General features: G+C 37.2%; 62 protein-coding genes and 2 other annotated features (1 of these 64 running past the window's edge). Of the genes, 48 read left to right on the forward strand and 14 right to left on the reverse strand.

The genetic code is table 11. From position 1 onward, the window contains the following. Nucleotides 1-47 precede the first annotated feature (47 nt). Nucleotides 48-908 carry an endo alpha-1,4 polygalactosaminidase gene (locus tag B2R82_RS02875; protein WP_286923425.1) on the reverse strand — a complete coding sequence of 287 codons (861 nt, stop codon included), beginning with the start codon at nt 906-908 and terminating at the stop codon, nt 48-50. A 248-nt stretch (nt 909-1,156) separates the two neighbouring features. On the opposite strand from B2R82_RS02875, the gene B2R82_RS02880 reads away from it, so the two are divergent. From B2R82_RS02880 to B2R82_RS02890, 3 genes are all read left to right on the forward strand, one after another. Next, nucleotides 1,157-1,507 carry a hypothetical protein gene (locus tag B2R82_RS02880; protein WP_286923426.1) on the forward strand — a complete coding sequence of 117 codons (351 nt, stop codon included), beginning with the start codon at nt 1,157-1,159 and terminating at the stop codon, nt 1,505-1,507. Nucleotides 1,508-1,961: 454 nt separating this feature from the next. After that, nucleotides 1,962-3,593: a ribosomal protection-like ABC-F family protein gene (abc-f, locus tag B2R82_RS02885; RefSeq protein WP_286923486.1), complete on the forward strand. Its 1,632-nt coding sequence runs from the start codon at nt 1,962-1,964 to the stop codon at nt 3,591-3,593. Nucleotides 3,594-3,658: 65 nt separating this feature from the next. Then, complete coding sequence (locus B2R82_RS02890) at nt 3,659-4,486, forward strand: hypothetical protein (RefSeq protein WP_286923427.1); 828 nt, start codon at nt 3,659-3,661, stop codon at nt 4,484-4,486. Nucleotides 4,487-4,585: 99 nt separating this feature from the next. Here B2R82_RS02890 and B2R82_RS02895 read toward each other — a convergent pair whose 3' ends face one another. Together B2R82_RS02895 and B2R82_RS02900 are read right to left on the reverse strand one after the other, a co-directional pair. Then, nucleotides 4,586-5,077 (reverse strand): SRPBCC family protein, encoded by a 492-nt coding sequence (locus B2R82_RS02895; RefSeq protein ID WP_286923428.1) that lies wholly within the window; start codon nt 5,075-5,077, stop codon nt 4,586-4,588. Between the two features lie 106 nt (nt 5,078-5,183). Then, nucleotides 5,184-6,584: a PLP-dependent aminotransferase family protein gene (locus B2R82_RS02900; protein WP_286923429.1), complete on the reverse strand. Its 1,401-nt coding sequence runs from the start codon at nt 6,582-6,584 to the stop codon at nt 5,184-5,186. A 113-nt stretch (nt 6,585-6,697) separates the two neighbouring features. Between B2R82_RS02900 and B2R82_RS02905 the strand changes: the two genes are divergently transcribed. The 3 genes from B2R82_RS02905 (at nt 6,698) to B2R82_RS02915 (ending at nt 8,987) form a co-directional block, all read left to right on the forward strand. Continuing rightward, a complete protein-coding gene (locus B2R82_RS02905; protein WP_286923430.1) occupies nt 6,698-7,657 on the forward strand; it encodes a proline dehydrogenase family protein in 960 nt (319 codons plus the stop codon). Further along, complete coding sequence (locus B2R82_RS02910; RefSeq protein ID WP_286923431.1) at nt 7,654-8,541, forward strand: DMT family transporter; 888 nt, start codon at nt 7,654-7,656, stop codon at nt 8,539-8,541. Before B2R82_RS02905 ends, B2R82_RS02910 begins: the two co-directional genes overlap by 4 nt. Nucleotides 8,542-8,627: 86 nt before the next feature. After that, nucleotides 8,628-8,987, forward strand: coding sequence for a YybH family protein (locus B2R82_RS02915; RefSeq protein WP_286923432.1), 360 nt, complete (start codon nt 8,628-8,630; stop codon nt 8,985-8,987). On the opposite strand, the gene B2R82_RS02920 is transcribed toward B2R82_RS02915, so the two are convergent. Further along, nucleotides 8,976-9,776 (reverse strand): sulfite exporter TauE/SafE family protein, encoded by an 801-nt coding sequence (locus B2R82_RS02920; protein WP_286923433.1) that lies wholly within the window; start codon nt 9,774-9,776, stop codon nt 8,976-8,978. The genes B2R82_RS02915 and B2R82_RS02920 overlap by 12 nt on opposite strands. Nucleotides 9,777-10,086: 310 nt before the next feature. Between B2R82_RS02920 and B2R82_RS02925 the strand changes: the two genes are divergently transcribed. The 12 genes from B2R82_RS02925 to B2R82_RS02980 all read left to right on the forward strand — a co-directional run bounded on the left by B2R82_RS02925 (nt 10,087) and on the right by B2R82_RS02980 (nt 19,857). Further along, nucleotides 10,087-10,656 (forward strand): nucleotidyltransferase family protein, encoded by a 570-nt coding sequence (locus B2R82_RS02925; protein WP_286923434.1) that lies wholly within the window; start codon nt 10,087-10,089, stop codon nt 10,654-10,656. A 16-nt stretch (nt 10,657-10,672) separates the two neighbouring features. Continuing rightward, nucleotides 10,673-11,167 (forward strand): DinB family protein, encoded by a 495-nt coding sequence (locus tag B2R82_RS02930; protein WP_286923435.1) that lies wholly within the window; start codon nt 10,673-10,675, stop codon nt 11,165-11,167. After that, complete coding sequence (locus B2R82_RS02935) at nt 11,149-11,979, forward strand: AraC family transcriptional regulator (RefSeq protein WP_286923436.1); 831 nt, start codon at nt 11,149-11,151, stop codon at nt 11,977-11,979. The genes B2R82_RS02930 and B2R82_RS02935 overlap by 19 nt, the downstream gene beginning before the upstream one ends. A 215-nt stretch (nt 11,980-12,194) precedes the next feature. After that, a complete protein-coding gene (locus tag B2R82_RS02940; protein WP_286923437.1) occupies nt 12,195-13,178 on the forward strand; it encodes an ABC transporter substrate-binding protein in 984 nt (327 codons plus the stop codon). 313 nt (nt 13,179-13,491) lie between these two features. Beyond that, nucleotides 13,492-14,481 (forward strand): FecCD family ABC transporter permease, encoded by a 990-nt coding sequence (locus B2R82_RS02945; protein WP_286923438.1) that lies wholly within the window; start codon nt 13,492-13,494, stop codon nt 14,479-14,481. Then, nucleotides 14,474-15,505: a FecCD family ABC transporter permease gene (locus B2R82_RS02950; RefSeq protein ID WP_286923439.1), complete on the forward strand. Its 1,032-nt coding sequence runs from the start codon at nt 14,474-14,476 to the stop codon at nt 15,503-15,505. Before B2R82_RS02945 ends, B2R82_RS02950 begins: the two co-directional genes overlap by 8 nt. A 13-nt stretch (nt 15,506-15,518) precedes the next feature. Next, on the forward strand, nt 15,519-16,319 hold the full coding sequence (locus tag B2R82_RS02955) for an ABC transporter ATP-binding protein (protein WP_286923440.1): 801 nt from the start codon (nt 15,519-15,521) through the stop codon (nt 16,317-16,319). Then, on the forward strand, nt 16,319-17,083 hold the full coding sequence (locus B2R82_RS02960; protein ID WP_286923487.1) for an alpha/beta hydrolase: 765 nt from the start codon (nt 16,319-16,321) through the stop codon (nt 17,081-17,083). The genes B2R82_RS02955 and B2R82_RS02960 overlap by 1 nt, the downstream gene beginning before the upstream one ends. A gap of 90 nt (nt 17,084-17,173) precedes the next feature. Next, nucleotides 17,174-17,647, forward strand: a complete 474-nt coding sequence (locus B2R82_RS02965; protein ID WP_286923441.1) for a GNAT family N-acetyltransferase — start codon at nt 17,174-17,176, stop codon at nt 17,645-17,647. Nucleotides 17,648-17,659: 12 nt separating this feature from the next. Continuing rightward, a complete protein-coding gene (locus tag B2R82_RS02970; RefSeq protein WP_286923442.1) occupies nt 17,660-18,304 on the forward strand; it encodes a hypothetical protein in 645 nt (214 codons plus the stop codon). A 74-nt stretch (nt 18,305-18,378) separates the two neighbouring features. Further along, on the forward strand, nt 18,379-18,864 hold the full coding sequence (locus B2R82_RS02975) for a hypothetical protein (RefSeq protein WP_286923443.1): 486 nt from the start codon (nt 18,379-18,381) through the stop codon (nt 18,862-18,864). 480 nt (nt 18,865-19,344) lie between these two features. Next, a complete protein-coding gene (locus B2R82_RS02980; protein WP_286923444.1) occupies nt 19,345-19,857 on the forward strand; it encodes a YfiT family bacillithiol transferase in 513 nt (170 codons plus the stop codon). Nucleotides 19,858-20,008: 151 nt separating this feature from the next. Here B2R82_RS02980 and B2R82_RS02985 read toward each other — a convergent pair whose 3' ends face one another. After that, entirely contained in the window at nt 20,009-20,623 is a 615-nt protein-coding gene (locus B2R82_RS02985; RefSeq protein WP_286923445.1) for an exosporium glycoprotein BclB-related protein, read from the reverse strand. A 289-nt stretch (nt 20,624-20,912) separates the two neighbouring features. After that, nucleotides 20,913-22,415 carry a hypothetical protein gene (locus tag B2R82_RS02990; RefSeq protein WP_286923446.1) on the reverse strand — a complete coding sequence of 501 codons (1,503 nt, stop codon included), beginning with the start codon at nt 22,413-22,415 and terminating at the stop codon, nt 20,913-20,915. Between the two features lie 239 nt (nt 22,416-22,654). Here B2R82_RS02990 and B2R82_RS02995 point away from each other — a divergent pair, with 239 nt between their 5' ends. The 4 genes from B2R82_RS02995 (at nt 22,655) to B2R82_RS03010 (ending at nt 25,123) form a co-directional block, all read left to right on the forward strand. Beyond that, entirely contained in the window at nt 22,655-23,293 is a 639-nt protein-coding gene (locus tag B2R82_RS02995; RefSeq protein ID WP_286923447.1) for a hypothetical protein, read from the forward strand. 174 nt (nt 23,294-23,467) lie between these two features. Next, a complete protein-coding gene (locus tag B2R82_RS03000; RefSeq protein WP_286923448.1) occupies nt 23,468-24,040 on the forward strand; it encodes a hypothetical protein in 573 nt (190 codons plus the stop codon). Beyond that, nucleotides 24,033-24,317, forward strand: coding sequence for a hypothetical protein (locus tag B2R82_RS03005; protein WP_286923449.1), 285 nt, complete (start codon nt 24,033-24,035; stop codon nt 24,315-24,317). Before B2R82_RS03000 ends, B2R82_RS03005 begins: the two co-directional genes overlap by 8 nt. A 14-nt stretch (nt 24,318-24,331) precedes the next feature. Next, entirely contained in the window at nt 24,332-25,123 is a 792-nt protein-coding gene (locus tag B2R82_RS03010; protein ID WP_286923450.1) for a hypothetical protein, read from the forward strand. Between the two features lie 70 nt (nt 25,124-25,193). Here B2R82_RS03010 and rpmG read toward each other — a convergent pair whose 3' ends face one another. Then, nucleotides 25,194-25,343, reverse strand: coding sequence for a 50S ribosomal protein L33 (rpmG, locus tag B2R82_RS03015; protein ID WP_286923451.1), 150 nt, complete (start codon nt 25,341-25,343; stop codon nt 25,194-25,196). Nucleotides 25,344-25,504: 161 nt separating this feature from the next. On the opposite strand from rpmG, the gene B2R82_RS03020 reads away from it, so the two are divergent. Beyond that, nucleotides 25,505-26,698 (forward strand): GTP-binding protein, encoded by a 1,194-nt coding sequence (locus B2R82_RS03020; protein WP_286923452.1) that lies wholly within the window; start codon nt 25,505-25,507, stop codon nt 26,696-26,698. A 19-nt stretch (nt 26,699-26,717) separates the two neighbouring features. On the opposite strand, the gene B2R82_RS03025 is transcribed toward B2R82_RS03020, so the two are convergent. Continuing rightward, entirely contained in the window at nt 26,718-27,260 is a 543-nt protein-coding gene (locus B2R82_RS03025; RefSeq protein ID WP_286923453.1) for an isoprenylcysteine carboxyl methyltransferase family protein, read from the reverse strand. A gap of 1 nt (nt 27,261) precedes the next feature. Continuing rightward, a complete protein-coding gene (locus B2R82_RS03030; protein WP_286923454.1) occupies nt 27,262-28,344 on the reverse strand; it encodes a type III polyketide synthase in 1,083 nt (360 codons plus the stop codon). A gap of 385 nt (nt 28,345-28,729) precedes the next feature. On the opposite strand from B2R82_RS03030, the gene rsgA reads away from it, so the two are divergent. The 4 genes from rsgA (at nt 28,730) to metG (ending at nt 33,486) form a co-directional block, all read left to right on the forward strand. Then, a complete protein-coding gene (gene rsgA / locus B2R82_RS03035; protein ID WP_286923455.1) occupies nt 28,730-29,803 on the forward strand; it encodes a ribosome small subunit-dependent GTPase A in 1,074 nt (357 codons plus the stop codon). Between the two features lie 333 nt (nt 29,804-30,136). Beyond that, nucleotides 30,137-30,559, forward strand: coding sequence for a FosM family fosfomycin resistance protein (fosM, locus tag B2R82_RS03040; protein ID WP_286923456.1), 423 nt, complete (start codon nt 30,137-30,139; stop codon nt 30,557-30,559). Between the two features lie 194 nt (nt 30,560-30,753). Next, nucleotides 30,754-31,401: an HAD hydrolase-like protein gene (locus B2R82_RS03045; RefSeq protein WP_286923457.1), complete on the forward strand. Its 648-nt coding sequence runs from the start codon at nt 30,754-30,756 to the stop codon at nt 31,399-31,401. Between the two features lie 130 nt (nt 31,402-31,531). Then, nucleotides 31,532-31,789: a binding site (T-box leader), on the forward strand. A gap of 59 nt (nt 31,790-31,848) precedes the next feature. Further along, nucleotides 31,849-33,486 carry a methionine--tRNA ligase gene (gene metG, locus B2R82_RS03050; RefSeq protein WP_286923458.1) on the forward strand — a complete coding sequence of 546 codons (1,638 nt, stop codon included), beginning with the start codon at nt 31,849-31,851 and terminating at the stop codon, nt 33,484-33,486. Between the two features lie 45 nt (nt 33,487-33,531). Here the strand turns inward: metG and B2R82_RS03055 are convergent, their stop codons facing one another. After that, nucleotides 33,532-35,103 carry a 2-isopropylmalate synthase gene (locus B2R82_RS03055; protein ID WP_286923459.1) on the reverse strand — a complete coding sequence of 524 codons (1,572 nt, stop codon included), beginning with the start codon at nt 35,101-35,103 and terminating at the stop codon, nt 33,532-33,534. 93 nt (nt 35,104-35,196) lie between these two features. After that, nucleotides 35,197-35,433, reverse strand: a binding site (T-box leader). Between the two features lie 205 nt (nt 35,434-35,638). On the opposite strand from B2R82_RS03055, the gene B2R82_RS03060 reads away from it, so the two are divergent. Then, nucleotides 35,639-36,226, forward strand: a complete 588-nt coding sequence (locus B2R82_RS03060; RefSeq protein ID WP_286923460.1) for an HD domain-containing protein — start codon at nt 35,639-35,641, stop codon at nt 36,224-36,226. A gap of 72 nt (nt 36,227-36,298) precedes the next feature. Here B2R82_RS03060 and B2R82_RS03065 read toward each other — a convergent pair whose 3' ends face one another. Next, on the reverse strand, nt 36,299-37,993 hold the full coding sequence (locus B2R82_RS03065; RefSeq protein WP_286923461.1) for a methyl-accepting chemotaxis protein: 1,695 nt from the start codon (nt 37,991-37,993) through the stop codon (nt 36,299-36,301). A gap of 313 nt (nt 37,994-38,306) precedes the next feature. Between B2R82_RS03065 and B2R82_RS03070 the strand changes: the two genes are divergently transcribed. From B2R82_RS03070 to B2R82_RS03090, 5 genes are all read left to right on the forward strand, one after another. After that, nucleotides 38,307-38,801, forward strand: coding sequence for a DUF1648 domain-containing protein (locus B2R82_RS03070; RefSeq protein WP_286923462.1), 495 nt, complete (start codon nt 38,307-38,309; stop codon nt 38,799-38,801). 364 nt (nt 38,802-39,165) lie between these two features. Continuing rightward, the gene (locus tag B2R82_RS03075) at nt 39,166-39,603 is read left to right on the forward strand and encodes a DUF1801 domain-containing protein (RefSeq protein WP_286923463.1); all 438 of its coding nucleotides are present in this window, start codon (nt 39,166-39,168) and stop codon (nt 39,601-39,603) included. Beyond that, complete coding sequence (locus B2R82_RS03080; RefSeq protein WP_286923464.1) at nt 39,600-39,977, forward strand: VOC family protein; 378 nt, start codon at nt 39,600-39,602, stop codon at nt 39,975-39,977. The genes B2R82_RS03075 and B2R82_RS03080 overlap by 4 nt, the downstream gene beginning before the upstream one ends. A gap of 17 nt (nt 39,978-39,994) precedes the next feature. Next, complete coding sequence (locus B2R82_RS03085; protein ID WP_286923465.1) at nt 39,995-40,453, forward strand: nucleoside deaminase; 459 nt, start codon at nt 39,995-39,997, stop codon at nt 40,451-40,453. A gap of 18 nt (nt 40,454-40,471) precedes the next feature. Further along, nucleotides 40,472-41,452, forward strand: coding sequence for a GNAT family N-acetyltransferase (locus tag B2R82_RS03090; protein WP_286923466.1), 981 nt, complete (start codon nt 40,472-40,474; stop codon nt 41,450-41,452). Between the two features lie 41 nt (nt 41,453-41,493). Here B2R82_RS03090 and B2R82_RS03095 read toward each other — a convergent pair whose 3' ends face one another. Continuing rightward, nucleotides 41,494-41,931 carry an Rrf2 family transcriptional regulator gene (locus B2R82_RS03095; protein WP_054771049.1) on the reverse strand — a complete coding sequence of 146 codons (438 nt, stop codon included), beginning with the start codon at nt 41,929-41,931 and terminating at the stop codon, nt 41,494-41,496. Nucleotides 41,932-42,121: 190 nt separating this feature from the next. Here B2R82_RS03095 and hmpA point away from each other — a divergent pair, with 190 nt between their 5' ends. The 11 genes from hmpA (at nt 42,122) to B2R82_RS03150 (ending at nt 50,101) form a co-directional block, all read left to right on the forward strand. After that, a complete protein-coding gene (hmpA, locus tag B2R82_RS03100) occupies nt 42,122-43,288 on the forward strand; it encodes an NO-inducible flavohemoprotein (protein WP_286923467.1) in 1,167 nt (388 codons plus the stop codon). Nucleotides 43,289-43,529: 241 nt separating this feature from the next. Further along, nucleotides 43,530-43,790 carry a metal-sensitive transcriptional regulator gene (locus tag B2R82_RS03105; RefSeq protein ID WP_286923488.1) on the forward strand — a complete coding sequence of 87 codons (261 nt, stop codon included), beginning with the start codon at nt 43,530-43,532 and terminating at the stop codon, nt 43,788-43,790. A 114-nt stretch (nt 43,791-43,904) separates the two neighbouring features. Beyond that, a complete protein-coding gene (locus B2R82_RS03110; RefSeq protein ID WP_376781243.1) occupies nt 43,905-44,192 on the forward strand; it encodes a rhodanese-like domain-containing protein in 288 nt (95 codons plus the stop codon). 13 nt (nt 44,193-44,205) lie between these two features. Beyond that, complete coding sequence (locus B2R82_RS03115) at nt 44,206-44,502, forward strand: rhodanese-like domain-containing protein (protein ID WP_286923470.1); 297 nt, start codon at nt 44,206-44,208, stop codon at nt 44,500-44,502. 60 nt (nt 44,503-44,562) lie between these two features. Beyond that, entirely contained in the window at nt 44,563-45,117 is a 555-nt protein-coding gene (locus B2R82_RS03120; protein WP_286923471.1) for a sulfurtransferase TusA family protein, read from the forward strand. Between the two features lie 12 nt (nt 45,118-45,129). Further along, a complete protein-coding gene (locus tag B2R82_RS03125; protein WP_286923472.1) occupies nt 45,130-45,525 on the forward strand; it encodes a DsrE/DsrF/DrsH-like family protein in 396 nt (131 codons plus the stop codon). Between the two features lie 84 nt (nt 45,526-45,609). After that, nucleotides 45,610-46,737, forward strand: a complete 1,128-nt coding sequence (locus B2R82_RS03130) for an MBL fold metallo-hydrolase (protein ID WP_286923473.1) — start codon at nt 45,610-45,612, stop codon at nt 46,735-46,737. Between the two features lie 147 nt (nt 46,738-46,884). Then, nucleotides 46,885-47,112 (forward strand): sulfurtransferase TusA family protein, encoded by a 228-nt coding sequence (locus tag B2R82_RS03135; RefSeq protein WP_286923489.1) that lies wholly within the window; start codon nt 46,885-46,887, stop codon nt 47,110-47,112. A gap of 142 nt (nt 47,113-47,254) precedes the next feature. Beyond that, a complete protein-coding gene (locus B2R82_RS03140) occupies nt 47,255-48,034 on the forward strand; it encodes a sulfite exporter TauE/SafE family protein (protein WP_286923475.1) in 780 nt (259 codons plus the stop codon). Between the two features lie 177 nt (nt 48,035-48,211). Then, nucleotides 48,212-48,916 carry a DsbA family oxidoreductase gene (locus B2R82_RS03145; RefSeq protein ID WP_286923476.1) on the forward strand — a complete coding sequence of 235 codons (705 nt, stop codon included), beginning with the start codon at nt 48,212-48,214 and terminating at the stop codon, nt 48,914-48,916. Nucleotides 48,917-49,150: 234 nt separating this feature from the next. Beyond that, nucleotides 49,151-50,101, forward strand: a complete 951-nt coding sequence (locus tag B2R82_RS03150; protein ID WP_286923477.1) for a c-type cytochrome — start codon at nt 49,151-49,153, stop codon at nt 50,099-50,101. A gap of 40 nt (nt 50,102-50,141) precedes the next feature. On the opposite strand, the gene B2R82_RS03155 is transcribed toward B2R82_RS03150, so the two are convergent. Beyond that, nucleotides 50,142-51,836 carry an FAD-dependent oxidoreductase gene (locus tag B2R82_RS03155; RefSeq protein ID WP_286923478.1) on the reverse strand — a complete coding sequence of 565 codons (1,695 nt, stop codon included), beginning with the start codon at nt 51,834-51,836 and terminating at the stop codon, nt 50,142-50,144. Between the two features lie 258 nt (nt 51,837-52,094). Here B2R82_RS03155 and B2R82_RS03160 point away from each other — a divergent pair, with 258 nt between their 5' ends. Together B2R82_RS03160 and B2R82_RS03165 are read left to right on the forward strand one after the other, a co-directional pair. Further along, nucleotides 52,095-54,083, forward strand: coding sequence for an ABC1 kinase family protein (locus tag B2R82_RS03160; protein ID WP_286923479.1), 1,989 nt, complete (start codon nt 52,095-52,097; stop codon nt 54,081-54,083). Nucleotides 54,084-54,420: 337 nt separating this feature from the next. After that, nucleotides 54,421-55,539, forward strand: a complete 1,119-nt coding sequence (locus tag B2R82_RS03165; protein WP_286923480.1) for a C40 family peptidase — start codon at nt 54,421-54,423, stop codon at nt 55,537-55,539. Nucleotides 55,540-55,628: 89 nt separating this feature from the next. Here B2R82_RS03165 and ytvI read toward each other — a convergent pair whose 3' ends face one another. Then, nucleotides 55,629-56,687 (reverse strand): sporulation integral membrane protein YtvI, encoded by a 1,059-nt coding sequence (gene ytvI / locus B2R82_RS03170; protein ID WP_286923481.1) that lies wholly within the window; start codon nt 56,685-56,687, stop codon nt 55,629-55,631. Between the two features lie 81 nt (nt 56,688-56,768). Here ytvI and B2R82_RS03175 point away from each other — a divergent pair, with 81 nt between their 5' ends. Together B2R82_RS03175 and B2R82_RS03180 are read left to right on the forward strand one after the other, a co-directional pair. Further along, entirely contained in the window at nt 56,769-57,317 is a 549-nt protein-coding gene (locus B2R82_RS03175) for a hypothetical protein (RefSeq protein ID WP_286923482.1), read from the forward strand. Nucleotides 57,318-57,407: 90 nt separating this feature from the next. Next, on the forward strand, nt 57,408-57,671 hold the beginning of the coding sequence (locus tag B2R82_RS03180) for a glutathione peroxidase (protein WP_286923483.1). The gene runs 282 nt beyond the window's last position; only the first 264 of its 546 coding nucleotides appear in the window; the start codon lies at nt 57,408-57,410; the stop codon falls past the right edge of the window.

Genomic DNA, 57,671 nt, shown 5'->3' on the forward strand with positions numbered 1-57,671 from the left:
TAGTTTTTCAACACTATGAAAATAACCTCCATTGTTGGAGGTTATTTTTACTGCCATGTATTGTAGTAAGACCCCGCTGGACTAAAGAAGAATTTAAAATCATATTTTTCAGCCAATGCACGACTTTTCACTTCATCATTAAATCCAATTGTCATAACCTGTGTACCAAACTTTTCACGAATGTGAACTAATTGCTTCATCATATCCAATGACCATTCATCTTTCCCAACTACCCCATATGTAAAGTCTTCCCACATAATAAAATCTACATATGGAGCAGTATAATCAGCTAGCGTTTGAAAGCCCCAATTTTGTGCAATGGATAGTCCATTATATTGTTGCTTTATCTCTTTAACAAAGGACAGCATTGCTTCATTTTGTGCATGTTGTTCTTTTTCAGGTAAGAAAGAATTGATATTGCCAACTGTATCTAAAAAAACACCATCTAACCCTTTTTGTACAATCTGTGTTTTAATTTCTTCTAGTAAAAGCTCTTGATAATGTGCAGAGGTTATATCCACTAAATAGGAATCCCATTCCGAGAAATACATTTTTTCTCCATGGTCATCCCTATAAAAATCCTCTTCCAGTAATTGATTATATAGCTCTGAATTCCACTTATCTGCCTCCATAGTATTTATATAACCATACACTAATGTCCCATTGCTTTGAGCCTGATCAATATAATGCTGTTGCATTTCAATAGGCTCCACTATGACTAGATCAACTTTAGCCATTTCTTTCCCAATTGTTTCATTACCTTTATCTAAATAATATTTGTAATCCTTCACTGCTGCTAGTCTTTCTGAAATACTGATAGATTCAACTGTATGATTTGTCGAGAAAAAATAGATGCAAATACCCAAGGATAATAGGATTATTGTAAAAATAAAAGCAGTTTTTCGCATACGTTCCCCTCTTCTTGAAATAACTACCTTTTATTATATAAGATTCGTTAGTTGATTTGTTAAGTATCCATTTCGCCTAGGCGTAATTGTAGCTACTGCCGCTACGCTTTCGCGCAAAAAACAGCTGCCGCTTTGCTTTTGATACAAAAAACATTTGCTGAATGAAGATAATTGTATCCTCTAGGCAATAGTGCAACAGTTATTCGCCCTTTTTCATATACTGACTTAAGAAAAAGGGGGAGTTTGTATTGTATTATAATCCATATGGGGAAAACTTCCAACGGCCAGGTTGGAATGAACCTAATTTTGAGCCATCGTTTGGACCACCTAATTTTGGACCACCAGCAGGTCAAATGCCGATGAGCACACCACCAGGCTTTTCACCACCTATTCCAGCCTGGCAAGTAGGCTCAAGTGGTATCCGCTCCTGCCTATTTAGAAATACGTTTATTTGGATGAATAACGGGAGAAGTTTTTGGTTTTTCCCAACTGCGATAGGGCGGGAGTTTGTAGCAGGTTTTAGATGGAGCAATCGCTATGGTTGGCGCTTCCGTACCATTACTAGAAATAGCATACGTTCCTTTGAATGTTTTAGGTAATATCCATTTCGCCTAGGCGTAATTGTAGCTGCTGCTGCCGCTACGCTTTCGCGCAAAAAACATCTGCCGCTACGCTTTTGCACAGATAATGAATGAAGATAAATAGTTGGCTTTTAGAAAAATGATGTTACAATGATTGTAACGAAAAATGAAGGGACGATGGGTGGCTAATGAATAACTAATCTTAATTTTTGTACATGAAAAAGTTTTTTCAATGACTCAAAAATAGGATTAGTCTGCCCATTTTCCATAACTATAGTTGTTTCGCTATTAATTTGTTAATGCATAGTTGAGCTTGTTTTTCCTATGTTATAAAACAGGAAACTGAGCATTTTTAGTAATGGATCGCAAAGATAGCATTCAATTATTTGTGCATGATAGTGTTGCGACTAATCCTTCCAAAATAATTGGAGGGATTTTTTTGTCCCTCTAAGATAGAGAGGGATGGATGCGTATGAAGGAAATTTTGCAATTACAGGATGTTCGATATGAAATTAACGATACAATAATTTTTGACAATGTTTCAGGTGCTGTTAAACAAGGTGAGGTAATTGGCATCATCGGAAGAAATGGTGCTGGTAAATCCACATTATTACAATTGATCTCAGGTTTATTAGAGCCCTCTATGGGACAGCTACGTTGGCTATATTCTGTAAAAGTTGTATATGTCGAGCAAGAGCTGGCTTATTTTGATTTAACGGAGGTTACCACGAGTGAGGCTGATTTACTTGCGAAATGGCGAGTTCCCAACGTACCCTTTTCTACATTAAGTGGTGGAGAAAAGCTAAAAATGCGACTTGCAGAAGGTTTTTCCCAAAACGCCCAGCTACTCTTACTTGATGAACCAACAAATCATCTGGATGAGCAGAGTACGGCTTTATTAATAGAACAAGTAAAAGATTACACTGGGACAATCATTGTAGTATCCCATGATCGGTATTTTCTAGATGAGATTGCAACAAAAATTTGGTCATTGGAAGAGGGAAAGCTTATTGAGCATAGTGGTAATTATTCGAGCTATATGGAGGCCAAAGAGCATCGAAGGCTAACGCAGCAGCGAGCATTCGAAAAGCAGCAAAAAAATATTGAACGAATAGAGGATCAAATGCAAGCATTAACATCGTGGTCTCAAAAGGCACATGTGCAATCTACAAAGCAAGAGGGATTTAAGGAGTATCATCGTGTCAAAGCAAAGCGAATGGATTCACAAATTAAGTCAAAGAAAAAAAGATTGGAGAAGGAGTTAGCAAAGAATAAGGTCGAAGCAATTGCCCCTGAAGATGAAATACGTTTCACCTTAGGTACAAATCAACGAGTAGGTAAGAGGATGCTAGAAACAAAGCGTTTAAAGATGCGTTTTGAAGAACGGCTACTGTTTCAGGATGTTAATTTGACAGCTAAATTTGGTGATAAAATTGCTATAACGGGAACCAATGGCAGTGGAAAAACGACATTATTAAAAATACTTTTAGGTCAGTTAAAGGCTGAGGGAGAGATTTGGATATCTCCTGCAGCAAATATTGGCTATTTAACACAAGAGGTATTTGATCTGCCACTTGAGCAGACACCAGAGCAATTCTTTTATAAAGAAACCTTTGAAGAGCGCGGTAAGGTTAGAAATCTCATGAAGCATTTGGGATTTACCTCAGCACATTGGTCTTCACCAATAGGTAAGATGAGTATGGGAGAACGGGTGAAATGCAAACTGATGGCGTATATTATAGAAGATAAAAACGTTCTAGTTTTGGATGAGCCAACAAATCATCTTGATTTACCATCACGTGAACAGCTGGAGAAAACTCTTGCTCAATACAAGGGTACCTTATTTGTAGTATCACATGATCGATATTTTCTTGAAAAGGTGACGAATAGCGTCTGGGAGCTATGCCATCAGCGTATCGAGAAAAAATGGAGCGATAATTCTCCCTCAGCAGTTGATACTAAAGAGGCACTACGTTTAACGCTTGAGACAGAAAGACAGGAGATATTAGGAAAGCTGAGTTTTTTAACAGCAAAGAATAAGGAATATGCATTGCTAGATCAAAAGTTTAAGGAGCTAACGCAGCGGATTAATGAACTAAAATAAACGTTTATGCCGATAATGGATAGGGAAAAATAAAATAATAAAGCATTTGAAATGGAGGCAATATCATGAAAAAACTACTTTTTGCATTCATGCTATTTAGTTTTACTATCATCAGTGCCTGCTCTGACAGTGATGAAAAAAATAATTCACAACCTGAAAAAGACCTTCCATCACAAGAAAATCAACAACAGGAAGAGCAACAGACACCTGAAAAGCAGAATGAAAAGCCAGCAACCAATGGCAATAACGATAATACGGTAGCATCCATTACACAGGCGGAAGCTTTAAAGAATATTAAGGATCAGCTTAAAACAAACCTTCCAATTTATTTGCCAGCAAAGCTTCCTATTCCAGAGGGTGCTTTCCTAACGGCGACGACCAAGGCTGAGGACCAACAAGTTGAAATTATATTTTATGAAAGTGAACAGTATTTGCCGATTAATGATATTAAGCTTAAAAATCCAGAATCTGCGACAGTGCTTGCACGACTTACTGTGAAGCAATATGGAAGTACCAAAGAAGCCAATGAACAAATTGCCTTTGAGAACTTTAGTAAAAATGGTGGTCAGGAGGTCGATCTTAGCAATAAGATTAAAGGCTATCAGGATGCTGGCGTTGGTTCCTTATGGACTGGCTGGAATGAGGGAAGATGGGCAATAGCAACTCATACTAGAACAGACAATCCAGATGCTGGTATAAAGCTTGCAAAGCAGGCAGTTCAGTTTTTGGAAACGCATATGCTTCCGATTCCAAAGCAAAACGGCTCTGCCCATTTAGATGTTTATAAAACAGGAAATTTAATTGTTTGGCAGGATGAAACCCTTGTCTATACGCTGGATACCATAAAAGATCCGCTAAAAGCACTTGAAATAGCAACAGCGTTTTATCACTAATTAAAACCCTCCTAGAGCAGAGAATAGCGCTCTAGGAGGGTTTTTGGATCGATTTAGAGCAAGTTAAAGCTACTCTTTAAAATCCAGACGCAATTACGCTTAATTCTTTTTTACTTCTGCTACAAGCTTTTTATATTCTGTAAACTGTTTCTCCCACTCTTCCATTGGAAATTCCTCATGTATCGTTCCATTTAATAAGTCTGACAGTAGGTCCAAGCATATATGCCAGCCAGCTAAATCTTTAGGAGTATGCGCCGTTAATTCACCAATTGATTCTGCCAGTAGAAGTACCGAGCCGTTGTCGGTAGGGGAGAGCTCAAATCTGACCGTATCATTGCCCCAATTAAATTCAAGTACCTCTTTTTCCACATAATCTGTAATCTGGATTTCTAAAAAGGTAGCTGTGCCATCATTCATATTAAAATGGATTTTTCCATTTTTCTGTAGATGGATGATTTCTAAATTACTCATCCATTTTTGAAGCTTGTCATTTTCCGTTAAAGCAGCCCAAATTGTTTCCGTTGGATGGGGGAATAAGCGACTGAACTTGACGATATAATGATTTTGTTGTTTTTGAATTGTAGCAAGCATGGGGTAACCTCCTAGTTTTTTAAACTATAAGCATTGATTGTCTATTTTTAAAAGATTCCCTATAAAAGTAATTATATTCACATTTTCTTTTTAAAAGGTGATTCCTCTATTTTACTATTGAATTCAATGCTTGCAGTAGTCTTTCTACGCCTTCTTCAATTTCCTCCTGCTTCAAATGTCCATAGCCAATAATTATTCGATTATGATAGTTTCCCTTCGCAATGGTATGATTCTCCACTGGGTATACTTTAACGCCAAATTGTTCGATTTTTAACAATATCTCTTGGGAAAAATGAATGTCTTTAAATTCAACTACTAAATGCATGCCTGTGGAGTAACCAAGTATCTTTATGTTAGTAGAAAAGGCTTTATGTAAACATTGTATAAGAAAATCACGTTGCCTTTTATAAAATTTCTTCATCTTTCCGATATGGCGTTCCAAGTAGCCTTCGTTTATAAAACGTGCCAGAATAAGTTGTTCTAAAGAGGGTGTATGTAAATCTGTAAACCACTTTAGCTGTCTGCATTTTTCAATAAGATGTGTCGGTAAAACGATATATCCGATGCGTAGTGCAGGAGAGAGAATCTTACTAAAGGACCCAATATACAGTACATGTTCTGGATCTAAACCTTGTAAGGAGCTTATGGGTAAGCCCTCATAGCGAAATTCACTATCATAATCATCTTCAATCAAATAACAGTGCTGATTTCTTGCATAATGGACTAATTGAATTCTGCGCTGTATTGGTAATGTCCCACCTAACGGAAATTGGTGTGAGGGTGTGAGAAATATAAATTTTGGGACTATATTTTCCGGCAATAATGCAGTTTTCATTCCATCTTCATCAACAGGGATGGGATAAATCGTAGCACCAGAGGATGTAAAGATTGTTTGAATATCATTCGTAATAGGATCTTCCATTATGGCTATGTCATTTGGCGACAAAAGTAATCTAGATACTAACGTCATTGCCTGTGTAGCACCAGACGTTATGATGATTTGCTCTGGATGACAATGTACTCCCCTCGTTCTCTTCAAATAATAAGCCAGGGTTTGTCTTAATTCTAGACGACCCTCAGGTAAATCATAGCCCAAATTCGTTGATTCGCTATCATTCCACAGCTGATGTGAGAGCTTTGCCCAGATTTTGCGCGGAAAAAGGTCTAATGCTGGAATTCCTGAACGAAAATTAATGATGCCATTCTCTGCATATTTATGATCGACTTTCTGTATTTCATGTGAGGGATCTGTCCTAGTTAAAGAGGCCCCCTCTGCAACAAATGTACCCGAACCTCTCTGTGCAACTAAAAAACCTTCAGCTAAAAGTTGGTCATAAGCCTCCAATATGACATTTCTTGAAACGTTTAGCTCAGTAGAAAGCTCCCGGGTTGATGCTAACCTTACGCCTGCTTGTAGTTCGCCGTTTAAAATTTTTTCACGAATTTGCTGATAGACTTGCCGATTTAAAGGTATGGCTGAAGAACGGTCAATTGGTATCCATAACAATATATTTCGCCTCCTCTTGAAATTGGTACCTTAAAAATTTCTACAAAGTGGTTCTACAGCTACCAATTTTACCATGTTAAAGTACAGACAAATAGCAATAAGGAGGAATAAAGATGAGAAATGCAGAGGAATTAGTGATTCAAGCCTTAAAATCAGCAGCAAGAAATGAGCAAACGAAACATGCCATTCAGCAATCAGTAGAGCTTTACCCGTTATTATGGAAGTCGGCAAAACGTTATGTTACTGGTGAAAAGAGACAGGAGGCGATAAGAATTGCTCAGGATTTTATCTCAAATGATTATCAAATATCATTAGAATTTATTGGTGAAAATACAAAGGATATCGTGGAATGTCAAAAGGCGAAGGAGGAACTTTTGCAGCTTATAGAGGACACGGGGACTATTTCATTCAACCAAACTGTATCGTTTGATTTATCTCATATTGGCCTTTCAGTAAACGTAGATCTTGCCTATCTACATTTACAGGAGCTTGCACAGAAAGCACAGCAGCATGGTATTACGTTGATGATTAGTATGGAGGAGTCCTCCAAGACGAGCAGCATTATCGAAATCTATAAAAAAATAGCTATGCAATATCCGAATATAGGGATTACGCTACAAGCCCATCTTTATCGTACAGAGGCGGATATTGAACAGTTGATTCAATATCCAGGAAGAATAAGGCTGGTAAAAGGCGCTTTTCAGGAGTCAGACGATATTGCGATGGCAAGATCAAAGGAATTAAATGAACGTTATCTTCATTTTGTTGAACAGTTACTAGAAGCAAAGCATCCAATTTCAATTGCAACACATGATATGGCGCTTATTCTAGAAATGGAGAAGCGTCGATACTTTCAACAGCCAAATGTGGAGATAGAGATGTTATATGGTGTACAGCCAGCGTTGTTACAGCAATTAAAAAAGAACGGATACCCATGCAGAGTTTATTTGACGTATGGAACTGAGTGGTTTTTGTACCTATGCCACCGTATTGCAGAATATCCAGAAAATTTATATCTTGCCGTAACAGATATAATTAATCCTTCAATCTTAGAAAATAGTGAGGATTATTGAATACGCAAATGTGGGCAAGTGGAAAAGTTATACTCGCGATGACTATTGTTGGTAGCTCGGTTGTAGCAGGTAAGCTCATCATACAAAGCTTTCCTGTATTTTTAGCAAATGAACTGAGATTTCTTGTTGCATCTGCTGTTCTAGTACCTTTATGGATGAAAGTAGAGGGTTTTTCAGTGCTAGCTAAAAAAGATTATTTATCGATCTTCCTACAGGCATTGTTTGGTGTCTTTCTGTTTAATGTTCTAATGCTTAATGGTCTTTCACTTACCTCAGCAATCGAGGCTGGTATTATTACAAGTACACTACCAGCTTGTACCGTTGCTCTGTCAGTTTTCCTATTAAAGGAGCATTTGACGAGAACTATCGGGCTTGGTGTACTAATGGCTGTTATTGGAACAGTATTAATAAATATTACTAGCATATCTATGATAGATTTGACCTCATTAGCCGGTAATCTTCTTATTTTGGGAGCTATTTGTTGTGAATCCTTATTTATTATATTAGGAAAATCTCACTCTAAGCGAGTAAGTGCTCTCACTGTTGCTACAATGGTAAGCTGCTTTGGAGCAGTGTTGTTTTTTCCTTTTGCTATAGCCGAAAGTCGTTCCTTTGCTTTTAAAGAAGTGACTTTTGCTGAATGGGGGTTAGTAGTCTATTTCGGAATCATTGTAACCGTGCTGGCATTTATTCTTATGCAGCAAGGGCTTGCAAGGATTTCTGCAACATCAGCGGGCATCCTAACAAGCTTTTTACCGATAAGTAGCATCGTGTTATCCTCGTTAATTTTAGGTGAAAATATTTCATTCCTACAATGCGGAGGATTTGTATTTATTTTAGGAGCTCTTTATTTGCTGTCTAAGCCATCAGCACAGATTGGATAAACCTGAGTTAACCGCTTGTGAAGGTGAATAAAGTATTTCATGGTGACTTATTTTCCGTTACTATTGTTAAAAAAGGAGGGATTTTCTTGACGTATCAGCAAGCTTTAGCACAATATATTACAGCTACGAATTCCCATGATTTTAATAATGTAAAGGAAATATTGCATCCACAGGCGGTCTATTGGTTTACCGATAAAACATGCACTACCTTAGAGGATATAGGTAATTACTTTAATCACGCATGGCAGGTAATCGAGCAAGAGATATATTCGGCAACCGATGTACAATGGCTTACGGTGGATGGAAAATCAGCTACCTGTATTTATACATACCATTATGAGGGTTACCATAAGGGGAATTTTATATCAGGTAGCGGAAGGGCTACAAATATATTTATAAAAGAAAATGATAAATGGAAGTTAATTCATGAGCATCTAAGTAGTTAAGATTTTTACTATCACTTGAATAAGCAACAACGAAATGATGAGTGTTAGTAGTATTTTCGCTGCCTTCATGGGTATTTTTGGTAGAACTAAAAGCCCCAACTGTGAGCCAATAATAGAGCCTACTGCCATCGCAATCGCATATTTCCATTGTATAAAACCAGATTGATAAAAGACTAAAAATGCCCCTGTACAGCTTCCAAACAGAAGCACGCGCGTAAGCTGTACAGCCTTTATGTAAGAATAGTGCTGGCGTAAATAGTGTAATATGCTGAAGGTGGAAGAGCCAGGACCAAAACCACCATCATATACCGCAATTAAAAATGGCTGCCATAATAGATAGCCTTGTTTTGTCTCATTTTCGTCTGACTGTGCAGCCCATTCTATTCTTTTTAACGTTAGAAACAATACGAGAATGAGTAGTAGACAAGCTATCATATTCATGATCTGCTCTGACATGGCTATTGTTAGAAGTGCCCCGCAAACACCTCCAGTAAATGCAATAGTGACATATTTCAGAATAGAAGCTAGACGAAGCTCCTGCTGATAAAGAAGGTAGAAGATACTAGATAATGCAGCAATGCCTGTAGAAAATTTATTTGTGGCAATACCGGTATGTATAGGTATACCCACAAGCATCATGGCTGGGATTGTTATAAGCCCGCCACCCCCAGCAAGGGTACCAATAAAGGCAGCGATCATTCCTATACTAACGAGTTTTAATGAAAGCCTCGTATAAAAAAGTCCAATTACAATGATAAGAGTGACGATTAAAATAAAAGATTTTTTCATATGCATCTCCTTTCGCTTTGCTAGTTAAAGGGTAGATGGAATTGATTGATAAATCTAATATATTATTTTTGGATTTGTATAAATATAATATATAAATTAAATTTTGTAGCTCTATAAGCTGTGAGGAGATCAGCTTTCAATTCCTAGCTGCTTAGAGGCAGAAATGCATGTCCACTTGGATAAAATAAATAATTTCATTACTATAGTAATGAATGGAAGAATATTTTTGAAATAGAATGTAGAGGAGATTCACTATGAAGCAACATGTCTATCAAAACATCGATCTTGGTTCAGAAAGCGTACTGACACGATGAAGCATTTAAAAACAGAAGTAGAGTTAAAACACTTAATTGCAGCAGATAGTTGGATGATGGAAATCATAGCTACTGTAGAGAGGTTAGAGCTACCAGATTCCTGGATTTGTGCTGGATTTATTCGTTCAAAGGTGTGGGATTATCTTCATCATTATGAAAGTAGAACACCTTTAGGTGATATTGATGTGATATATTTTGATAAAGCGAATCTTTCAGAAAAAGATGAGAAAAAGTATGAACAAAAACTAAGGGAATATTTACAGAATGAGCCGTGGTCTGTGAAAAATCAGGCAAGAATGCATGTAGTGAATAATACTAAACCCTATCAGTCTTCAATAGATGGAGTTGCTCATTTTCCTGAAACGCCAACAGCTATTGGTATAAGGCTTAATAATGGAATTCTTGAAATTGCTGCTCCCTATGGAATTCAGCATTTAATTTCTGGGATTGTCGCTCCTACACCATATTTTCAAAAAGACTCGCCAATGCATGAAATTTATAAGCGCAGAATTCAGCAGAAAAATTGGACATCCATTTGGCCAAAGCTGCAGATTGCTTACGATTAGGAAGGGGATATAGTGTTTGTATTACGATAAAAATCAAATACTCATTCATTATGAAAAATCTCTACAATTTGTGGAAGGTTTATTGCATCTGACGGAGGAACAATGGCGTTCACCTATTGAACCTGGAAAATGGACAGTAGCAGAAGTAATTGGACATCTTGCCCCATGGGATGAATTCGTGTACCAGCAACGACTACCATATCTTTTGGCTGATGAAATTCTACCAAAGGGACCAAATGCTGAAGATATAAATACACATGCCGCAAAGGAAAGTCGATTAAAAAGCAAGGAAGAAACAATCGAACAATTTTTACAAAGTAGAAATTTACTAATGGGTGCAATTCAACAAATAGAAGACCAGAAATGGCTGCAATCATTGAAAATAGGTGTTTCTGAATTAACGTTATTAAGTTACTTTACGGGTTTAATAGATCATGATCTTCATCATTTTTCACAAATCCAAAAGGTTTTAAAAAATGTGGGAGTTGAAAAATGGATATTAAGCATTTAATTGACTACTATGCGCATGTAAATGTGAAATTTACGGATATCTTTACAAATAAAATGAAGCCTGGTCAAATTGATAGAGGACGAACAACCGCCCCTGGGAAGTGTGGTCTTGTTGTTCCACTTTCAGGAAGTGCAAGCTTTAGTTTTAATGGTGCACCATACACAATGGCGCCAGGTATGGTTATACATGCAGGACCTCAAATGCCGATTGAAATTAAGGTTATTGGTGATCAAATATGGGAATATGCAGTGGTCCATTATTCTATCCCTTTAGAAGAAACAAATAAATATCCTTTAGCGAATCAGCATTTTTTAATCGATACAGGCTATCATACAAAAATTATAGATTATGTCCAACAATTAATAGAGAGTCAATCATTGCCGGGAAATATGGCACTATTGAAGTCTAAAACGTTATTTATGAATTTGCTAGAGACTATTCTTATTTCGGCAAAAGTGAAGATTCTTGATACAGCAAGTGACATTATGGAGCAAGCTATGCAGTATATAAATGAAAACTACGCTAAGCAAATATCAGTTTCAAAGATAGCCAAGGAATTCGGTGTAGAGCGTCGCAGATTTGCTTATTTATTTGAGCAACATACAGGTATGAATCCTAGCACATACTTAACTGAATACCGAATGCGGAGAGCGAAGGATTTATTGGAGTATCATGATACTATGATAGCGGAGGTAGCAGAATGTGTAGGCTACTTCGATTGCTTTTATTTTAGCCGAGTTTTCAAAAAATGTACGGGAATGTCCCCGACGGCCTATAGGAAAACAATAATAGAAGAAGCTAAATATGTATAGAAAGCTATTTCTTGAAAAAGAAATAGCTTTTTCTGTGAAATAAAAACGGCAAAAGTCCATGTGATTCATGAAATTATCCATTCACATCTGTTTTTCTCTTTGTTAGGATAATATCCGTAAATGATAATCAGTATCAATTAAAAGACTGATTTCTATTGACTTATAGATGAAAACGATTATCATTATCAATAGAGAGTTATAGGGAGAGAATATAAATGAATAAATATTTTAAAATGTGTGCGCCTGCTTTATTAGCTTTATCCTTGGCAGCATGTGGATCAGATAAGGTAGAAGAGTCAAATGCATCTTCAAACAATGCAGCAGAAACAAGCGCGACAGAATCTCAAACAAATGAGGCCAAAACTCAGACAATCTCTTATTTAGGAGAAAAATATGAACTTCCTGCTAAAGTGAATAACATTGTAGCAGCAAGCTTAGAGTCCATGGAGGATGCTGCAATGCTTGGTATTAAGCCAGTTGGGGTACTTGAAATTGGTGGCAAAGTTCCTTCATATCTTGCTTCTGAATTTGAGGGTGCTAAGCTTGTGGGGAACAAAATGGAACCGAATGTGGAAGCCATCCTTAATCTTGATCCAGATGTAATTATAGGTACTTCCAAGTTCCCTGAGGAAACTGCTGAAAAGCTTAACAAAATTCAGACGATGATTCCATATTCACATATCTCTACAAACTGGAAGGAAAACTTCACTTTACTTGCACAGCTTACTGGTAAAGAAGGTGATGCAAAAAAAATCATTGCCGATTATGATGCCAAGGTGGCTGATGCACAGGCTAAATCGAAAGAGCAACTTACGGACAAACAAGTATTAGTTATTCGAGTCCGTGGCGGAGTAATGTATATTTATCCAGCAGGCGTTTACTTAAATCCAGTTTTATATGAGGATTTAGGGGCACCAATTCCTGAAATTCTTAAAACAACAAAAGCTCAGGCTGAACTTTCACTTGAAACATTAGCGCAGGTAAATCCAGACGCAATTTTCCTTCAGTTTGAGGAATCAGAAAATGCAGATGCACCAAAAGCATTAGAGGATTTACAAAAGAATCCGATTTTTGAAAGCTTAAAGGCATCACAAAATCATCAAATTTTCGTGAATGCAATTGATCCGTTAGCTCAGGGTGGTACAGCTTGGTCTAAAGTGAAATTCCTGGATATTGCAGTAGAAAAATTACTTAAATAGTTTTAACGAGGCTGGTAATAGATTTGGTGGCATCACCAGGCTATTACCAGCCTTTTATAAGAGTATAAAAAATGGTTCATCACCAAAAGATGTGGTTGACATTTTTAATTGTAATAGTAATTGACTGGAGCGGAGCCAGTGTGACTCCTAGGGGATTAAGCGTCCTGGATGAGACCCTGGAGCGAGCAGCGCGAGTGAAGCGGCTCATCGGACGCCCCCTGGAAAGCACACTGGCGGAGCGGAAGTCAACCACAAGTTATGGTGAAGAGCAAAAAAATAGAAAAAGGTGTGGAAGTTGAAAAAAACAAACATAATGGCATTTTCAATAGTAGCAGCTTCTCCATTTTTAATTGGGATGATAGCATTAGTCTCCGTTATGTACGGAACAAAGGACATTAGTGCCATCACAATATGGCAGGCGATTTCTGCATTTGATCCCTCGAATGTGGATCATCAAATTGTTAGAACTGGTCGTATTCCTAGGATCGCTGCAGTTTTATTAGTGGGCGCATTTTTAGCAGTAGCTGGCGCCGTTATGCAGGGGATTACACGAAATTATTTAGCATCACCTTCCTTGATGGGTGTAAATGATGGCTCAGCATTTGTAATTACGTTAGCTATTGTATTTTTCCCAGGTCTCCCTAACTACCAAATGATTCTGCTTTCTATGATTGGTTCGGCATTAGGAGCTGGGATAGTTTTTGGATTTGGTTCATTAATTCGTAATGGATTATCCCCTGTACGTCTTGCAATTATTGGTACAGTTATTGGTACATTTTTAAGTAGTATAGCCACAGCCATTGCAATGTATTTCCAAGTATCTCAAACCGTAAGCGTATGGTACAACACGAAGGTACATATGGTGGATATGAATATGCTGCTGTTAGCTATTCCATTTGGTTTAATCGGTTTAGTCCTGGCCTTATTATCAGCGAAGGCTATTACAATCACTTCTTTGGGTGAAGATATTGCCATTGGGCTTGGGCAAAAAACAACAGCGGTGAAAATCATTAGTATGCTAGCTGTCGTATGTTTAACAGGTACGGCAGTTGCACTTGTCGGAAAGATTGCCTTTGTTGGATTAGTTATCCCGCATATTACACGCTTCCTTGTTGGGGTAGATTATCGTTTTATTATTCCTTGTGCGGCGGTAATAGGCTCGTTTTTCCTAGCACTTTGTGATGTGCTAAGTCGTTTTGTCAATTTCCCATTCGAAACGCCAATTGGTGTTTTAACAGCATTAGTTGGGGTTCCATTCTTCTTGTATTTAGTTCGTAAACACGGGGGTGAAAAGCGTGCGTAAAAAAGCCTCAAGTGTATTTGTTATGACCGCTTCAATACTTATTTTATGTATTTTGGGTGCCAGCTATCTTCATATTACAAATGGCGTATTTGATATGTCAGTGATGGATGTCATCAAAACATTACTGCGTATTGAGCCTAATCCAAAATTCGATCTTGTTATTTTTGAATTTCGTTTACCGCGTATTGTCATAGCTGCCCTTGTTGGTGTTGGCTTAGGTATGGCAGGGGTTGTTTTACAAGGTATTACACGCAATGGTCTAGCAGATCCTGGCATTTTAGGAATCAATGCTGGAGCTGGAGCAGCTGTTGTTATATTTATGTTTTTCTTTCAATTACGTTTAGTGACTGCAGATATGAGTAGCTGGATATCTATATTAATGATGCCCCTATTTGGATTTGTCGGAGGGGCAATAGCTGCTATTCTAATTTTTTCCTTTGCCCTAAAAAATGGTCATTTAGATATGCAACGTTTAATTTTAACTGGGATAGCTATTAATAGTGGATTTGGAGCTTTATCGTTATTTTTATCATTAAAAATGAGTGCCCAAGATTATGAATCAGCAGCAGTTTGGATGGCTGGCTCTATCTATAATGCTAACTGGATTTTCGTAGTAACGATGCTGCCATGGCTGATTCTATTAGGTATTTATGTGCATCGTAAATCATATTTACTCGATTATTTTCAGCTGGAAGAGGATAGTATTACTAGTCTAGGGATAGCGGTTGAAAAAGAGAAGATGAAGCTACTTCTAGCAAGTGTTGGTCTAGTCAGTGCCTGTGTATCGGTGTCAGGTAGTATTGGCTTTATTGGATTGATGGCACCACATATTGCGAAACAGCTTGTTGGCATTCAGCATCGTTATGTTATGCCAGTAAGTGCATTAATTGGCGCTAGCTTATTAATTTTAGCTGATTTTATTGGAAAAACAGTATTTGCACCGTCTGAGCTGGCAGTTGGTATTGTTGTTTCCATTATAGGAATTCCGTATTTCTTATATTTATTAGTGAAATCAAAGGCATAGGAGGGAAATAGTAATGCAAACTGCATTTAGAATGGAAAATTTATCTTCTGGCTATGAGCAGATTCGGGTATTTGAAGGTCTTAATTTAACAATTGAGGAGGGCAAGGTTACAACCATTATAGGACCAAATGGTTGTGGAAAATCCACACTGTTGAAAACAATCGGTCGAATATTGAAAAAACAACAGGGTACGGTTTATTTGCAGGACCAAAATATGCAAAATCTATCTACAAAAGACATCGCAAAAAAGCTAGCAATTCTTTCACAAACACCTATTGCTCCTGGGCAGCTAAAGGTAGAGGAACTAATTGCCTACGGTCGCTATCCGCATCGGAATAATGTCAATCGCTTAACAAAAAAGGACGAGGAAATGATTGAGTGGGCCTTAACCGTTACCAATACAATAGAATTTCGCGATCGAGACCTTGCACAGCTTTCAGGAGGTCAGCGTCAGCGTGTATGGCTGGCAATGGCACTTGCACAGGAAACAAATATTTTATTGTTAGATGAGCCAACGACCTATTTGGATATGGCACACCAGTTAGAGGTGCTAGAAATTGTGAAAAGCTTGAATGAAGAGCATCGTTGTACAATTGTGATGGTCTTGCATGACATTAATCATGCAGCACGTTATTCTGACCATTTAATCGCAATGCGTCAGGGTGTTGTGATGAAAACAGGAACACCACAAGAGATATTGTGTGTGGATGTGATGCGTCAGGTATTTAATATTGATGCACGTATTATGGAAGATCCTGTGACAAAAACACCTGTATGCTATGGCTATGATGTGTTGAAGGAGGTTCATCAATGATGATTGAAAGACAATCGTCCGATTATTTAACAGAGCAAATGTCCTCCAAATTTACGAATTATATGTACACAATCAACATCTATGTACCTCAGTGTGAGGCGCCAGAAGGTGGCTTTCCTGTTTTATATGTATTAGATGGGTCGTCCTATTTCCAGCTTGTCAAGGAGGCAGTGCGTCTGCAAAGTCGGAATGCTCCTAAGACAGGTATATTACCAGCAATCGTTGTTGGCATTGGTCATGGAGCTGATATGCAGGAACGACGTTTTTATGATTTTACGGGACAAGCCGAAACCTATATTTATCCTGCAAGATTTAAAGGAAAAGGCTATGAAAGGCATGGTGGAGCCGAGAACTTTAGCAGATTTTTAGAAGAAGAATTAAAGCCAGAGATTCTGGCTAACTTCCCTATAAATAAGGAGCAGCAAACACTTTTTGGGCATTCACTGGCAGGCTATTTTGTGCTGTGGCAATTATTCCATCAATCGTCCAGTTATCAACGTTATATTGCTATTAGCCCTTCTATTTGGTGGAACGAGCATGAGCTATTACGCTATGCATCAGCATTTAATCAGGAAATAAAGGCAAAGCTGTTCATCGGAGTAGGTGAGCTTGAAACCTTTATGGTGGATGATGCACAGCGAATTGTTAATAAATTACAGGATGTTGTGGATACCTCCTTTTATGAGGGATTCGAGGAGAATCATGCTTCCATTGTTCCAACTATTATGAGTAGAGCAATACGTTTTGTGAATAAAAATAAATAACCAAAGCGCATTATCTTTGATAATGCGCTTTAAATTTGTTTAAAAATTCATTATAATGTATATTAAAACAAAAAAGGAGTGCGGGTAAAAATGGTGATTATGTTAGCACAATTAAAAGATGCACCTATTATTCATGATGTAATGCTACAGGCATTTAAAGAATATGAGCATGCAACACCGCCTTCAAGTGCACTTAATGAAACGGTTGAATCAATTAAAAAGGATATGGAAAGAGGAGAATATGCCTTTATTGCTTATCTCGATGAGCAGCCCGTTGCTATGGTAAGGTTTACATATAGTGATCACAGTGTTTATTTTTTTAGATTATCAGTCATCCCATCAAAACAAGGACAAGGCTTGGCAAAAGCATTATTGAAAGAGCTTGAGCACCAAGCACTTGCTAATGGAAAAACGATTAGTAAATGTAAGGTTCGTATGTCTGTCCCTCGAAACATTGAGTTATATCGTTCATTAGGTTATGTTATTACAAAAGAGGAGAAGAGCGAGAATCTAAACGGCTTCTCTCTTTCTATAGTAACAATGGAGAAACAGCTTACTAAGTAGGGGGGACTACATTTGAGGAAAAGGCTTGGTTGCTTACATGCACATTATTCGAACATAGCATATATTGAACAAACATTTTTTAATATTAATCACATAGAGCTTGTACATTTTGTAGATCCAGGTCTTATCCTACAAGCCTCAAATGGAAATAGCGGTTTAGCTTTTAAGGTGAAGGAACAGCTTGAATGGATGGAGAACTGTCAGATAGATGCCATTTTAATAACGTGTACAAATTATATTGCTCTGTTAGAGGAAGCACCCATTAAGCTTTCCATTCCAATTTTGAAAATAGACGAGCCTTTTTTTGAAGCTATTTGTAGGAATGAGCAGCCTCAGACAATCCTGTTTACGAATCCCGGGACTGTAGAGGGGACAATGAGCAGGCTTCAGCAATATGCTATACAACATAACAAAGAAATTGAAGTTGCAGCAAAGGTAATCGACAATACTTTTGAACTGATTATGCAGGGAAAGCAGGAAGCCTATAAGAAAACCATCCTTCAAGCTCTTAATCATTTAAAAGAAGCGCAACGGCAAATTTCTGTTGCACAGCTTTCAATGGTGGAGGCCGCCCAGCTTTTCGAAAAAGAGTCAGGGTTAACAATTGCTCATCCTCTAAAATCGTTAGCTGAGTTTGTAATGAAATCGATTGAATAATATTCGGAATAATCTGTAACAATGTATGCAAAAAATTCGTTACATAGATAAAGCCATCTTAAAGGAGCGATGTAATGAAGCGATGTATCCTTTTGTTTACAGTATTATTATGTCTAGCAGGCTGTGTTATGAAGGAAAAAGCAATTGTCCTACCAGATGATTTACCTGATTTTGTACAAGAAAGTGACTTTGCATCAATTAATTGGGACAAACATGCCGAAGTATTTGGTGATAGAGGTAGTATAGTAGGGAATATCAATAAATCTGGCGTCATTGGTGCTGATGCGCCAAGTCTAAGCACCCAAAAATGGATGTGGCATCTTTGGGGAATAGAGCCTACCCTTGACACAGAGCTGACGATAGTCGGCTATCATAAAGATTCAAAAACAGTTCATCCAATTTTGATCAATGGCTGGTCAACGGGTCTTGGTGGACCTAACAATGGTGCAGATGCCCATACACCTTCAAGTGTAAAGATTCCAGAGCCGGGACTATGGGCAATATTACTTTATATCAACGGTAGTTATTTTGATACGTTAATTTATGATATAACTCAATAGGATTTTTAAAACCCTTATTTTGTAAGTTTGGATTCTTACAAAATAAGGGTTTTATTTTTAGGCGAAAGAAACATTTCATTTAAGAGGGATTACTTAGAAATTAGCAGCCAACTGAGGAATTGGAGCAAGCTAAGTAAAAATTGAAGCTATGTATCTTGAAGCAAAGGTGAAAAATGTACCTTTCATTATTAAGATTATTATAATGGTATTAACTAAGCTTAAATTATTATTAGTCCTTTTATTCATGGCAAAATCTCAATTTATTATAAAAAGATCTATGACAAATTTAAAGAAAATAGAATTGAATTTCTTTTCAATAAAGAATTTCCAAAATTAATATCTATGATTGAAAGTACAATGAATATATAAGGTTCAAAAAATGAAAAAGAAACTAATTCTGAAAAAATAATGCAGGTAGCGCGTAAAATATTAAATTGGTAATATGAAAAGTAAGAAAATAGAGAACGGGGGAGAGCCTATATGACCGATTTACGCTATCCAATTGGGCAATTTCAATTTCCAGAAGTAGTGACAATACAGCAAGTAAAGGACTGGATTGAGGATATTCGTCAGCTACCTAGACAGCTAGCGGAGGAACTTAGTGGAGCAAGTGAGCAAGCATTAGCGAAAACTTATCGAGAAAATGGCTGGACTGTAACACAGCTAGTCCATCATATCGCTGATAGTCATATGAATAGCTATATTCGTTTTAAATTAGCACTTACAGAGGATGTACCGACGATTAAGCCGTACAACGAAGCGGAATGGGCTCAACTCCCAGATTCAGAACTTCCAGTAGCGACATCCCATAAACTTATTGAAAGCTTACATGAGCGCTGGGTTTATTTACTGTCCAGTCTAACAAATGAGCAACTGCAAAGAACGTTTAACCATCCTGATTCAGGGTTACTGACACTTGAAAAAGCCATAGCTTTATATGCTTGGCATGGAAAGCATCACCTTGCTCATATTCAAAATGCTTTGGCAAAATAATCATTGCAATCTATTTAAATTGGAAAAATAGGCGATTTCTCGGTTTTGAAGAAAATCGCCTATTTTTTTAATTGTTTTTAAGGTATTATCATATTTTGCATGGCTAATAACACTGTAAGGTAGCTTATATCTGACTTACGAGCATAATTTTTTATACAATATTGATTCCTGCACTTGCGTTACCCGTAACAGTTGCAACAATCCCTGAAGAAGTAATGGAGAACACCATTAATAAGCGATCACCAGCAGCTACTGGCACTGGAACAACGTTTGCAGTACCAAACGTAATAGTACCTACTGCTATTGTTGACAGAGCTGGTGCTAAATCAACAAATGCTGTTGTAGGGCTGAAAACATTACTTCCCGCAACCGCGCGGTAAATTTGTGCTCTGACTGTTGCTGTTCCAGTAAGGGTTACAGCAACTGTAGCAGACAATGATGCAGAAATAGATGTAATAGTACCAGCACGTGGAACTGAAAAGGCTTCTGTTCCTGTAGCAGCTGTTAAATCTATATTTGTACCAGTAAGAGTTACCCCTGGAATAGACGTACCGAATCCTACAAGACTAACTGTACCGATAGCGCCACCAAGAACTGATGTTAAAACAACAGGAACTATTCCTGATGCGAATGGGATGATCGAGCCTGTTGCTGGTGGAGTAGTAATACATGCAGCTTCTATAGCTTCAAAAGGACCAAGCGCATTACACTGATTATTTTTATTTGCACAGCCGCCGCACGTTGAATTCATACAATTCATACACATTTTTACACCCCCTTTCTTCATTATTCTATTCAGCTATGTTTGTGGGGTCAGGGCAAATATCTAATTTTAAGCCTTTATTGTTTAAACTTTAGGAGAGACTTTGCTCAATCTGTATGAATCATCTGATGTGCCTGTTAAACATAAAAAAAGTCCAATATGTATTTTCATACTTATTGGACGATTTATTTTCATTCAGCAGATGTTTCTTGTATTGAAAGCAAAGCGCAGCGGCAGCTACAATTACGCCAAGGCTAAATGGATCTTCAGTTCTACTCTTAAACCATTTAAACTAACTCCATTTTCGGAAGAAATTGAAAAATAATGAGCCTTTTTCTTTTTTATGCTCTTCGTCCATAGTTTTTTCTTCCTGTTCAGGTTGCTTGTTTACCTCTTGATTATTGCTATAGGTTTCAATTGTTTCTTCTGATATAGCTTCAGATTCGTCACTTTTTAAAGTAGATGGCTTTTGCTCATTTAACGCTTCAGAAGTAGTTAGAATGACAGGCTCATTTACAGCATCAGAGGAATCGAAAACAACAGGCTCCTTATTCATAGCTTCAAAGGAATCGAAAACAACAGGCTCTTTATTCACAGTATCCGAGGAATCGAGAACAGAAGGCTCCTTATTCACAACCTCAGAGGAATCGAGAACAACAGGCTCCTTATTCACAGTATCCCGGGAATCGAGAATAACAGGCTCCTTATTCATAGCATCCGAAGAATCGAGAACGACAGGCTCCTTATTCACAGTATCCGAAGAATCGAGAACGACAGGTTTCTTATTCACTGTTTCAGAGGAATCAGGAATGACAGGCCTTTTATTCACAGCTTCAGAGGAATCAAGAACAACAGGCTCTTTATTCTCGGCTTTAGGTAAATCGAGAATAATAGGCTCATTTCCTGTTTGAAGTACATCAAGAATAACAGGTTCCTCAATTATAGCGTTAGGAGGATCAAAAATTTCTTCTTGCGGTTCTTCATGAACACTAAATTCAGTCGCTAATTCAGGTGTTTTCAAGGCAGGAGAGTCGTTTATTATTTCAGGTTTTGTTTCCCCTATAATAGAAGAATTTATGGTAGTTGGATCATAAATGCTTACCGGAATTTGTTTTGCATCAGCAGCATTTTTAAAATGGAAGGTCGATTCTGTGTTGGTATTCCAATAAAGACCTTGGCTCGGATGCGTGTTTACTGATTGAAAATAGTGTTGATTAAAATGGCGTTCTTCGGGTATACTCTTTTGATGTTTAGTTTCAGAAGATAGGATGTTAGGGTTCAAATCGAATTGCTTATTGGTTGCTTTCCCTGCTAAATTTTGCAATAACCTATAAGAAGGTTGTTGAGAGGGAATTGTCGATTGATCCTGAGCCATTGTCATTCTAGGCTGTCTTTGTGCAGCATTAGCTATCAAAGGAGAGTGGCTTTCACTACTGGGTGTAGTGGTAGGTGCTGGAGCTTTATTAACTTCCATGGTAAGTAGCTTTTTTAAAACGACTAATATTTCTTGATTCATTTCTTCTATTGTTTGATTTAAAAGCTCAATTTGTGTGGAGAGTAGCTTTATTTGCTCCCCATAGCCTTTAATTTGCGAATTTTTCCTATCATCTAATGTCTCTGTTTGTCCCTCAAAATGTGCAATCTGTGTTTTTAATCCATCAAATTCCTTTTTCATAAAGAGGTAATCCTCTATTGAAGTCCCCATTTTTAATGAAGTTAACGTTTCCCTATAGTTTTCAATCTTTTCCTTCAATTTTTCAATGTCTTGAGTGGCGTACAATTTTGAATCTTCCATGTATTTCACCCCTTTCAGTCCATTAATATTTTATTAAAAATATTTACTTTCTGTTACAAATATACCGGTCCTAAAAAACAAATTAATATCTCCCTGAAGTGTGGGGCATTAAAAAATTTGTATGGATACGCAAGTTTTTGCTAAATATGAGCTCGAACTATTTATTTAGCCCATACACTTATAGCTGAAAAACATATGCTACAAACGAAAGATAAAAATTTTATGGAGGTGTCAAAAGGATGCTAGAGAATATGCCATCCCAGGCGCAGGAACTAATTTGTATAAACGTCGATAAGGTATTTGACTGGATTGTAAAGGAAATGTCATTTGATTTTTCCCCTACTGGACCAATTACTTTTCCAGGAGTAACGCCAACGACTGATTTAACAGGTGCGGTAGTTACATGTAAGGTAGTTCCATCAGCAACTAACCCTATTGTTATTTTGAACCGTGAGAATCGCCAATTCTCCATTGATGGTTCAACAGTATGTCTTCAACATTTAAATATTCAAAAGAATTTTGTTCTTACGTTAGTTGTTTGTTTACCGAACGGCACTATGTTCACAAGCAATAATATTCCACTTTCTCGCTGTGAACAAGTTACATTATGTGCGCCAAAAGGTACAGATGTAGAAATTTTATTTACAGATTTAGATTGTTTCGTGTGTACAACTGGAACATTAACAGCTGCTGCAGGTACAATTACGTTTTCTGCATTAACTATTACAGTATCTGTTTGCCAAAGTATTCAATCTACATTCCCAGTTACTGTGGAATTCTTAGCGACTTTCTGCGAGCCAAGAGCAGAATTACCGTTTACATGTCCGGGTGTAGTTCGTCCACAGCAATGCCCTGTTGTTTTCCCAACAGGTGGGTAATAGTACTAATAAAAAAGAAAAACACATATCTTGAAGAGAGGGTAAACCTCTCTTTTTTTATGTTGGTTTGCTATCTGCTAAACCAATATAAAACGCTAGCTCGAAAAAACGGAATATCATTACGCCGAGGTGTAACATTGCTTATTACATATTTAACACAGGAGGATAAAAATTATGACTGGTACCAATCAGGTGGAGGAAAAAATAAATGAGCTCAAAGAACAGACAACTTATTATGTTCAAGAAATTAGGAAAATGGTTGAGAAGCTTACAATTATTGAACCTGTCAATGTCATAAGTTATTTTACTTCTTCATTCAATATTTCTTATGATACTGAACAGGAAAGTCTATGTTTGGGCTCCTATCATATTCGTAATATAGGGAATCAGCCTATTACCAATCCTTATTTGTGTATAAAGCTACCCGAAGACTCGCCATTCTCCTTTTCTGGTAGGTATGTTTATGAACATTTTGCTCCCAATTTAAAAGGAAATAGCAGTTGGGAGCGAATCAATGATGCAGCGAGCAAAGAAGAATTTTGGCTTAGACCTATAGGGAAAACAACATTAGAACCAAATGAAACATTATCTTTTACTAATTTTCAAATTAAATGGTCACATAATTTATCTTATTCAGGAAGTATTATGGGTTTTACCTATTGCGATCAGTTACAAGATGGTGTGGTTGTTTTAAATCCTATTAATCTTAATGGAATAAGCCAAACACAGGAGGAGAATAATGAGTGAATTTGAAAAAATAGAGCATATCACACAACAATTTATAAAGGAGCAACTTGCAAATCTTTCTAACTATAATAGTGACAAAAATAATAGCTTTGCTTTTCTTGAAAAAGGAACGTTAAATCTACTTATTGCCTATTTAATATCTGGAGAAAAACCAAAAAAACAAGAAATTAATAATGATGAATTTGACAAATATTTGGTAAAACAGCTTGATGAGGTTATAGAAGAAAGTAAGAAGCAATTTGAGGAGGTTATGAGTATGCTTGGGAAATTTCAGTGAAAGGAGAGCTTACTATGGAAAATGATATTGTGAAAAACAATGATCCCATCCAGCTCCAGCAAATGATTGTTTTTTTAAGGGCTGAATTAGCGAAATATAAAAATGAGGTTAAAAGACTAAGAGATAGTGATTATTATTCATTAGTACTAAGATTTGAACGAGAAAATATCCAATTGACAAATCAAAAAAAGGAGCTTTCGATGGAGCTATTAAAGCTGAAGAGAGACTTTGAAAAAGCAACACAGAATTACTATGATCATGTTCAAACAATAGAAAAGCATAAGAAAAAACAAGTATCCTCAATTGAAGCTTTATTAAAGGAAAAAAAGAAGCTACGTGCAGAAAATAAGTTATTAATGGAAAAAGTAAAAGTCACACAAGATGAATTACTGTCTGTTAATTCGGTGAATGGGCTAGAAAATAAGCTGAGTGATTTTGCAATAGGCATCAGTCTACAAATAGAAAACCTCATGGAAGCAATTGAAAATTCACGTTTAGAGCAAGCTAATGCTGAAAATCTTAACCAGTATTTGATGAAAGAGATTGAGGAAAAATTATCAAAAAAACTAGAGGATCTAAATAAACAAAATTCGACTACTAATCTGCTAGAGGAAAGAACGAAGGTGAAGAATGATGCTCTTATAAATTTAGATACTCAAGTAAATAAGATATTGGCTCAATCTATTGATTTTGAAGAACAGGTGGAGCATAAATTACGCATTCTTGATGACCTAGAGCAGAAATTGAATGAGCTTGCTACAGAAATAAAAGTAAAAGAAATTACGAGAGGGGATTTAATTCATTAATAGGTATGTTTGACTGTTTCAAAAGTAAGGAACAACTTTTGAAACAGTCTTTTATATTTATTAGGGAATATTATTTTGTTTCTCGATGCAATGTCACTCTTTTTAATCGAGGTGAATATTTTCTAAGCTCCAACCTTTCAGGATTATTTCGTTTGTTTTTTGTAGTGATATAGTTTTTATCACCGGTTTCGGTACACGCTAATGTTATTTGTACACGCATAAAATTAATCTCCTTTTTAAATCGTAATAATTACGCTTTATACATTATTATTTTTTAGAAGATATGTCAATAATGAATTTTTTAGCATTGCAATTTTTGTTTCTCTATGGTTTAATTACAAATTGTAAATAGTAATAATTACGATTTGAGGAGTTGTATAAATGACAAAAAAAATCCCTGTCACTGTTTTAAGTGGATATTTAGGTTCTGGAAAGACGACAATGATGAATCATGTATTGCAAAATGAAAAAAATATGCGAGTAGCCGTTATCGTGAATGATATGAGTGAAATCAATATTGATGCAGAATTAATCGCAAAAGGAAGCGGTATTTCACGTACAGAGGAAAAATTTGTAGAGCTATCCAATGGGTGTATATGCTGTACATTGCGTGAAGATTTATTGCAGGAGGTTGAGCGTCTCGCAAAGCTCGGCAATATTGATTATATTTTAATTGAATCTACAGGAATTAGTGAACCAATACCTGTCGCTCAAACTTTCAGCTATTTGGACGAGGAGCTTGGTATTGATTTAACGAAGTTTTGTCAGCTTGACACGATGGTGACTGTTGTGGATGCGAATCGTTTCTGGCATGATTTTCAGTCAGGAGAAAGCCTTTTGGAGCGAAAGGAGGCAGTGGGTGAATTAGATGAACGAGATGTGGCGGATTTGCTTATTGATCAAATTGAGTTTTGTGATGTTCTTATTCTAAATAAATGTGATTTGGTATCAGAGATGGAGCTTGAAAGATTAGAGTGCATTTTACGTGCTCTACAGCCTGAAGCTAAGCTAATTCGGACAGTGAATGGTGTGATAGAGCCAGCAGAAATTCTCAATACAGGACGCTTTGATTTTGAGAGGGTGTCGGCATCTGCTGGGTGGCTTAAGGAATTGGAGCTTGGTCATGAAAATCATACACCCGAGACAGAGGAATACGGTATTTCTTCTTTCACCTATAATCGTAGAAGGCCTTTTCATCCAGTGCGTTTTGTCGAATGGTGTGATCATATGCCAGAATCGATTGTACGAGCAAAGGGAATTATTTGGAGTGCTAGACATCAAGATGTAGCATTATTACTGTCACAGGCAGGGTCATCAGCAAAGATAGAACCGGTTTCCTACTGGGTAGCTGCTTTATCAAAGGAGCAGCAACAGGATGTATTCTCTCAAAGTCCTGAGGTTCTGGAGGATTGGGATGGTGAGTTTGGTGATCGTATGACACAGCTTGTGATTATTGGGATCGATTTAGATCAAGAGGGGATTATTGCAGAGTTAGATGCTTGTTTATTAACGGTGGACGAGTATAATAAACCGTGGAAAAATTTACAGGATCCCTTTAATTGGGAATGGCAATAAACAAAAAAGAAGATTTCGGTTAGGGCTCCGAAATCTTCTTATCAAATACGCGATTATAATTTGTTGCATCCCTTAATGCTTTTTCTTCAATGGGAATGCGTACTGATAGCATAGTTACATTTAAAAGTGTAAAACAAAATGCTGTAAAATAGGCCTGAAACATAATAGGTAGTAGCAGAATCTCTAAGCAAACGACTGCGTAATTTGGGTGACGCATAAAGGTATAGGGCCCTTTACGTACAACTTGAGCATCAGGGAGAATGAGAATTTTTGTGTTCCAAAAAGTACCTAGTGAACGAATACACCAAATGCGTAATGCCTGCACAGCAATAAATAATAAGAAAAATAATGGGAATAAGGGCGATATATCACTATTATTAGTAACGACTTCTACTATTAAAAATAAGAAAAAACTGATGTGCATTGTAACCATATAGGGATAATGAGATGCACCGACTTCGTATGCACCTTGTGACAGCATCCATTTTTCATTGCGCTTGGCAATAAAAATCTCTGTCAATCTTTGTAGAATTACAATAACCAGTATAATATAGAAGATCATGCTACTCCCTCCATTTAAGTAATACAGCTTCAGCACAGAAGCCAGGGCCGAGAGCGACGAGCAAACCAGTATCCTCCACTTGTCCTTCATTTAACATAAATTGCTCTAATACATATAGCACTGTAGGAGATGACATATTTCCATGATTTTTTAATATTTCCCGAGAAATGTCGTTTTTTTGGGGTGCTAAATAAAGTGTATCTTCATAAGCCTTTAAAACTTTTTTACCACCAGGATGTGCAATGAAGTGATGAAGCTGTTCACTATAAAGCTCCTGTTCCATTAAAAATTGCTCAATGAATGGACCAAGCCAATTAGTGATAATAGCGGGGATACTTTTTTGAAAAACAACATGTAGGCCATTGTTTTTAATATCCCAGCCCATTACATTCTCTGAATCTGGCATCCATTTGGAGCCGGTTGCTATGATAGCCGGTGTTGGCATTCTTGTCTCAATTTTCGCTTCCTCTCCACAGACAAGGATACATGCTACACCATCTGCAAAAAGAGAGGCACCGACTAAATTACTTTTTGAAAAGTCATTTGGCTGGAAGGTTAAACTGCAAAGCTCCGCACAAACAACAAGAACTTTTGCTTCTGGATGAGCAAGACAAAAATCATAAGCTCTACTAATACCAGCAGCACCACCAGCACAGCCCAGTCCCCAAAGTGGTATACGTTTAACTTTGTCTGAAAACGGAAGTTGATTCATCACTCGTGCATCAATACTTGGTGTTGAAATGCCTGTACTACTTACGAAAATGATGGCATCAATGTCCTTTGGCGAAATGGGCATTTTTAAAAATTTCTCATTTTGTAAGCATGCTTGAATAACAGCCACACTGTATTGTGTTGCTAGCTTAATATATAAATCGTTGCGTTCTTTAAAGGAATGATCGATACGATGCCATTCTGGCGGTACACAAAAATGACGAGTTGCAATACCACCATTCTCAAATACTTTTAAATATCTTTCTAATTTTGGGATTTTTGTGTGAAAAAGTTCCTTCGTTAATTCCTCTGCGTTTGCTTGCTGTAATGTGTACGGTGGTTGATATGTACTGATAGAAATGATTTTTGGCAATTCAACATCTCCTTTGTTAATAGTGGTTTGTTCATTGTATGCAAGGAGCAAGGGGATACATGCTTATTAGATTGCATTTGACATTTTCGAAAGATTTCGCTATATTAAAAACAAATAATTGGAAGTAGGTGATGTGACATGATGAATAAATCTATTTTTAGCGAACTGCAATTCGGTTTGTTCAATTTCACACGCCTAAAATATACAATTTGACTTAAGTTCAATAATTCAATTTGTGTATTCTCTTAAACGTGCCTGTGAAACCTTGTAACTGCCGAATTGCGCAGATACAAGGTTTTTTATCTTTATTCGGCGGATGTCATGGATTTTTAAAATCCGGATATGCCAAGGTGAAATTGATATGCACTTTTAGGAGGAAACTAAATTGAATTTAACAGCATTAGGTTTTAACACATATTTTGAAGAGCAAATGATTGAATATAAGAAGCAGACTAAGCTAGTGAATTGTGTACCAGCAAGGGTTACATTAGAGCATAAGCATTCATATCGTGTATTAACAGAAGAAGGTGAGTGGCTAGCAACAGTTGCAGGGCATTTTGCTTATACCTCATTAGCACGCGAGGATTTTCCAGCAGTGGGCGACTGGGTACTAGTAGAAAAAATGCCTGGTGAAGAAAAGGCTATTATTCATCAACTATTTAAACGAAAATCAGTTTTTTCACGTAAGGTGGCTGGGCAGGAAATACAGGAACAGATTGTAGCATCCAATGTAGATATTGTACTGCTAGTTATGAGCTTAAATGCAGATTTTAATATTCGACGTTTAGAGCGCTATTTAATAGCAGCTTGGGATTCAGGGGCAAAACCGATTATAGTACTAACAAAGGCTGATTTATGTGCTGATATTTCAGATAAGGTAAGAGATGTTGAATCTGTAGCGTTTGGTGTAGATATTTTTGTAACAAGTGCCTATTCAGGTGAAGGGTTAGTGGATATTCGTGCATTATTTACAGATGGTGTGACAGGAGCATTGCTTGGTTCTTCAGGTGCAGGAAAATCTACACTGACAAATATGCTGAGTGGCGAAGAGCTTATGAAAGTATCTGACATTCGTGAGGATGATGCTAAAGGGCGCCATACGACAACACATCGTGAGTTAGTGGTACTACCTGGAGGTGGGTGTTTAATTGATACACCAGGAATGCGTGAACTACAATTATGGGATCAAGGAGATAGTCTTGCTTCTAGTTTTCAGGATATAGAACAGCTTTCAGGGGTTTGTCATTATCGAGATTGTACACATCAAAAGGAACCACATTGTGCTGTACAGCAAGCAATAGCAGATGGGGAGCTTGAGGAATCACGACTTCAAAGCTACTTTAAATTGCAAAAGGAGCTAGCCTTTATAGAGCGCAAGACAAATACACAGGCAAGGCTTAATGAGCAACGAAAATGGAAGCAAATTGCGAAGGGATTAAAAAAGGGAAAAAAGAAATGAGTTTTAAGGAACACAGATAGTTTTTGAGATACCTGTGTTCTGCTTTTTAGGAGGGAAAAAGGTTGGGTAAGAAGAAATGGATTCGAGGGACAGTCATCATTACTATTATTGGTACAGTATTATTTGGATGTGCAAAAAAAGTCACTGCTGATAAAGCTTTTTGATTAAAGAGCGCAAAGTATGCTTTTCCGGTTATAGATGAAGCAGGTAAGGTGATAGGCACTGTACACGCAAAGGCTTAGAAAGAAAACTGCATACAACTGATGAGGAGAGTACGTACATATTTGCTATTGTGCAAAGCTTTTTTGTCAACCATGGAAGAGAGGTTTAGATATGACGATACAGGGTATTAATCACTTATTATTTTCTGTGTCGAATTTAGAACAATCAATCGCGTTCTATGAAACTATTTTCGATGCTAAGTTATTAGTTAAAGGAAAAAGCACTGCTTATTTTGATTTAAATGGGCTATGGCTTGCTCTGAATGTAGAAAAAGATATACCACGTCGGGAAATACATCAATCCTATACGCATTGGGCCTTCACTATTGATGAGGCTGATTTTGAAAAAATGTATGAAAAGCTTGTCAGCAATCAGGTGAATATTTTACAGGGAAGAGAAAGAGATATCAGAGACAAAAAGTCAATTTATTTCACAGATCCAGACGGTCATAAATTTGAATTTCATACAGGAACATTACAGGATCGATTGAACTACTATAAGATGGAAAAGCTGCATATGGAATTTTTTGATTAAATGGGTGTCCCTCTGTAAGAAGAGGGCATCTATTTTTTTGCAATGTTTTCCTCAAACGACTTTAAAGTATAGCCAGAAGGAGGAATGATGAAGTATTTGAGCAGTTGCTTGCTTTCATGCGTGAAAATGATCCTCGCTATAAGCGAAACAATATAAGAGGAGAAAACGTTCATAATAGAATAGGGGGTGGCTTGATGACAAAAGCTATTATTTTTGATATGGACGGAACCTTGTTTCAAACCAATCTAATTTTAGAGCCTGCACTTGCTACGACATTTGATGTGCTACGAGATAAGGGACTTTGGCAGGAGGATACACCAATCGAAAAATATCGAGAAATTATGGGAGTGCCACTACCTGTTGTTTGGGAAACACTATGTCCAATGCACTCTTTAGGAATACGTGAAGAGAGCAATTCATTATTCCATGTCAAGTTGATTGAGCAAATAAGGAATGGTAAGGGCGCACTTTATCCAAATGCAGAGCAAACACTTGCTGCTTTGGCAGAGCGCTATAAGCTATTCATTGCCAGCAATGGACAGAAGGAATACTTACAAGCAATAGTGGATACCTATCAATTGGAGCGTTTTATCAAAGGTACATACAGCATTCAGTCTATTGCAAGTGGTCATAAATCAGATTTAGTAAGAAAAGTGATTGTAGAAAATGGCATTCAGCAAGGAGCCGTTGTCGGTGATCGTTCTTCTGATATTCAGGCTGCCCATGATAATCAGCTTCTCTCAATCGGGGTACGTTTTGATTTCGCACAGGAAACAGAGCTACAAAGGGCGGATATTGTCATTGATGATCTAAAAGATTTATTACAAGTTCAATTGGCTTAAGCATTAATTTTTTATCGCCCAATATTTTCATTTTATCGAGAAAAACAGACGATTTACCGAAAGCTTTTAATCATTTATCGACAAAGATTGCATTTCAGGCGAAGAAAGCGTAAAATGGTGCCAACCTAATAGAAAAGCGTTGAGAAGGAAAAGTAAATAGGATTAACATTTTATAGAGAGCCTCTGTTGGTGGAAATGAGGTAAATGAACCCTTTTGAAAATGACCTTTGAGCCTCGTACCGAAAGCATTAAGCAAGTAGATTACGACGAGATAGGCACTCGTTACAACAGCAACAGTATCTCTCATATAGATAGACGTACTGATAGAGGCAAATAGTGTGAACTATTTGTAAATATAGGTGGTAACACGGGTATACTCGTCCTAATCGGTTTTGATTAGGGCGATTTTTTTTATCCATTTTTATTGATGCGAGGGGAGCAATTAGAATGACAATTGTTATTGGAGGCGCTTGGCCATATGCAAATGGTTCTTTGCATTTAGGACATGTTGCTGCACTATTACCAGGTGATATTTTGGCTAGATATTACCGTCAAAAGGGCGAAAGGGTTTTATATGTGTCAGGGAGTGATTGTAATGGCACACCGATTTCTATTCGCGCCGCACAGGAGAACACAACTACTGAGGCTATTGCTAATCATTATCATGAGGAATTTACTCAATGCTTTAATGATTTAGGATTTACTTATGATTTGTATACGAGAACAGATGCGCAGCACCATCATGAATCTGTGCAAACGATTTTTTTACAACTACTTGCGAATAATTTTTTATATAAAAAGAAAATTGAGCAAGCTTATTGTGAAACAGATCAACAGTTTTTGCCGGACCGGTTTGTAGAGGGAGTTTGTCCAAACTGCGGTGCAAAGGCACGTGGTGATCAGTGCGATAATTGTTCCACAATTTTAGATCCACTCGATTTAATCGATAAACGCTGTAAAATTTGCGGCAATGAGCCAATTATTAGAGAAACGGAGCATTTTTATTTTGCCTTTAGTCAATTTCAGGGAAGATTGGACACATATCTAGCACAGGCAAAGGTCGAAAAACGCTGGCGTGATAATGCACTGGGATTAACAGAGCGCTACTTGGCAGAAGGAGTACCGGACCGTGCAGTAACGAGAGATTTACCAAATGGTATTGCTGTTCCAGTTCCAGGCTTTGAAGGTAAAAAAATATATGTATGGATTGAAGCGGTTGCAGGTTATTTAACTGCAAGCATCGAATGGGCAAGGCAGCATCAAATAGCTATTGAGGATTTATGGAATGAAGAGACAGTTTCGTATTATGTACATGGTAAGGATAATATCCCATTCCATACCGTTATATGGCCAGCCATTTTAATGGGGATAGGGGCAAAGGCATTACCAACACATATTGTATCGAACGAATATTTGACACTAGAAAAGCGAAAATTATCAACCAGTCAAAACTGGGCCGTATGGGTGCCATATATCTTAGGTCGATATGATGCGGATTCAATTCGATATTTTTTAACAATGAATGCGCCAGAAAATCGTGATACAGATTTCTCCTGGCGAGAATTTATTTATAGCCATAATGGGGAGTTACTTGGTGCATATGGCAATTTTGTTAATCGTACATTGAAGTTTATTGAAAAATCCTTTGAAGGACAGGTACCACAAGCTGAGGTAGATGGCAACATTCGTAAGCACACGATTCAATTGTTTAATGTAGTGGGAAATCTTATTGAGGCAGGGCATTTCAAACAAGCATTAGAGGCTATTTTCGAATATATTCGTGCAGCCAATCGCTATTTTGATGAGCAACAGCCATGGCTTCAGGTGAAAGAGAATGTAGAAGCAGGAAATCAAACAATGGCAACATGTGTCTATATGATTGTGAATCTTGGACAGCTACTACATCCATTTTTACCATTTTCGGCTGAAAAGGTAAGAAAAATGGTAGGCAAACATGAGCTAATGTGGCATGAGCAAGTAGAGCTTCCAGCATCCATTAGCGAAGTGGCACCATTGTTTGAACGTCTTGATGTTGAGCTGATAGAAGAAGAATTTCAAAAGCTAGTGAAGGATAGCAATAAATAATACAAAAGCAGTATGACAGAAATTTTGTCATACTGCTTTTAGCCATTAGTTCATCACTGGCGTTAATTTAGCTACAACAACACTGTTAATAGCATTAATGTATGCCAGAGCACTTGCTTTTAATATATCTGTATCTGCGGCTTTGGCAATATATTTCTCACCCTCGTGTTCGATTGTGATTTTTACTTTTCCAAGTGCCTCTTTCCCGCGAGATACACTGTTGATATTATATTCTACAAGCTTTACATCGATATTTGTAATTTCTGCAATAGCTGAATACAGGGCATCAATTGGACCTGAGCCTACTGCGCTCGCTTTAAATACTTCGCCACCTTTACGAATCTTCACACTTGCAGAAGGGAAATTGGCGTTGCTGACGACTTGTAAATCGTCAAAATCAAAGAATTGCTCGCTATAATGAGTGGCATTCGCATTGTTTGCATCATGTTTTTCATAGTAGCTCTCAACAATTACATATAAATCGTGATCATAGACTTCTTTCTTCGCATCCGCAAGCTTTAAGAAGCCTTCGAAGATTCCTTCAAATTCATCCGTGGAAAGATTTGAGAAACCAAGCTTCTCAAGGGCATTTTTCACTGCATGACGCCCAGAACGAGCTGTAAGGACTAATTCCATATCATCAAGACCCACATCTTCTGGATGGACAATTTCGTAAGCATCTCGAGATTTTAACAAGCCGTCTTGGTGAATACCAGATGAATGAGCAAAGGCATTGTCCCCAGTAATCGCTTTGTTCACTTGTACGTCTAAGCCCATAAAGCTGGAAACAAGGCGAGATGTATTCATAATTTCTTTCGTGTTAATACGCGTTTCAGCATTGTAAACAGCGCCGCGTGTTTTTAGTGCCATAACAACTTCTTCTAATGCAGCATTTCCAGCACGTTCACCAATACCATTAATTGTACATTCTACTTTATCTGCACCATTTTTAATGGCTGCAAGTGTATTAGCCGTTGCCATCCCAAGATCATTATGACAATGTACACTTAGTAACACGCTGTCGTCTACGTTTTTCATACGTTCATTTAATTTATAAATCATTGCACCAAATTCTTCGGGCTCTGCAAAGCCAACTGTGTCTGGTACATTAATCATTGTTGCACCAGCCTTCATGACAGCCTCAATTGTTTTCCAAAGATACTCGAAATCTGAGCGAGAAGCGTCTTCTGTTGAATATTGAACTTGTGGTAGTAGGGTTTTTGCATATTTGACAGCATCCACACCAATTTGTAGGATTTGATCCTTAGATTTGCTGAATTTTTTCTCAACATGAATATCTGAAGTTCCAAGCACCATATGAATCATTGGGTTTTCAGCATATTTGACAGCATTATAAACAGCATCAATATCTGCCTGTACAGCACGAGCTAAAGCAGTGATCATAATGTCATTTGTATTTCCTACTTTTTGTGCAACAGCTTTTACTGCATCAAAATCCCCCTGTGATGAAGCAGGGAACCCAGCTTCGATAATATCAACGCCTAATTTTTTGAGCTGCTGTGCAATTTCTACTTTCTCATATAAATTCAATTTTGCTCCTGGCACTTGCTCGCCATCACGTAAAGTCGTATCAAACACCCAAATTTTTCTTCCCATTTTCAAACACTCCTTTTGTTATTGTCTTTTTTATAAAGCTACACTTAGGCCAAAATTGTTAAAACAAAATAAAAAAACCCGTCTCTATTTAAAAATAGAGACGAGTTTATGCTCGCGGTACCACTCTAATTGACCTTTTCTTTACAGAAAAAGTCCTCTTATCGACAGCAATCACTGTCTATCCCAATAACGGAGGAAACCGACATCCCTTACTTAAGTTCAGGGAGTAGCTCATGGACGAGTTCAAAATGTGTGTCTACCGATTTTCACCAACCATCGGCTCTCTACAAGTACACAGGCACTTCTACTATTTCCAATCTTGGCCTACAATGTGTTGTTGAAAGCAATCATACTCGGATATTGTGAATCTGTCAATAATATTCTAAAAATTATTTTTTTTCTGTCTAAATCAATGTAGGATAATCCCTATAAATGGTTTATTTTCATTATGAACAGCCATTTACGTGTGTGAATAAACATTCTAATATATGCTATAGAAATATAAGGATAAAGTTCAAATAGGGGGAGACATTAATTGGATTTACAGAACACGTTAAAATTTTTGCATGTAGCGGAGGGATTAAAGCGAGAGCTACGACATAGCTGGCTTTCAGATGGGAGGCAGGAAAGTGTAGCTGAGCATACATGGCGAGTAGCATTAATGGCAATGGCTATTGAGGAATACTTACCGCAAAAAGTTAATAGTGAGCGTTTATTAAAAATGATTATTATTCATGATTTAGTGGAGGTGTATGCAACAGATATTCCAGCCTTTGATACGATGAATAATATACAGGTAAAAGAGCAAAAGAGACAAAATGAAATGAAAGCAATTGAAAAAATTAGAAATTTACTAGGAAATGATACGGGGCAGCAATTTTATGATTTATGGTTTGAATTTGAGCATAGGAAAACGTATGAAGCAAAAGTAGCAAATGCTTTAGATAAACTTGAAGCGCAAATTCAGCACAATGAGGCTGCTATTGAAACGTGGTTACCGATTGAACATGAAATGGTATTTTTGCTAGGTAAACATACGGATTTTGATAATGTGCTAGACGAGTTAAAAGGTATCATTGAAGCAGAAGGGGTAGAAAAAATTCAGACGGATAATAAATTATAGAATCTGCTCGTTTTCTTTGGGAAGTAGATATTACACCTTACAATGTAGAAAACGAGCAGATTCTTTTGGATTTTATTCTATTTTAAAGCGTGACACTTGAGTTTGTAATTCCTCAGCCATATTTGAAAGTGTAGCGGCAGAAGCAGCTACCTCTTCGATTGTGGCTAGCTGTTCTTCAGATGCAGAGGCTACACTTTGTAAGTTAGCAGAAGACATTTGTGCTATTGTTGCTATTTCATCGAAGGATGCATAAATTTGCTCAGCACTTGAAGACATTTCTTCTGAAACGGTCGTTGCTTCTTGAATTTGCTTGGAAACATGTTCAATCAATTCAACAATTTTTGAAAAGCCTTCTTCAGCGACCTTTACAACTTGCATGCCAACTTGAACCTCTTGTGTACCAGTAGCCATAACAGAGACCGCACGATTTGTATCATGCTGAATTTCGGAAATAAGGCTAGCAATTTGTTCAGCGGATTGCTTAGATTGCTCTGCAAGTTTTTTTACTTCATCCGCAACAACAGCAAAGCCACGACCATTATCTCCTGCACGAGCCGCCTCAATTGCAGCATTTAATGCTAGTAAATTTGTTTGCTCCGCAATATCTGTAATAAGACCGATAATATTACCTATTTCTACTGAGTGGTCCCCTAAATTTTTGACAACGCTTGCAGACTCTAAAACGGCTGTATGAATTGTATCCATTTGTGTAATGACACGGAGTAATGAATCGTTTCCTTTGTTAGCCTCAGCATTCGTTTCCATGGCAAGTTCAGATACAGCAGCTGTAGTCGTTGCCAATTGCTGAATGCCTCTTGTCATATTTTTCATAGCTTCAGAGCTTTCTGTAGCATTTTTACCTTGCGCCTCAGAGCCACTTGCAACCTCCTGTATAGAGGATGTAATCTGCTCTGTTGCTTGGATTGTTTGCTCAGCGCTTGCTGTTAATTCGGCTGCTGAGCCACTTACCTGTACAGTATTATGTCGAACATTAGTAATAAGGTCCTTTAAATTAAGAGCCATCTGATTGAAGGCAAGCGCTAAATCACCAACCTCATCACGATTCTTTATACGTATTTGCTCTGCCGTTAAATCACCCTCGGCAATTTTTTTAGCTGCTTGTGCCATCCCTTTAATAGGTCGGGAAATGAGACTACCCATGATAATAGCAATTATCAGACTAATGACAACAGCAAATACCCCAAGTATAATCATTTGAAATTTTATCGATTGAATTTCTTTAGTTGTCGCAGCAATTTTTTCATCTATATACTCTTTTTGATAATTAGCAAGGTTTTCTACGCGTTCATCGAATTTCTTAATAATTAGTCGTCCCTGTGTACTATCAAGCTTTTCGTACTGTTCGATTTCTCCAGCAGCCTTTAAGGAAAACATGCGATCAGAGAATTGTTGGACATCTTGCTCACTTTTATTGATTGCCTCTAATAATTCAATAGATTTTTTAGTATGGAAGGAAGCCATTAATTCATCTGATTTTTTTTTGAATTCTTCCCGTGATTCTTTGTTGCTTTTAAGATTTTTTTTATCTCCAAGTAATAAATACCCTCTTTGGCTTACAATTTCTTGCTTCGCAATTGCTCGAAGCTCCTGAATACTGATAGATCTAGTAGTTTGTTCTTCAAGTAACACACGATATGTTTGATTAACGGAATTAAGCTGTTTAATGTTTAACCCGATTGTGCCAACTAAAACTAAAATAACAATAAAAAAACCGAGTATTAATTTCTTGTAGATAGTAAATCGCATAGTTGAAGTTTCCTTTCTCAGTAATTTAGTATAAATGTTACAAAAAAATGAAATATGTATATATACCATTTATATCAGATTATATGAATTTTACAAAGTATTAAGAGTATTTTCACGTTAATTAATAAATATAATAAGAAGGTAAATTGCAGAGAAAATAATAAAAAATGTAGAAATAATACGTAACTTCCTTGGAGCACAAGCGGATAGTTAGTGATAGAGCATAAACAAATACGACAATTCTCATAAATTTGAAACAAAATGAGCTGTAGTAACGTAGAATTAATAAAGAAATGACTAGGGATGTGAGAAGGTGTATAGACCAATTTTGAAATTACCAAAAACAAAGTTTGAAAAACTATGGGACTATATTGGCTGTGGAATATTTATGCTATCCATCCTTTATATTTTTATCATGTGGGGCAAAATACCTGAAGAGGTTCCGGGACATTTTAACGGTGCAGGAGAGGTGGATCGTTGGGGTACAAAAATAGAACTATTCATTCTTCCATTTATCGGAGTGTTTCTGTGGATATTATTAAGCCTACTTGAAAAGGCACCACATATGCATAATTACCCAGCACGTTTAAACGAAAATAATGTTAAGGCATTTTATTTAAATAGCCGTAAGACTTTAAATGAAATTAAAAATCTTTGTTTAATTATCTTTGCCGTTATATCATTTCAAATGGTTCGAATTGCTATAGGGGAGGTAGAAACTATTGGCTGGTGGCTCCTTCCGATTGTGTTAATAGGAACAGCCATACCAATAATTAAGGGCATAGTAGCAACTTTTAAAATAAAATAGTACAAAATATTATAGACTCAAACGTTCGTGGAATTATCAGAGCGTTTTTTTTGTACGCAAATTTTATAAAATCATTTATACTATCAAAACCAATAAAAATTGTTAGAGAACTGGTGAACTTTTTAAATCATAAGTTGGGCTTTTAATTTTGTGGATCCACCATATAATTTGTACTATTTCTTTTGTCATTTCTAGTAATAAAATGGTATCGTATTTACAAAATATATTTCACTTATTTTTAAATTATCTAAAAAGGGTAATAAAGAAGTGTGATTCTAAAGGATATCTTTATGAGATTTCTTAAATTAGTATTGGTTGAGCGGAACGGTCGTGTACAAAATAACTATTGGAAAGAAGGCTGAGAATGACGCACACTTATATTGAGCAAGTCGATGAAAAATGGCGTGAAAGCTTTGCAAGGCTAGTAGATGTAGTGGAAATAAATTTGCCTGAAGGCTTTGAACGTAATATGAATTATGACATGATTAGTTATGTTGTCCCATTATCAACGTATCCTAAGGGTTATCATGTTACACCGAATACACCACTTCCTTTCATTAGCCTTGCCGCACAAAAACGACATTTAGCTGTCTATCATATGGGCCTTTATACAGATAAGGTGTTATTGTCTTGGTTTCAGGAGGAGTATGCAAGGCGTGTGCCAACAAAGCTCAATATGGGGAAGAGCTGTATTCGTTTTACAAATACAAAAAATATTCCGTATGATTTAATTGGAGAACTTGTATCGAACATGACACCGATGCAATGGATAACTAAATATGAGGGAGAGTTAGCGAAATGAAAAGTGCCACTACCTTTTTAATGTTTCAAGGACAGGCGAATGAAGCTATTCATCAATACCAACAATGGTTTCCTGATTTAGAAATCAAGAGCTTATCATATATGGAAAACTCGCAGCAGGTTGCGATGGCTATACTCGATTTAAAAAATCTGAAAATTATGGTCAACGATAGTGTTATACAGCATAATTTTACTTTTACACCATCCATCTCAATCTTTCTGGAGTGTGAGTCTGTGAAAGAAATTAACCATCTCGTGGCTCAAATGCTAGAGGATGGAAAGGCGTTAATGCCTCTTGATAACTATGGCTTTTCTAAGCAATTTGCATGGATTGAGGACCGTTTCGGAGTATCTTGGCAGCTTACTTATAATTAATGTAAAGGAGAGTATAAATGAATAAGTGGATGCAACGAGCTATAGAACTCGCTCTAAAGAATATTGAACAAGGTGGACAACCGTTTGGAGCAGTATTAGTAAAGAATGAAGAAATAATAGGGGAAGGTGTCAATGAGTTACATCTTCGCCCAGATAGTACTGGCCATGCAGAGCTATTAGCTGTTCGACGTGCACAGGAAAAGCTACAATCTATTGATCTAACAGGGACCGTTATGTATGCTAGTGGGGCACCTTGCCCAATGTGTTTTGGTGCAATGGCAATGGCGGGAGTAGATAAGGCATATTTTGCGAATTCTTTAGAAGAGGCTATTTCGGTTGGTTTAAGTCGATCTAGCGAGGTATATGCAGATTTATTAAAATTAGAAAATGAACGTTCGTTTCGAATGATTCATATGCCAGTAATGGATAATGAAAAAAATCCGATGCAAGTCTGGTATAAATGTAAAGATAAATGAACTAAAAGGAGAAAGAGAATGGCAGTAACTTTAGTGAAACATGATATTAAATATGCTGAAGCAATGCATGCATTGTCTTCGATGCCACAGGTGCGAGATGCACTAGGGTTACCTGCTGGTAAAGTAGAGGACACAATAAATTTTATTAAACGGGAATGTGTGGATGAAGAGGCTGGAAAGACTGTTCCTCGAGTTGTCCTAAATGAAGAAGGTCAGTTCATTGGTGTGACAGCATTAATGTTTATCGACCACACGAAAAAAAGCTGTCACATTGGTTCGTGGCTTGGCTATGAGTTTTGGGGAAAGGGCTATAATATAGAAGCGAAAATAGCGATTTTAGATATTGCATTTTTTGAATTAGGACTTGAACGGGTTTTCGCAGGTGCGAGACAGGTCAATATTCGCTCTCAAAAAGCACAGGAGAAATTGCCATTTATTCGAATAGGCGTTGAAAAGGATTTTCCAGAGGAGCACAAATGGTTAGAGGTAAAGGAGAAGCAACCATGTGTTTTAAATGTTTTTGAGCGTACAGATTTTGTCCGTTATCGAACAGCTTTAGTAAAAGTGGAAGGCTCACGTGAGAGCTATTTACCGCAATTATTATTAGCAGATGAAAGCGAAGAGGCTGTAAGGAAATACTTAAATGACGGCGACTTATATGAAATTAAATGTGGTGAACAATTAGCTGGCGTAGCATTACTTCTTGCGCAACCTGATAAGGCAGTGGAGTTGAAAAATATTGCGATTGTACCAAATTATCAGGGAAAGGGTCTTGGCAAGGAGGCATTACGACAAATAACAAGCATTTGTCACTCTCAAGGATATCAAACAATTTTAGTGGGTACTGCCAATTCTAGTATTGATAATATTGCTTTTTATCAGAAGGCAGGCTTTCGTATGGAAGCAATTGAAAAGGATTTTTTTAGTTCTTATCCAGAGCCTATCTATGAAAATGGCATACGTGCACTAGATATGATTTTCTTTTCCAAAAAATTATAGATATAAAGAAATACCCGTCCAACTTATGTTGAGCGGGTATTTTATTTACCAAGCAACAGTGCCATCAACTTTTCCTTCGAATGTAAAAAATCATCAAGAGTATAGCGATCTAAAACGGCTAAATAGGCTTGTAATGCTTCATTTAAGACACCCTTTAGCTGACATTCTGGTGCAATTTTACATAGATTATTTTCCTTATCAAAGCATTCCACTAGATGAAAATCCTCTTCTGTTTGTCGCACTATTGCACCAATTGTGATGGTTTTAGGATCAATTGCTAGCCGTATACCTCCACCTCGTCCACGAATAGTTTCAATGTAGCCAAGTAATCCGAGTTGATGGGTAACTTTCATTAAATGGTTTTTTGATATATTATAAGCATCCGAAATTTCCTGAATGGTTGATAATTCACCGTCTTCCTTCGCACCCAGGTAAATAAGTGTTCGAAGAGAGTAATCTGTATATAAAGTTAGACGCATAAGAACACCCTACTTTCTGTAATTCACAATAATTATAGCATTTTTACTTTGAAGTATATTAAATTCAATACTTTTTTTAAGATGTATTTAAAATACATTAATTATGTCTATTTTGTTAAAGATGTATTTTAAATATTGCTTTTAGAAAATGAAAGCGTTATATTGTAATCACGAAAGGATGGTATGCGATATGTTAAAACAAGAAACAGTTCAAATTATTAAAGCAACGGTTCCTGTATTAGAAGTTCATGGTGTTGAGATCACAAAGACGTTTTACAAAAATATGTTTCAAGCTCATCCGGAATTATTAAATATTTTTAATCACACAAACCAAGAAAAAGGTCGTCAGCAAACAGCTTTAGCAAACACAGTCTATGCTGCTGCTGTTCATATTGAGAATTTAGGGGCAATTTTGCCAGCAGTGATGTTAATTGCACATAAGCATCGTAGTTTAGGTATTTTACCTGAACATTATCCAATTGTTGGAGAAAATTTATTAAAGGCTATTAAAGAAGTACTTGGTGATGCAGCAACAGATGATATTATTAATGCATGGGCTGAGGCTTATGGTGTAATCGCAGATGTGTTCATTCAAGTAGAAGAAGAGTTATACCAAAAGGCTGAAAATAATGGTGGCTGGCGTTTATTTAAACCATTGAAAGTAGCGAAAAAAGTAGTAGAAAGTGATCTTGTTACTTCTATTTACTTTGAAAATGAAGATGGTTCACTACTACCTGCTTATGAGCCAGGTCAATACATTAGCATTCGTGTGAAAGTACCAGGTGAAGAGTATTTAATGAATCGTCAATACACGCTCTCACAGGCGAGTGCTGAGGATGGCTATCGCATTTCAGTGAAACGTGAAAGTGACCAAACGCCAAATGGTAAAGTTTCGAACTTTATTCACGATAACTTACAAGTTGGGGATTTAGTGGATGTAAGTGCTCCAGCTGGGTTATTTGTTTTAGAAGAAACTACTACCCCAATTACATTTGTTAGCGGTGGTATTGGTGTAACGCCATTAAACAGTATGCTGCAATCGCTGAAAAATGATGCTGCAAATGAAATAAACTTTATCCAATGTGCACGTAATGAAAAAGTTGTGGCATTTAGCGATGACATTCAAGGGAAAGTGAATGCACTTCCTAATGCGTCCTATACAGCATTATACTCAGATGAAAATAAGCAGATTACAAAAGAAATATTAGCAGAAAAAGTAATGGATAACACAGATGTGTATGTATGTGGACCTGTTGGCTTTATGGAAGCTATTATTAAACATTTACATGAAATTGGCGTGAAAGATGAAAAGATTCACTATGAATTCTTTGGTCCAGCCATGCAATTAGCAAAATAAAATTTTTGGAAATCCCTGTTATGAGTAACGGCTCATAGCAGGGATTTTTTATTGGAATTGATGGATAGGAACCAATAAGTGACGGATAGAATTCTAAAACGGATGGATTGAAATCCTGAAGTGACGGAAAGATCCTTGAGGAAGTATCGTAAAACTTTTGTGTTGACAATATACCTTGTGGGGTATATTATGAATCTCGTAAGCGGGTTCCGTCAATCAAATAAAAGGGGGTATGAACGGAGTGGCTTATGGTCCAAAAACAGCAAATCGTGTGAAACGAATAGAGGGTCAATTGCGCGGGATATTACGCATGATGGAGGAAGAGCAGCACTGCAAAGATGTGATTACACAGCTAACTGCCGTACGCTCTGCGGTTGATCGAACAATTGGTGTAATCGTAAGTGAAAATTTATTAGACTGTGTAACGACTGCTGAAGGAGATGCTGAAAAGATGAATATGGCTATCCAAGAGGCAATGGATTTAGTGGTGAAAAGTAGGTAAGTTTTTTACGCTGGGGCGTAATTGATATACCCTTTATAGTATAAAAGGAGGCAGTTAGATTTGGAGACGTGGCTAATCGTTGCAATTGTTGTTGCGTTTTTAGTATGGAGAATGATGCCTGCAAAAGGAGTGCAATCAATCTCAGCGGCGCAACTGAAAAATATTTTACATGATAAAGACAAAGTTTTTATCGATGTACGAACACCGGCTGAATATAAGGGACGAAATATTCCCCAGTTTAAAAATATTCCGCTAGGTTCTAATTTTAATCATTTGTCAAAGGATAAAGAAATAGTTGTAATTTGTCAGAGTGGCATGCGTAGTAGTCAGGCATGTAAACAATTAAAAAAACAAGGGTTTGAACGTGTTACCAATGTCCGTGGTGGCATGAGTGCATATTAGGAGGAGACAAAGTATGAAGGAGATTCTAGCAAAAGAAGTGCAACAGGCATTAGAGCAAGGTCAGTCAATCCATTTAATTGATGTACGTGAAGTAGATGAGGTAGAGGCTGGGCATATTCCAGGTATTATTCATATTCCACTTGGTTTACTTGAATTTCGAATGCATGAGCTAAATAAAAATGAATCGTATGTTGTTATTTGCCGTTCAGGTGGTCGCAGTGGGCAAGCTGCTCTATTTTTAGAAAGTCATGGCTTTAATGTTATGAATATGGTTGGTGGTATGCTTGCTTGGAATGGTGAAGTGGAGTAATTAAAAGCATTATATTTTTTTGAATAAAATAATACCCTTGTAGGTATAAGGAGGAGAATTATGAGTATTAAGGTGGATCTTCAGCTAGATGCTAAAGGACTTTCTTGTCCCATGCCAATTGTAAGGGCAAAAAAAGCAATAGCTGATCTCGTAGAAGGACAAATTCTAGAAATATCAGCAACGGATAAGGGGTCAAAGGCGGATATTGGGGCTTGGGCTGAAGCTGTCGGGCACCAATATATTGGGACTTTGGAAGAAGATGATGTGCTTAAGCATTATATTCGGAAATGCTCAAATGAAATTATGGAGGAAAAAACGTTTCCGCAGACAATTGATTTAGAACAGATTACAAGTAGAGAGGGTTTAATTCTTGATGTACGTGAAGAAGCAGAATTTGCTTTTGGACATATTGAAGGAGCTAAATCTATACCAATGGGTGAGCTAGAGTCACGTCTATCAGAGCTTGATAAAGAACAGGAGATTTATGTTATTTGCCGCACAGGGAAGCGCAGTGATTTTGCTGCACAAAAACTTTCTGCATATGGGTTTTTAAAGGTATTTAACGTCTTGCCAGGGATGACTTCTTGGAAAGGCGAATTAATAAAAACAATTTAGGAGGAATTTATGATGTCAAACAAAGTAGCAATTATTGCGAGTAATGGTGGGCTTTTCGATGCTTACAAGGTGTTTAATATTGCAACAGCAGCGGCGGCCTCAGAGAAAGAGGTAGCCATCTTCTTCACATTTGAAGGGCTAAATTTTATTCATAAGCAAGGTATGCATGCATTACCAATGCCTGCTGGAGCAGAGCATTTTGCACAGGGCTTTGCAAAAGCTAATGTGCCAGCCATTCCTCAATTAGTGGAAATGGCACAGGAGCTAGGTGTGAAATTTATTGCATGTCAAATGACAATGGATGTAATGGGTTTAACAACAGAAGATTTTATTGATGGCATAGAGGTTGGTGGAGCTGTAACATTCTTAGAGTTTGCAAAGGATGCAGCACCGTCATTGTCATTCTGATTGTTTAAAAACAAAGAAAAAGCGGAGAGGGAAATCCTTTCCGCTAAAAAATTCCATAAAATAATACCTTAGGGGGTAAAAAGGATGTCAGTTCTAAAATGGAACGCAGCACAAGTGGCTAAAAAAGTAATTGATAATGAAGAATTATTTATTTTAGATGTTCGTAATGTAGATGCATTTGAAGATTGGAAAATTGATGGACATAGATTTGAGTATCTGAATATCCCTTATTTTGAACTGTTAGATGGTGTGGAGGATATTCTACCAAAAATCCCGACTGATAAGGATGTTTTAGTCGTTTGTGCCAAAGAGGGGTCATCAGTGATGGTCGCTGAAATGCTATCAGAAGCAGGACGTGATGTTGCTTATTTAGATGGGGGCATGAAAACGTGGAGCGAATATTTGGAGCCTGTTAAAGTAGGAGATTTAACAGGTGGAGGAGAGCTTTATCAATTTGTACGTTTAGGGAAGGGCTGTCTTTCTTATATGGTAATCTCTGAGGGAGAGGCTGCTATTATTGATGCTGTTCGCTTTACAGATGTATTTATAAACTTTGCGGAAGAGAAAAACGTGAAAATCAAATATGTTCTAGATACACATTTACATGCTGACCATATTTCAGGAGGGCGACATATCGCGGCAGCAACAGGTGCTTTGTACTATTTGCCACCAAAAGATGCAGAGGAGGTTGTCTTTGACTATACACCTTTAGTCGATGGCACGACCGTTCAAATTGGTGCGTCTAATATAGAAGTAGGAGCCATTTATTCGCCAGGACATACAATTGGCTCAACATCTTTTGTAATTGACAGCAAGTATTTATTAACAGGTGATATTTTATTTATCGATTCAATTGGTCGTCCTGATTTAGCTGGGCTTGCTGCTGATTGGGTAGGAGATTTGCGCAACACACTTTACAAGCGCTTTCGTGAGCTTTCTGATGATCTTCTAGTCCTGCCAGCGCATTTTATGATCATTGATGAGTTAAATGAAGATGGGACGGTTGCTAAGCGTTTAGGGCAGTTATTCGCTGAAAACCATGGATTAAATATTGAGGATGAAGCAGAGTTCCGAAGCATAGTTACAGAGCAATTGCCGCCGCAGCCCAATGCCTATCAAGAAATCCGTCAGGTAAACATGGGGAAAATCACGCCAGAGCTAGACGAGCAAACTGAAATGGAGATAGGGCCTAATCGCTGTGCGGTTCGATAAACCGTTGTGAAATGCAATGAATATGCATGTATGTTTGTGGCATGTAAATATCGTGAAGCGAAGGCGCTCATCCTTCGTACAGTCATGAAAAAACAAGGACAATTGGTAAAATCGCTTACAACCTTTGCTGATTTGGAGGAGAAAAATATGAAATCAAATTTACAACTAGATGCAAAGGGCTTATCCTGCCCTATGCCAATCGTGAAGACAAAAAAGGCTATGGATACTTTAGCTTCAGGTGAAGTTTTAGAGGTTCAAGTTACAGATAAAGGAGCTCTTGCTGATATCCCTGCTTGGGCTAAAGCTGGTGGTCATACGATACTAGATCAATCTGAAGAAGCTGGTATCATCACATTTCTAATTCAGAAAATTTAAGGTTTGTGAGGGCTGTCTATCTAGAAGAGTAGAGCAGCCCTTCTGTTATCAGATGGCATGTACATTCTGTATGGAAGTGGAAAACTCACAGTTGAAAGCTAGACTTTATCTTCTGTGGATTTAACAGAAAGAAGGAAACTAAATGGATATTGCATGGATCATAACAATATTTTTGATTGGCTTTATCGGTTCATATATATCAGGGATGTTAGGTATTGGCGGTTCAATTATTAAATATCCAATGTTACTATATATTCCGCCTTTATTTGGATTCGCAGCATTTTCAGCACATGAGGTTTCGGGAATAAGTGCGGTGCAAGTGTTTTTCGCCTCTATAGCCGGGGTATGGGCTTATCGTAAAGGTGGTTTTTTAAATAAATCACTGATTATTTATATGGGTGGTGCTATATTAGTTGGTAGTTTCGTTGGCAGCTTTGGCTCCAAGTTTTTATCAGAGGCAGGTGTTAACATTGTTTATGGCATTTTGGCATTGATTGCTGCAGTGATGATGTTTATTCCGAAGAAGCAGATTGATGACAAGCCAATGCATGAGGTGACATTTAATAAACTGGTAGCTGCCATATTAGCATTTATTGTTGGTATTGGCTCAGGGATTGTTGGAGCAGCTGGTGGCTTTTTATTAGTTCCAATTATGTTAGTGATACTAGGAATACCAACTCGTATGACGATTGCCTCTAGCCTTGCCATTACCTTTATATCCTCAATCGGTGGCACTATTGGAAAGCTGATGACGGGACAGGTTAATTATTATCCTGCAATCATTATGATTGTGGCAAGTCTTATAGCAGCTCCTCTCGGTGCACGAGCAGGGAAAAAATTAAATACGAAAGTATTACAAGCAATTTTAGCAGTGCTAATCTTAGCAACTGCTATTAAAATTTGGATAGATATTTTATCTTGATTCAACAAATGGTTTTGTACCGAAAGCGAAGCGTCAGGTATAGGATATTCCCACCTCTATAGGTGGCGAGATGAATGCGATTGGATGTCACGGATTTTGAAGAGGAGCTTTTCGAACTCATAAAAAATCCGGACGCAATTACGCTGGGGCTTAATTGATAGGGAGGAGTTGTAGAAAATGAAAATTGAAATTTTCTCAGATTTTACTTGTCCATTCTGTTATATTGGCAAACGTGAATTGGAACGTGGCATCGATTTAGCTGGATACACTGGGCAAGTGGAGATTGAGTATAAAGCATTTCAAATAGCGCCAGATACACCTCGTAAAAATGCACCGATGTTATATGAGGGAATGGTGGAGAAATTTGATTCAACGCTTGAAGAAGTAAAGGAAATGACGAAGAATATTGCCATGCGAGCAGCAGAGGTGGGGCTTCATTACAATTTTGAAGAAATGAAAACAGCACATACTGAAAAGGCACATCGATTAGCAAAGTGGGTAAGACAATTCGATAAAGGATCAGTCTATACGGAAGCGCTAATGAGTGGATACTTTTTAGAGGGTGAAGATGTAAATGATTCTAAATATTTATTAACAGTCATTGAAGCCTTAGACTTAGATGTCAACCTCGCTAATGAAATTATCGCATCCAATGCCTTTAGTGAAGATTTAGATAAGGATCGCTATGATGCACAGCAACTTGGTGTACAAAGTGTACCCTTCTTTGTTTTTGAAAATCGCTACGGTATTAAAGGAGCAGAGCCGAACGAGGTTTTCGTCCGAACGTTGCATCAAGCAGCGGAGATAGCGGGTATTCAACCTGATTTAAAGATGGCAGGTGATGGAATAGCTTCTTGTGCTACTGGTGAATGTAAAATATAAAAAAGTATAAGGTGTCGGGTACAATTAGTACTCGGCATTTTTATTTCAGAAAAATCTATATACTACAAGAGGTATTAAGTCGTGTTTATTGTGTTATAGAACAATATTTATTTCATAATTTATCCATTTTTATCATCTGAATGGTTCTATTTTGATTAGGTGTGAGAAAAATCACATCTATAAATACATTATTTTGCTAAAATATAGGTGATTATACAAAGGGGGGTATTATAGATGAAACCTATCGTAGCAGGAGTAGCGGGAACAGTGCTGTTAGCAGGCACACTCTTTATAGGAGCTGTCATAAGTGACAAAATTTTAGGTGATGCTAATGGAGAAACTGAAGAAGCGGCAACACAATCAAAAATACCAACATCAGCAGCTGCGCAGTCAGTTGTCTATGCACCACCAAGTATTGAGGAAGTACCAGAGGGACCTATGAAGGAAGCCATCTTGTACGGCTATGAGCTTGTTAATAATACACATGTAGCTGCGGAAGAATATGTTGGGAACCAATTGTCTTGTACAAGCTGCCATGCAGGAGCAGGGTATGATGAGCAAGCATCGTCATTAGTTGGCGTTATGGCAAACTATCCACAGTATATTGCGCGGTCTGGTGATATTGTGACAATAGAAGAGCGTATTAATGGTTGTATGGTTCGTAGTATGAATGGTAAAAAGTTTGACATGAATAGCAAGGAATTAGAGGCAATGGTATCTTATTTCGCCTATATTTCAGAAGGAGTTCCAATTGGAGCTGAACGTGAATGGGCAGGCACAAGTAATATGAAAGATGTTCCTATACCAGATGTTACAAATGGTGAAGCATTATATGGAAAATCTTGTATCGCCTGTCACGCAGCAGATGGTGCCGGTACCGGAGCTAATACAGGACCTGCACTATGGGGTGAAAATTCATTTAATGATGGTGCTGGTATTGCACGTATGTCAAAAATGGCGGGCTACATAAAAAACAATATGCCAGTTGGTGCAGTTGGAACACTTAATGATCAAGATGCTGCTGATTTAGCTGCCTTCATTTTATCCCAGGACCGACCTGAATGGGCCAATCATGATAAAGACTGGCCTAAGGGTGGACGTCCGAACGATATCATGGATAAAGAAAAACGTGATCAAGTAAAAAATGGCACAATCAATTGGGAGCAAGTGCTTTCCACTAATTAAAAAAAGGGGGATGCTGCAATTTTGCGGCATCCCTTTAAGCTTAATTAAAGTTATAGGCTGTGACAATCTTTTTTCTGTTTGTAGCGATATCTGTAAAGTATTCATATAGGCAAATCCCTAAGAAGGAGCCTGCTACATTAAAAACATTCGTGAATCTGTTATTCTGTAGGGCCATTACTGCATTGTAGCTTCGTTGTCCAGAACGACAATGAACGTAAACAGGAATATCTTGTGGAATCTCATTCATCCTGTTACGTAGCTCGCTTAATGGAATATTATGTGCATGGTGGAGATGACCAGCCTCATATTCATTTTTTTCACGCACATCTAAAAAATAGGCGTTATTTTCGACAAGATCTCTAACCTCATCAACTTTTATCTGCTTGTAGGTGCCGTATAATTGATTTTGAGCGACGAGCGCTGCTAAATTGACAATATCCCGTGCAGTGCTAAACATTGGAGAATAAGTAAGTTCTAGCTCCTTTAAGTCCTCTACAGTGCCACCCATTGTAATCATAGTTGCTATAATATCAATACGTTTATCTGCACTACCTTTTCCAATCGCTTGTGCCCCAAGAATTCTTCCAGTAGGTTGTTCAAAAACAAGCTTGAAATGAAGTGGATGACTAGTCGGCATTAAACCAACTTTGTCTGGTGCAATTAAATATACACTCTTAGCTTGAAAGCCGTGTGCTAGTGCAGTTTTTTCATTTAAGCCAGTAGAAGCGCATGCAAGATCAAAAATCTGCACACTTGAAGAGCCAATAACACCTTTATTTTGCTGAGGCATATTAAACATATGATTTGCTGCTGCCCGTGCCTGTCTAAGTGCAGGACCAGCTAGTGCCAGACGTGTTTGTTTACGAGTTAATTGGTGAAATACTTCTATGGCATCACCGACAGCATAAATAGAGGGGTCAGATGTGACATAATTAGCATCTACCTTAATACCACCAAGTTCACCTATTGCCAGCCCAGCCTCTTTCGCTAAAGAGATTTCAGGTCGGACACCAATTGCTAAAACGACAGCCTGTGCCTTTACTTGTTTGCCGGAATTTAGTTCTACATAATCATCTGCAACCTTAGCTAAGCCATCATTGACAATGACATTAACTCCTCTATCCATCATTTCTTTTTGTAAAATTTGAGCCATATCATAATCAAATGGCATCATAATTTGCTGACTAAATTCTACGAGTGAGACATTAAAGCCAGCAAGTTGCAAATTTTCTGCAACCTCTACGCCGATAAATCCGCCACCAATGACAGCAATATCTTGTATATCATCGCTCTGTATATAACAGTTTAAACGATCTATATCCGAGACATTGCGAACAGTAAAAACGTGAGAAGAATGAATGCCATCCAAATTAGGAACGATTGGACTGGCTCCAGGGGATAACACTAACGTATCGTAGCTTTCCTCATATTCATTACCTGTGTGTAAATCCTTTACAGTAATCATTTTTTTCTCTCGAGAAATACGTGTCACTTCATGATGAACACGTGCTTCAATATTGTATTTTGTTTGAAAGGCTTGCGGTGACATTAAAATCAATTTGTCACTTTTATCAACAATACCACTTAAGTGAAAGGGTAAAGAGCAGTTGGAAAATGAAACGTTTGGCCCTTTTTCAAACATAATAATTTCAGCGTGCTCATCAAGTCGGCGAATTCGTGCTGCCGCAGAGGCTCCTCCTGCTACACCACCGACTACTAAAAATTTTTTACGCATTTACAGTCACATCCTTTTCTTTTTATACATATAAGGGTATATAGGTCGATAATAAAGATTTATAACAATAAATTAGCGTTAAAAATTTAAGAAATGTTGCTATAAATGCATTGTATACCCCGTTAGGTATTTTTTCAATAGAAATAAAAAATTCTTTAAATCGGGAGGTGAAGGGGAAAGGTAAACCTAGTTAAAGAAAATAAGTGGCTATATTTGTTATACTAGCAGTATTAGGAAGTAGCATCGGGGGTGGCATTATTGATTTTTTTAAAGTTATTAATCCAAATTATTGTTGTATCTGGGCTTATTTATTTTGTTAGCGGGCGCTTAATTGGTTCAAATATTAACTTTGTGCGTAGGTTTCTTTCAGTACTCATTAGTGTAACGCTAACATCCTTTGTTTATTGGTATTCTTATTTGCGCCATACAGATTATTTATCCGAGACAATGATGCAAACAGTAACGGAGGTTAGTACACTTATTTGGATTGGAAGCATGCTGCTAATTTCTATGCTGTTATATCTTGTCTTTGAGCTTTTTGATTCAAGTGGTATTACAGCTGGAGATCGGCGCAATGGTCAAAAAACCTTAGTGTTACGTCTTCGAAGTTATTGGCGACAGCAAAAACGTTTACGACAGGTGTTAAAAATTGCTGTCACAAATGGTGTTGTCCAAACCATCAAATATGCACGACACCGGGAAAATGAAAAGGAACTTGCTATTGCTTTAAGGGCTACATTGGAGCAATGTGGTGGGATTTTCATTAAATTTGGTCAGGTCCTTTCTACACGTAAGGAATTGTTCTCTCCAATTTTTATTGATGAGCTGGAAAGGCTACAGCATAATGTAAAGCCTCTACCACCAGAGCAGGTGACTCAAATTTTAGAAAGTTCTCTTCCAAGGCCCGCGAATGAGGTATTTGCGAGCTTTCAAATGGAACCAATCGCAGCAGCATCTATTGGACAGGTACATAAAGCACGATTAAAGAATTATGATGAAGTCGTGGTAAAGTTATTGCGTCCAGAAGTGAAGGGGATTATGCGTGATGACCTTGATATTCTAGAGGAGTTTGCAAATTGGCTGACAAATAAGTCTACATGGGCTGAATCTCTAGGTTTTCGAGAATTAGCTGGTGGTTTTGCAGATGGATTGCGTGAGGAAATTCATTTAGATATTGAGGTACGAAATACATTACAGGTGACAAATGCTCTTTCTAAAAGTGATTACAAGGTACGGATTCCTAAAATCTATATAGATTATTGTACTGAAAATATCATTGTTATGGAGTTTGTACGGGGAAAAAGTGTTGCGAGTGGAGCATCTGAGTTTAAACGCTTAAAAATTGATCGAAGACAGTTTGCGCGTACGGTTTTATATTCCTTCTTTGAGCAGATGCTTTTTTCGGGTATCTTCCATGCAGATCCACATCCAGGGAATATTCATATCGATGAGACAGATGGTTTACCAATCCTGCTAGATTTCGGAGCAGTTGGTCGCCTGGGAGCAACTCAGCAAGAGGGCTTGAAGCTATTTTTAATGGGCATACAGTTAAATGATTCGAGTATTTTATATGACGGCTTAACATTATTGGTTGAACATGCAGATCATGCTGAGCGTGCAAGAATGGAGCAGGCAATTGACCAAATTTTGTTGAAAATTTCTTATGTAGATAAAATACCAACTGAAGAATTGATACATGCATTGTTTACGGTTGTCCGTGATTTTGGACTTGCCTTTTATCCTGCAGTTGGCTTAGCGCTCCGTTCACTAGTAACATTAGATGGAACATTAAGAGTCATCGATCCGAGCTTTGATATTTTTACCGAGTCCAAAGATTTTTCCGCTTCTTATATGCGTTCATCATTCCTCAAGCCATTCAAAGAACCGATGGCCACAAAGGAGCGCCTACAAGAAGAATTATCAATGCTTATTCCGACATTGCGCAAAATGCCAAGGCGGGTTGATCAGCTAATTCAACGAGTAGAGAGCGGGAAAATTATTTTACATCATGATATTTTTTCGGATGAACATAATGCTCGCTTTATTACCAATTTGTTTTCACGTTTTGTCTTGCTTCTCGTTGGTATCACCTTTGGGATTATTTCAGTAGCGCTATTAGCGATCTCGCAATTTATTCATGATTCGTATGCTGTTTATCTGAATACCGCAGCATATTTAGGTTTATTTCTATGTGCAATTTTATTAGTACGGCTTTCCATTCAAGCATTACGATCGATGAAGCAATAGGTAAGGGAAAAACCCTTACCCTTTTTTGTGCAAAAAATATTACAGAAACATTACAAATTTTGAAATAGGTCAAATAGTGTAGAATGTAAAAGTGGAATTTTTGTAGAAAAAAATCGATTAAAATAGAATTTATAAGCAATTTATTGAATGTTACAGAAATATTTCGAGTTTTACTAAAGTATTAAATAGGCGTGAAATAGTATAAAAGTTATGCTATTAATGCTAAACTTTAAAAGGCTAATGAAAATATAAAAATAAATTTACAAATATACATCGTTCAAGTGATTACATAAAACACAGGAAACGAAATTGACGAGATGAAGGGAAAGAAGTTAACGTGGGTAAGCGCAATAAATGGCGTAAGTCGATGGTACTAGCACTGGCACTAGCTGGCGGCTTATTATTTAATACAGTACAACCAACAGAAGTGCATGCGGAAGAAACTTCTCAACAAATGATCGAGAAAAAAGCTAAAATAGATGCGGAAGTTAAAAAGCTTCAAGAAGAATTAACAAAACTACAACAAGAGATCGATGAAAAAGTAAAAGTATTTAATCAAGTACAGGCAGACATTAAAGAAGTCGATGCAAGTATTGCTGAAACTGAAAAACGTATTGAGCAGCGTTCAGCCATTTTAAGCGAGCGTATGGCTGCATACCAAGCGCAGGATAACACAGTGGGTGTTTATTTAAGCGTTGTCCTTGAGGCAAAAAGCTTTGCAGATTTAATGGACCGTGTCGTAGCGGTTAAAACATTAATGGATGCTGACCAAGAACTAGTTAATCAACAGGAAGCGGACAAGGCTAGCTTAGAGCAACAAAAGGCAACATTAGATGAAAAACAAAAAGAGCTTCAAAAACAATTCCAAGAGCTTCAACAAAAAGAAAGTGAAATGGAAGTGAAAAAGGCTGAAAATGAAGCTAAATCACTTGCATTAAAAGCACAAATTGCAACGAAGCAAGAGGAAGAACGTTTAGAAGCGGAACGTAAAGCGGCAGAGGAAGAAGCAGCTCGTTTACGTGCACTTCAAGCAGCAACTCCGGCTGTACATGCTTCAAATAATGGGGGTAAAATTGTTTTCGGTTCAGGTGCAGGCACTGCATCTTCAGGTGATGCTATCTCAACGGCAAAGCAATTCTTAGGCCGTAGCTATGTTTGGGGTGGAAGTAACCCATCGACAGGATTTGACTGTTCAGGTCTTGTACAATGGTCTTACAAACAAGCAGGTGTATCTTTACCACGTACAGCATCACAACAATATTTAGCAACTCAACGTATTTCAGCAAATGAAGCACGTGTTGGTGACCTAGTATTCTTCAGCTATGGCTCTGGAGTAGCGCATGTAGGTATCTATTTAGGAAACAACACAATGATCGATGCTCAAAATAAGGGTGTTGTTGTTGAATCACTTGATTGGTGGAATCAGTATTTAGTTGGCTTCGGTCGAATTCAATAAGCTCAACTAATATATAGACGATTGAATGAACAAAAAGGTCATCTTTTTTACAAAGATGGCCTTTTTTTTGATACATTATTTCCTCTCGATTAAATTTTAAAATTCAATTTGATAATACCAGTTTCTTTTAAAGCAACGAAGAAGATAATAACAAAGGGGCCTGCAAGTAAGCCTATTACACCAAATAATTGTAGACCAATAAACATAGCTATTAATGTTGGTAAAGTGGATAACCCAATATGGTCACCCATTAATTTAGGCTCGACTACTCGACGAATAATGAGTAAAATAGCTGCTAAGATGAATAATTTTACAGCGATAGATATATTTCCTATCAGCAGATGATACAGTGCCCATGGTGCCAAGATAATAATGGAGCCAAGGAAAGGTATAATGTCAATGACCCATATGATGATGGTCATTGTCACTGCGTATTTAGGCTGTATTAATAAAAGACCAATAAGTGTAACACCACCAATGATAAAACTAACAAATAAATGTGCCTTCATGTATCCAAAAATAGCATCCTTTAAGCGATTTAAAATAATCTTTAATTTGTTTGCAGTGCTAGGCTTCAAATATTTATAAGTGATCTGTTTTAATTTTGGCAAATCTAGCATAAATAGAAAGAGAGCGATCATGTATACGAGAAGACTAATGAATAGACTTGGAATTTCTGAAAAGAAGGCTGTAACTTTGGTATAATTAAAGAAATTCAAAAAAGATTCTTCAATTTTCTTAATGAAATCCATCGTTGTATTTTGAAGCGAGGCACTTACTTCAGGTGGAAAGTCTTCAGTGTATTTAGAAATGTTTTCTTGCATAGTAAGCCACATTTCTGATAGCTTTGAAATATAGTAGGGAGCTTGCTTTGAAACTAATATTATTTGAGACATAAGTTGTGTAATCGTAAAGTAACAAATAATAGAAATTAGAATAACACTCACTATGTAAATAAAAGCAACTGCAATCTTCCGTGACATTTTCCATTGCCGTTTAAAGAACATAACAATTGGCTCTAAAAAAAATGCGGTGGCTCCAGCTAAGATGATTGGTACGGAAACAGGGATAATAAAATATGCAGCTACGATTATAGAAATAATCATTATTAATCTAAATATCAGTTTCCTAGTATTTAATTTATTCATATATTCACCTTCTTTACGCAAATTAAGATAAGTGTACCATAAAAATTTTACGTTCTGACACAATAAAGGTAGGGATGAATGATGGAAAAAGAAATTTTGCAGCTTTTTAGTAATTTAACAGAGCGTGACCGTGAAATTCAATACGATTCTTACGAAGAATTGATGAAAATTATGCAAGAACCAGTTGATTGGACATATGCAGTTTGGGAACAACTTGTCCAAGCTCTTACATATAAAGATGGTCATATGCGCGCACTTGCAGCACAATTTTTATGCGCATTAGCAGCTAAAAGTGATCCAGAAGAAAGAGTATTGGAGGACTTTTTAAAGATTTGGGCTGTAACATATGATGAAAATACTGCAACGGCAAGGAATACTCTACAGGCCATCTGGAAAATAGGTTTAGCAGGGCAGGTACAACGGGATTTAGTTATTTCTTATTTGGCTAAAAGATTTCAGACATGTCTAGATGAAAAACATCCAACATTAATACGTTATGATATTGTAGTATCTTTTAAGAAATTATATGATGCTACGAATAATTCAAAGGTGCTAGACATTGTGAAACGTTTAATTGAGGAAGAGCAAGATATGAAATACAAAAAGAAATATAGGGCAGCCATTCGTTAAAAATAATGGAATGGCTTTTTTTAATGCAAATCCTTTTATGAATAGAAAAAAGTTTACTATAATATAGGAAAAAAGTAAGGGGATTCATACATGAGCATTTATAATTATTTAGTAAAGAAGCCAAACGGTGAGATTTTATCAATGGAGACCTATCGAGGAAAGACGCTGTTAATTGTCAACACAGCTAATCAATGTCGTTTTACATATCAGTTCGAAGACTTGCAAAAAATGTACGATAAATATGGCAAGGAAAACTTTGTTGTGTTAGGCTTTCCTTGCGATCAATTTGGAAATCAAAACCCTGAAGATGGTGAGCAAACTACACAACTTTGTCAGGTTAACTATGGTGTAACA

It is taken from the genome of Lysinibacillus sp. UBA6686 (assembly GCF_002455205.1).
Taxonomy (GTDB): domain Bacteria; phylum Bacillota; class Bacilli; order Bacillales_A; family Planococcaceae; genus Lysinibacillus; species Lysinibacillus pakistanensis.

Excerpts from the sequence above, each read along its gene's own strand:
- B2R82_RS02875 (WP_286923425.1), bottom strand. The coding sequence starts at position 908 with ATGCGAAAAACTGCTTTTATTTTTACAATAATCCTATTATCCTTGGGT.
- abc-f (WP_286923486.1), top strand. The coding sequence starts at position 1,962 with ATGAAGGAAATTTTGCAATTACAGGATGTTCGATATGAAATTAACGAT.
- B2R82_RS02890 (WP_286923427.1), top strand. The coding sequence starts at position 3,659 with ATGAAAAAACTACTTTTTGCATTCATGCTATTTAGTTTTACTATCATC.
- B2R82_RS02895 (WP_286923428.1), bottom strand. The coding sequence starts at position 5,077 with ATGCTTGCTACAATTCAAAAACAACAAAATCATTATATCGTCAAGTTC.
- B2R82_RS02905 (WP_286923430.1), top strand. The coding sequence starts at position 6,698 with ATGAGAAATGCAGAGGAATTAGTGATTCAAGCCTTAAAATCAGCAGCA.
- B2R82_RS02920 (WP_286923433.1), bottom strand. The coding sequence starts at position 9,776 with ATGAAAAAATCTTTTATTTTAATCGTCACTCTTATCATTGTAATTGGA.
- B2R82_RS02925 (WP_286923434.1), top strand. The coding sequence starts at position 10,087 with ATGAAGCATTTAAAAACAGAAGTAGAGTTAAAACACTTAATTGCAGCA.
- B2R82_RS02935 (WP_286923436.1), top strand. The coding sequence starts at position 11,149 with ATGGATATTAAGCATTTAATTGACTACTATGCGCATGTAAATGTGAAA.
- B2R82_RS02940 (WP_286923437.1), top strand. The coding sequence starts at position 12,195 with ATGAATAAATATTTTAAAATGTGTGCGCCTGCTTTATTAGCTTTATCC.
- B2R82_RS02945 (WP_286923438.1), top strand. The coding sequence starts at position 13,492 with ATGGCATTTTCAATAGTAGCAGCTTCTCCATTTTTAATTGGGATGATA.
- B2R82_RS02955 (WP_286923440.1), top strand. The coding sequence starts at position 15,519 with ATGCAAACTGCATTTAGAATGGAAAATTTATCTTCTGGCTATGAGCAG.
- B2R82_RS02960 (WP_286923487.1), top strand. The coding sequence starts at position 16,319 with ATGATTGAAAGACAATCGTCCGATTATTTAACAGAGCAAATGTCCTCC.
- B2R82_RS02965 (WP_286923441.1), top strand. The coding sequence starts at position 17,174 with ATGGTGATTATGTTAGCACAATTAAAAGATGCACCTATTATTCATGAT.
- B2R82_RS02975 (WP_286923443.1), top strand. The coding sequence starts at position 18,379 with ATGAAGCGATGTATCCTTTTGTTTACAGTATTATTATGTCTAGCAGGC.
- B2R82_RS02980 (WP_286923444.1), top strand. The coding sequence starts at position 19,345 with ATGACCGATTTACGCTATCCAATTGGGCAATTTCAATTTCCAGAAGTA.
- B2R82_RS02985 (WP_286923445.1), bottom strand. The coding sequence starts at position 20,623 with ATGTGTATGAATTGTATGAATTCAACGTGCGGCGGCTGTGCAAATAAA.
- B2R82_RS02990 (WP_286923446.1), bottom strand. The coding sequence starts at position 22,415 with ATGGAAGATTCAAAATTGTACGCCACTCAAGACATTGAAAAATTGAAG.
- B2R82_RS02995 (WP_286923447.1), top strand. The coding sequence starts at position 22,655 with ATGCTAGAGAATATGCCATCCCAGGCGCAGGAACTAATTTGTATAAAC.
- B2R82_RS03000 (WP_286923448.1), top strand. The coding sequence starts at position 23,468 with ATGACTGGTACCAATCAGGTGGAGGAAAAAATAAATGAGCTCAAAGAA.
- B2R82_RS03005 (WP_286923449.1), top strand. The coding sequence starts at position 24,033 with ATGAGTGAATTTGAAAAAATAGAGCATATCACACAACAATTTATAAAG.
- B2R82_RS03010 (WP_286923450.1), top strand. The coding sequence starts at position 24,332 with ATGGAAAATGATATTGTGAAAAACAATGATCCCATCCAGCTCCAGCAA.
- rpmG (WP_286923451.1), bottom strand. The coding sequence starts at position 25,343 with ATGCGTGTACAAATAACATTAGCGTGTACCGAAACCGGTGATAAAAAC.
- B2R82_RS03020 (WP_286923452.1), top strand. The coding sequence starts at position 25,505 with ATGACAAAAAAAATCCCTGTCACTGTTTTAAGTGGATATTTAGGTTCT.
- B2R82_RS03025 (WP_286923453.1), bottom strand. The coding sequence starts at position 27,260 with ATGATCTTCTATATTATACTGGTTATTGTAATTCTACAAAGATTGACA.
- fosM (WP_286923456.1), top strand. The coding sequence starts at position 30,137 with ATGACGATACAGGGTATTAATCACTTATTATTTTCTGTGTCGAATTTA.
- B2R82_RS03045 (WP_286923457.1), top strand. The coding sequence starts at position 30,754 with ATGACAAAAGCTATTATTTTTGATATGGACGGAACCTTGTTTCAAACC.
- metG (WP_286923458.1), top strand. The coding sequence starts at position 31,849 with ATGACAATTGTTATTGGAGGCGCTTGGCCATATGCAAATGGTTCTTTG.
- B2R82_RS03055 (WP_286923459.1), bottom strand. The coding sequence starts at position 35,103 with ATGGGAAGAAAAATTTGGGTGTTTGATACGACTTTACGTGATGGCGAG.
- B2R82_RS03065 (WP_286923461.1), bottom strand. The coding sequence starts at position 37,993 with ATGCGATTTACTATCTACAAGAAATTAATACTCGGTTTTTTTATTGTT.
- B2R82_RS03075 (WP_286923463.1), top strand. The coding sequence starts at position 39,166 with ATGACGCACACTTATATTGAGCAAGTCGATGAAAAATGGCGTGAAAGC.
- B2R82_RS03080 (WP_286923464.1), top strand. The coding sequence starts at position 39,600 with ATGAAAAGTGCCACTACCTTTTTAATGTTTCAAGGACAGGCGAATGAA.
- B2R82_RS03085 (WP_286923465.1), top strand. The coding sequence starts at position 39,995 with ATGAATAAGTGGATGCAACGAGCTATAGAACTCGCTCTAAAGAATATT.
- B2R82_RS03090 (WP_286923466.1), top strand. The coding sequence starts at position 40,472 with ATGGCAGTAACTTTAGTGAAACATGATATTAAATATGCTGAAGCAATG.
- B2R82_RS03095 (WP_054771049.1), bottom strand. The coding sequence starts at position 41,931 with ATGCGTCTAACTTTATATACAGATTACTCTCTTCGAACACTTATTTAC.
- hmpA (WP_286923467.1), top strand. The coding sequence starts at position 42,122 with ATGTTAAAACAAGAAACAGTTCAAATTATTAAAGCAACGGTTCCTGTA.
- B2R82_RS03110 (WP_376781243.1), top strand. The coding sequence starts at position 43,905 with ATGCCTGCAAAAGGAGTGCAATCAATCTCAGCGGCGCAACTGAAAAAT.
- B2R82_RS03115 (WP_286923470.1), top strand. The coding sequence starts at position 44,206 with ATGAAGGAGATTCTAGCAAAAGAAGTGCAACAGGCATTAGAGCAAGGT.
- B2R82_RS03120 (WP_286923471.1), top strand. The coding sequence starts at position 44,563 with ATGAGTATTAAGGTGGATCTTCAGCTAGATGCTAAAGGACTTTCTTGT.
- B2R82_RS03125 (WP_286923472.1), top strand. The coding sequence starts at position 45,130 with ATGTCAAACAAAGTAGCAATTATTGCGAGTAATGGTGGGCTTTTCGAT.
- B2R82_RS03130 (WP_286923473.1), top strand. The coding sequence starts at position 45,610 with ATGTCAGTTCTAAAATGGAACGCAGCACAAGTGGCTAAAAAAGTAATT.
- B2R82_RS03135 (WP_286923489.1), top strand. The coding sequence starts at position 46,885 with ATGAAATCAAATTTACAACTAGATGCAAAGGGCTTATCCTGCCCTATG.
- B2R82_RS03140 (WP_286923475.1), top strand. The coding sequence starts at position 47,255 with ATGGATATTGCATGGATCATAACAATATTTTTGATTGGCTTTATCGGT.
- B2R82_RS03145 (WP_286923476.1), top strand. The coding sequence starts at position 48,212 with ATGAAAATTGAAATTTTCTCAGATTTTACTTGTCCATTCTGTTATATT.
- B2R82_RS03150 (WP_286923477.1), top strand. The coding sequence starts at position 49,151 with ATGAAACCTATCGTAGCAGGAGTAGCGGGAACAGTGCTGTTAGCAGGC.
- B2R82_RS03155 (WP_286923478.1), bottom strand. The coding sequence starts at position 51,836 with ATGCGTAAAAAATTTTTAGTAGTCGGTGGTGTAGCAGGAGGAGCCTCT.
- ytvI (WP_286923481.1), bottom strand. The coding sequence starts at position 56,687 with ATGAATAAATTAAATACTAGGAAACTGATATTTAGATTAATAATGATT.
- B2R82_RS03175 (WP_286923482.1), top strand. The coding sequence starts at position 56,769 with ATGGAAAAAGAAATTTTGCAGCTTTTTAGTAATTTAACAGAGCGTGAC.